Genomic DNA, 55990 nt, shown 5'->3' on the forward strand with positions numbered 1-55990 from the left:
CTCAACGTCCACCCAAGCCGAAAGCCCCAACCGATTGGTCAGGGCCTGGAGGCTGTCGAGCCCCTTTACGGAATCGAACCGTAGACCTTCTCCTTACCATGGAGACGCTCTGCCGACTGAGCTAAAGGGGCCTGTCCACTCTGACTTGGCGCTTTTTCCTCGCCTCGTCGCTGCGGACAGGTGTAACCATACACGGCTCGGCGGCGTGATGCGAAATCAATCCGGATCATCACGGGACCGGGGCCAGCGCCCACGCCAAGTGGCCACCAAGTGCCACATAAGCGGCCTCTCGCATCGTGGTCTCACCACGAGACACACCACGAGGAGAGAGCCGTGACGACCCCCGAACTGCTGGGTTTCCAGATCACCCATCGCGCCATGCGAGGGGAGACCCGCCGCCTTGCCGTACTCGCCTCCGAGCTGGCCGAGGGAAGGCAGACGGCCGACGTGGCACGCGCGGCGGCCATCGGCGCCTACGTCACCCGGCTGTGCGCGGGCATCCACCACCATCACGTGTCGGAGGACGAGGTGCTCTGGCCCGTCATCGAACGGTCCGCGGGGGCCGAGGTCGACCTTCGGGACCTGAGCGACGACCACTCGGAACTCGACCCGCTGCTCGCGGAGGTCGTCGGCCAGGTCGCCGCCTTCGTCTCGACCGTCTCGACCGGGGACGCCTCCCGCCTCGCGGCCCTGCTCACCAGGCTCGCCGACATGCTCGACGAGCACATCGAGGAGGAGGAACGACTGCTCTTCCCGATCATCATGAAGTACGTGTCCGTCGCCGACTGGGAGAAGGTCGAGAAGGCCGTCCGCAAGGGCGGTGACATCAGGACCGAGCTGCCCAGGATCGAGGAGTACGCCAGGCCCGAGGAGCTGGTCCGGCTGCGCAGGATGGCGGGTCCCGCGCTGACGGTGCTGCTCTCCCTGCTGCGCGGCGGCCACCGCCGCCGCAAGAGGCTGATCTACGGCCCCCTCGCGGACGGCTGAGCGCTCTCAGTCCTCGCGCTCCGAGGCCGCCGATGCCAGGGCTCGGTCCGCCTCGCGCGCCCAGTGCGGGGAACCGACCCGTTCCGCGACCCGTACGGCCCTGGCGTAATGGCCTGCCCCGTCCCCGCCGAGGAGCTCCGCGAGGTCCCCGAGGACGTGCGCGACCGGCCCCAGGGTCACCGAGCCCGACGACAGCCCGGCCAGTTCGTCGTCCCACGGCAGCAGGTCCTCGTAACACCGCCGGGCGACCTCCCGATCGCCCAGGGCCACGGCGTTACGGGCCCGCAGCGTCAACCGGATCAGCCAGTAGTAGTCCTGCCTGGCCCGCCAGTACGGCTCCCAGACCGCCCTGGCCTCCTCGTGCCTTCCCTCGGCCACCAGCGCCGCGGCCAGCAGCTCCGAGGCGTCGTGCGGGATCAGCTCGTGAACGGCCCTGATCTCCTCGACGTCCTGGGGCAGCCCACCGGCCAGGCGGGTCACGAACCGGCCGAAGACTCCGATGGCCAGGGCGTGCGGCCCCCCGGCCGCCGCCATCCGCTCCGCCGTACGCGTGTAGGAGAGCTCGGCGGCGGCGAAGTCGCCCCGGACCAGCAGGACCAGGGCGTCCAGCATCGCCAGCACGCTCAGCGCCAGCCCGAGCTGGCCGGTGGTCGAGTGTTCGAGAGCCCGGTCGGCGTGGTGACGGGCGGCGGCCAGGTCGTTGCGGCCCAGGCTCACCATGAAGAGCGCGTGGTGACCCTGCATCCGGTATCCGGGCAGCCCGGCGCGCCCGCCGAGCTCCACCAGCTCCCGCCCGACCGCTTCGAGCTCGGCCCGCCGGTGCGGCGTCAGCAGGACGAAGTAGCGCGCGTTGAGCGCCAGGCAGACCAGTTCGGCGCGGCCCGACTCCCTGGCCAGGCGCAGCGCCTCGGCGCTGTGGACCTCGCACTCCTCCTCCCGGTGCCCTTCGAGCTCGAAGGTGAGCGTGGCCAGCAGCCTGCAGCGGGTCTCGTCGTCGTTCTCGCCGGTCAGGGCCTCCTCGACGGCGGCGACGAACTCCTCGTCCACCCGCCGGGCCGGCTGGATCGACCAGGTCACCGGCGCGTCGTAGGCGGTCAGCGCCCGGGTGAGCCCCGTGCCGAGCCGCCGCGCCACCTCGATGGCCCGCCGCCGGCCCGCCCTGGCGGCCAGCACGTCGCCCACGTGCGCCTCGGCGCCCACCAGGCCGCACAGCAGGTCCAGTCGTTCCCGGTCGTCCTCGACGAGGCCGAGGGCGCCCCGATAGAGGGCCCCCGCCTCCCTGTGGGCGTGCAGGTCCGCCGCCCGCCGCGCCGCCGCCACCACGTACGGCACCGCCCGCCCGGCCGTGGCCGGGGTCGAGGCGGCCAGCGCGTGGTGTCCCAGGGCCGGGACGTCACCCGGCCTGACCCGTTCGAGCGCCCCGAGGACCCTGCCGTGCAACCGGGTACGGCGCAGCCCCGGCGTGTCCTCGTAGAGCGTCTCGCGGACCAGGACGTGGGCGAAGCGCACCCGCCCGGGGGCCGGCTCGGTCAGCAGCCCCGTCATGACGCCCGCCTCCAGCCCTTCGAGCACGGTGTCCTCGTCGGACCCTTCGAGCGCGAGCAGCACGTCCACGTCCACGTCCCTGCCGACGACCGCCGCGTCCCGCAGCGTGGTCCGCGCGGTCGCGGGCAGCCTGGCGATCCTGCGCCTGATCAGGTCCCGTACCCCGGGCGGCAGGGCCAGGGCGGCTCCCGTGCCGTCCGTGCCGATCAGCCTGGCCGTCTCGGAGACGAAGAGCGGGTTGCCCCCGGTCCGTTCGGCGACCGCGCGGACGGTCTCCGGATCGACGTCGCGTCCCGAGCGTTCCCGCAGCAGCGTGGCCACGTCCGCGACGTCCAGGCCGTCCAGGGCGAGCCGGTGGGTCTCCCGCCCGGCCAGGGCCGCCCAGGTCGCCTCAAGGTCGTCGGTCGTCTCGGCGCTCCGGTAGGTGGCCAGCACCATGATCTCCACGGTCGCGAGCCGTACGGCCAGGTGGCGCAGCAGGCGCAGCGTCTCGGTGTCGGCGCGGTGGACGTCCTCAAGCACGACCAGCAGCCGGGTCCGCCCGGTCACGACGCGCGTCAGGTAGTCCTCGGCCGCCATGGCGAGCCGGAACCGGTCGGTCGCCGGGGTGTCGTCGGCCAGCAGGGGCGCCAGCCGTACGGCGAGGTCCTCCTGGGGCGGGCGGACGGCGGCCAGGGCGCGCAGGGCCTCGCTCCACGCCCAGGCGGGCGGCGCCCCGCCGTCGGTCTCCGGGCACCGCCCGGTGACGGTCAGCCATCCCCTCGCCGCCAGGCGCCGGGCGAAGGCGTTGGCGAGCGTGCTCTTGCCCGCGCCCGCCTCCCCTCCCATCCAGACCGTGCGCGGCCCACGGCCGTCGGCGACGGCGTCGAGCGCGGCCAGCTCCGCCGTACGGCCGACCATCTCGACGGCCGGTTCCTCGGACGGCCCCGGGCGTGGGGACGGCAGGGGACGTTCGGGTACGGCCGAGCGCAGCCGGGCCGCGTGGGTGAGGATGTCGCTCTCCAGGGCGCGCAGTTCGGGGCCGGGATCGACGCCGAGCTCCTCGGCGAGGGTCTCGCGAGCCCTCCTGATCGCGGCCAGCGCGTCCGCCTGCCGCCCCGCCCGGTAGTGGGCCAGGGCGAGCAGCCGTACGGCGTTCTCCCTGAGCGGGTGGGCGCGGACGTGCTGTTCGAGCCGCACCTCGGCGTTGCGGCCGAGGGCGAGCAGCGCCTCGGCGCGGTGTTCGACGGCGGCCAGCCGCAGGTCGTCGAGGCGCGCGGCCTCGGTTACGGCCCACTCCTGGTCGGCGAACTCGGCGTAGGCCTGTCCCTGCCACAGCGCCAGCGCCCGGTCCAGCAGGTCGAGCGCCCGCGCCGCCTCGTCTCCGGCGAGCGCCGCGGTGGCCTCCTCGACCGTCGCGGCGAAGGCCCAGGCGTCGACCAGTTCGGGTTCGAGCCGCAGCCGGTAGCCGGGCGCGGCGCTGACCAGCACGGTCGCGGGGGTGCGGGGCCGCCGGTCGGGTTCGAGGGTCCGTCGCAGGTTGGACACGTACACCTGGAGCGCGGCCAGCGCCTTGGGCGGGGGTTGTCCGCGCCAGAGGTCGTCGATGAAACGATCTGTCGAGACCACGTGGCCGCCCGCGGCGACCAGCCGAGCCAGTACGGCCCGCTGCCGGAAGGCGCCCAGGTCCGCAGGACGACCGTTGATCTCCGCCTGGAGCGGACCAAGAACACGCAACATAACGGAAAGTAGCGTATTTCACATTACGCAAAGGAGCACGATGTCCCAAGAACCACGCAGGGCGGCGATCCGGGCGCTCGACGAGAGCGACCGGCGGCACTGGTACTGGTACGGCAGGGACGGTGACGGCCACGTGTGGCTGTTCGAGGCCGTCATCGACGACGGCGGCGAGTACTGGCCCGTCAGGCACGCCGAACTCGGCTCCGACGGCGTCGCCCGCCGGTACTCGTGGCGGCACATCTCCGACGAACACGGTTTCCTGGCCGAGGGCCCGCTCTATCCCGACGACTTCGGCCTGAACCCGCTGACCGAGGAGGAGTTCGCCACCCTGTGGGACGCGCTCGGCGGATGACCCTCTTGAGCGTGAGTTCGCCGTCCGGGACGAACCCCTCCCCCGCACCCTGCCGATCGGCGGGTGCCGTACGACGAGACCGGCCTCGGAATGGACCGGATCCATCGGCCACGTCCCCGCCGCCCGTCCGGAATTTCCACGGTCTGTGTCGCTGTCGTCCCTTCCGGCGTGTCGGAGGGGCTGCGGGACCTCATCCTGGGAGGCCGGGAAGAAGGGCACAAGAACGCGCTTCGACGTCAACCCGTGACCTGGAGAAAATCATGGACGCGAGAACGCGGTCCTCGTGGGCGTTCTGGTTTCCGACCTCTTTGTGAACGCCGTTTTCGAGAAGCCGGGAAACCAGAAGGACCGCATTCTCGTAATGGCTCCCCGTACGGGAAAGACGCCTTTCCCGTACGACGTCTTCCCGTACGGCGACTCCGGGTTTCAGGAGGCGTCGAACAGGGCGCTGACCGACTCGCCGTCGTGGATGCGGCGCATGGCCTCGGCGAGCACGGGGGCGATCGACAGGACGCGGAGCTTGGAGTCCGGCTTGAGCTCGGGAAGCGGGACGGTGTTGGTGCAGACGATCTCCTCGACCTCCGGCTGCTCCCCCAGCCTGTCGAGGGCCCCGGCGGCGAACACCCCGTGGGTACAGGCGATCCGCACCGACCTGACGTCCCGCTCGCGGAGCCGGTCGAGCAGTTCGATCACGGTCGTGCCCTTGGCGATCTCGTCGTCCAGGACGATGACGTCCTTGCCGGCGACGTCGCCGATCACCGAGCCGATCGTGACCCGGTCGTCGCTGAAGCGCTGCTTGGCCCCCATCGCGACCTCGGTGCCCAGCAACCGGGCGAAGGCCGCGGCCTCCTTGGCATTGCCCAGGTCGGGAGAGACGACGACGGTGTTGGACAGGTCGTACTGCCGGAAGTGGGCGGCCAGCTCACGCAGGGCGTGCAGGTGGTCGACCGGCACGCTGAAGAAGCCGTGCACCTGCGGGGAGTGCAGGGTCATGGTGAGCACCCGGTCGGCGCCCGCGGTCGCCAGGATGTCGGCGACCAGCCGCGCCCCGATCGAGATGCGCGGGGCGTCCTTCTTGTCGGAGCGCGCGTAGGAGAAGTGCGGCATCACCACGGTCGTCCTGGCCGCCGACGCCCCTCTCGCGGCGTCCAGCATCAGCAGCAGCTCGACCAGGTTCTCCTGAACCGGCGGGACGAGCGGCTGGATCAGGAACACGTCCCGTTCCCGGCAGTTGGCCTGCAACTGCACCTCAAGACAGTCGTTGGCGAACCGTTTGATCCTTACCGGATGCAGCGGTGTCCCCAGGTGGGAGCAGATCTCCTCCGCCAGTTCAGGGTGGGCGCTTCCGCTGAACACGGTGATGTCTCGCACAGCCGCTCCTCGCTCGGACTGGTGCTGAATCGGTCAGGCGAGACGCATGTTACATGTGCTATCAAATCGGACTTACCCCCACTCCGTTGGCGCCTTCACCAGGCGAGAACGCCTGGATGTCGACCTGGTCACCGAGGGAGGGACCGAGAGTTGTCGGTCCCCGCCCCTACTCTGGGCCGCGACGGCGGCGCGCTCACGCGCCCTTCACCCGACCTCACGAATCGAGACAGGATCTTGAGCACAGTCATCTCTCAGGACGGCACGGTCATCGACTATGACCGATACGGTGACGGACCCGCCGTCGTCTTCGTCGGCGGCGCCACCCAGCACCGTGCCATCGACCACAACACCGGCCAGGTCGCGCGGTTGCTCGCCGCCGAGGGCTTCACCGCCGTCGACTACGACCGGCGCGGCCGTGGGCGCTCCGGTGACACCGCGCCGTGGGCGCTTGAGCGCGAGGTCGAGGATCTCGCCGCGCTGGTCAAGGCCGTCGGAGGGACCGCCACCCTCTACAGCAGTTCCTCAGGAGCCACCGTGGCCCTGGCCGCCGCGGAGGCCGGGATCGGCGTCACCGCGCTGGCGCTCTACGAACCACCGCTGTTCGCCGGTGCCGACCACACCGAGCACCTGGCCGCGCTGCGCGCCCTGCTGGCCAAGGGTGAGAACGACGAGGCGATGCGTTACAACCTGACCTCGGTCATCGGGGTTCCGGCCGAGGTCGTCGACGGGATGGCCCAGTCTCCCGGCTGGGCGGAGATGGTCTCCGTCGCCCCGACGCTCGTCTACGACCTCGCCGGCGTCCACGAGATCAACGTCGACCCCGACTGGGCCGGTCGCTGGTCCTCGGTCACCGTGCCGACGGTGGTCTACTCCGGTGACCAGACCTTCCCCGGTCTCCCCGAGGCCGCCGACGCGGTGGCCGTGGCCCTGCCCAACGCGGCCCGCCGCGTCCTTCCCGGCCAGGGCCACGGCCCCGCCCCCGAGGCCATCGCCCCGGTGCTCCTGGAGTTCCTTCGCTGAGTCCCGGTTCGCCAGGCCTCCCGGCGCAGGGACGGTCGGCACCCGGCGTGGCTTCGCCGATGCCCCGGGCGTTCACTCGGGCTACGGGACCGGTGGTGCGGAACGGCGTCCGCTGAGGAAGCGGACGCCGACGAAGCCGACGAACAGGACGGCGAGCGTCCACACGACCGTCTGACCGATGGTCGTGATCCGCTCGTTCCTGCCCGGAGGAAGCACGACCATCTGCACGGCCGCCCCGACCGGCACGACCGTCCTCGCGAGAAGACCGATCACTCCCGGCCGTACGGCGCAGGCGCCCACGGCCCCCAGGGGCGCCCCGAGGACGACACCGGCCACCCACCATATGGGCGATTCGGAGAGATACCAGGAGAGCAGCGGTTCACCTCTCCAGACGGTGTCCACGAAGGCGTAGGCCGCCGTGGCCGCGAGCAGCGCCACGGCCCCGGTGACGGCCCCCCGGACGAGCGGCCTGGGAATCCTCTCCCCGGGGCCGCCCTCCATGGTGCGGGCCGCCAGCCATCCCATGGCGACAGCCAGTCCCGCCCAGGCCCACCCGGAGTCGATCATCACGCTCGCGATCTCGATGGCCGACGCCCCGCTGGTCGTGGCAGCCCGGCTTTCGAGGTCCGCGTAGTGGTTGGAGGTCGCGTTGACCAGGGAGGTCACCGCCCCGAACACCGCGCCGAACATCACCCCCGTCCGGACGCTCACGCCGAGCCTCACGAGTTTCACGGGCGAATGTTCTGTGGCCATGCTTCCTACTTCTATCGCATACGGCGAGACGTGCCGGATCGTCCCCTGGAACCGGGATCGCCTGGCCGGTCCACGGCTGGAACGACGATTCGAGGGCCCGCCGAAGCGGACCCCCGAAGCCGTCTCACGCGTGGGCCGTCTCCTTTTCCCCACCCGTGCCCTCGGCCACCCGCTTCGGTCTGCGGATGAGCAGCAGGGCGAGGACGGCTCCCACGGCGGCCACCGTTCCCGCGCCGACGAAGGCGCCCTGGAAACCGTCGGTGAGACCGGCGAGGTCACCCGGTTCGACCGGCCGGGAGGTGGCGATCGCGGTCATGGCCGCCAGGCCGATCGCCGAACCGATCTGGTAGGTGGTGTTGACGATGCCCGAGGCCAGTCCGCTCTCCTGCGGCCCCACCCCTGACATGGCCGACATCATCGCCGGGATGTACGCCAGGGACATTCCCACGGCCGCGATCAGGGAGGCGGGCAGGACGTCCACGGCGAACACGCCGTCCGACCGGGCGAGGGACAGGCCTCCGACACCCGCCGCCATGACCGCGAGGCCGATGACGATGAGCGGCTTGGCGCCGAACCGGCCGAGCAGCCGGGCGGTGATGCCGATCATGAAGATCATGATCGCGACGGTCATCGGCAGCAGCGCTGCGCCGCTGGGGAACGCGCCGTAGCCGAGGACCTGCTGAAGGTAGAGGTTGAGGAAGTACCACATCGGGATCCAGGCCGCGCCGAGCAGCGTCATCGCGAGGTTCGCGGTGGCCAGGCCCGGGGTGCGCCAGACGGCCAGCGGCATGAGGGGTTCGCGAACGGTGCGCTGGACCACCAGGAACAGCGCCAGCAGCGCGAGCGCTCCGGCGAACTCAAGCACCGTCGCCGCCGAGGTCCAGCCCTGCTCGGGGGCCCGCACGATGGCGTAGACCGCCAGGGCGATTCCCGCTGTCACGGAGACAGCGCCCAGCACGTCGACCGAACCGCGTCTGCCCTGGACGGAGGGAAGCAGCGCGGGCACGGCCGCCAGGGTGGCCAGGCCGATGGGCACGTAGACGATGAAGACCCACGGCCAGCTCAGGTACTCGGTGATGACGCCGCCGAGGAACACCCCCGCCGTTCCTCCCGCCGGGGCGGCCGCGCCGTACAGGGCCATGGCCTTTCCCAGCTCACGGGGGTTGTGCCCGAAGAGCATCATGAGCAGGGTCATCGAGGCGGGGGCGATGAGCGCTCCGCCGACTCCCTGGATGCCGCGGCCGAGGATCTCGACCCAGGCGGTGCTCGCCGCCGCGGCGACGACCGATCCGGCGATCAGAATGATCCAGCCGGTGGTGAAGACCTTACGGGCGCCGAGCAGGTCGGACAGCCGCCCGCCGAGGAGCAGCAGGCCGCCGAAGGCGATGACGTAGGCGTTGAAGACCCACTGCAGACCGCCCGGGGAGAAGCCGAGGTCGCGCTGCATGTCGGGCAGGGCGACACCGATGATCGAGGTGTCCATGATGACCATGAACTGCGCGGCGGCGAGCACGATGAGTGCCTGCCACCTGCGTGGATTGACGGCATTCATGCCGCACTCCTGATTTCTCGCATTCCCGCCGACGAGGCAGGATGGGGGTGGGGATTGGGTGTGATTCGACTCGACCGGCCCCGCGGTGGGCGTGCACGCCAATGCACGCCCACCACCTGTTATCGGGCAGCTGATTCTGGTTCTTGTCCTTGGGCGGCCTGTTCCCGGGCGGCGCCTTGTTTCCTGGAGAACGCCGCCCCCTGTACGGCACCGCCCACAGGTCGCGTTCGCTACCCCCAGGGGGTGCCTTCTAGGCGGCGCCGACGGGCGAGGCGGTGGCCAGCGCGTAACCCGCCTGCTCGACCGCCACGCGGATCTCCTCGTCGGAGAAGCCCGCTCCACTGACGGTGACCGCGCCGCTGGACAGGTCGACCCGGACGTCGGTCACGCCGCCGACCTTGCCGATCTCGGCGGAGACCGACGAGACGCAGTGGCCGCAGGTCATGCCGCTGACCGTGTAGACGTTCGCCTCAGCCGCCTCGGCGCCACCGGTCACCGCCTGCGCGGAGTCGCCGTTCTGGGTGCCGCACGCGCACGCAGTGCACATGGACCTCTCCTCTCATTACCCACGGGGGGTATGTCGTCGTGTGGCATCAACATACCCCCCAGGGGTTCTATTTCCAAGTGTGGCGACGAATCTTCCGGGCGAAGGAACCTGATCGGGGCGCACCGGGCGAAAGGAGCGGGACGCCGGCCACACCGGCGGTCCCGGTCGCGTCAGCCCTGGCCGGAGACGTTCGCGCTTCCCTCCTGGCGTTTCGGTGGGAGCGCGGCGAGCACCCTCGGGATGCTCCTGCCCAGCACGGCCCGCTCGTCCGCCGTCAGCTCCCACCTCCCGCACGACCGCGCCTCCTCCCCCCGGCAGACGATGTCCACGACCTCCCCGAGGGCCGCCACACCGTGCTCGAACCGGCCCCCGACCACCGGATCGGCCCGCAGGCAGGCTTTCAGGACCTTCCGCTGCGCGGGCTCGGTGAGCATTTCGTGGATCACCTTGAGTGACCCGGAGTGGTAGGAGGAATACTCCGAATTCTCGACAAGGCCCCGGATCGCGTTCCATCCGGCGAGCAGGGGGACGGCGAAAGCGGTGTAGTTCTTTTTGCAGGCCTCCTGCCAGTCGTCCGGCGGCGTGTAGGCACCGGGATCGAAGCCGGGGGGATAAAGGCTTTCGCCGGTGGCGCTTCCCGTCGGCGTGGCCGTCACGCCGCTCTTCGCCTGAGCGGAGGAGGTCGGCGCCGAACCACAGGAGGTGAGAAACGCTCCGGCCATGGCAACCGCGAAAACGACCCTGAGGGAATTCATCCCACAATCATGGCCAGGTGCCGATCGGAAAATCTCCCGTTCCAGCCGGAGGCTCTCTATTACGAGCACCTTTCGACGAAATTTCACCATATTTCTTCATCTGGGTGGCTATGGTGCTCCTTGAGCTAGATCACCGGAGCGTGGCGATGAACACGAGAGAGCCCGACTGGGCGTACGCGGCCAGGTCCCTCCTCAAGGTCATGGGCGTCAGCGTCATGCTGTTCCTGGCGTTCAACGCGGCCGAAGGGCTCCTGGCGAGATACGTCGACCTCGACGACGAACGACTGGCCCAGGTGTACGGCACGGTCGCCCGTGTCGCGAACCCCGACAAACGCCTGTCGGACGGCTACAGCGACGGTGGAAGGCTGCTGGGCGCGACCTACACGTTGACCGGGGAACGCCGCCGGGCCGGTCATGACCAGCCCCGACAGGAGTACGAGATCACGGAGAACCTGTTCGGCACCGTACGAGCCCCCTCCCTCTCCGGCCCCTCCGGCGCCCTGGGAGACGCGATCACCGCCGTGGAGAGGAATCCCGGCGCCGACGACGCGCTCGCCGAGAAGACCCGCAAGACCGTGGACGCCCTCCCGAAGACGCTCGAAACCGTCGCGGTCGTGGAGTTCACCCACGCGATGACCACCGAACAGCTCATCGCCTTCAACCGGAAACACCGGATCTGCGCGGGAGCGGACGTCTCCTACGTCTACGACCCGTCCTTCTACGACGACTCCTCCTTCGTGCCCCGGACGAACGCGATCGTCTGGAACCGCGGCATGCTCCCCGGCGACAGCCCCACCTACCGGTGTGAGGCCGAACCCGCGACAGCGCTGGCCGAGTTCCGCCGATGGACCGAGCTGCTCCGCGAAACGGACGACCTCCGCGAATTCGGGCTCACGCCGTACCAGTTGACCGGAGCGGCCGAGGAAGGCGTCGTGCACGCCCTCCTCCTCGACCGCTGGAAACTCGCGGCCCTCCGTGAACTCCTCGACGACCCGGAGGTGAGAACGGCCCACCTGACCGACGCCGCCTTCGATCTGGGCTATCCGGATTAATGCCTATGTCTTCAACAATCGCGCGATATATGCCATAAAAAGTGGACGGGGCGAATTTTGGAGGGAATGTCCAGTGAACGCTGACAACGGTTTGGGCGACGCGCTCCGGCGCTCCGTCGGAACACGGCACCGCCGCCGGCTGGTCGCGATCACCCTGCTGGCGGGCGCGGCGGCGGCCGTGGGCATGAGCACGGCACCGCCCGCAGGCCGGACGTTCGCCGCTCTCACGGAGGCGGCGCAGAGCCTGATGTCGATCACGGTGCCGTTCCTGGGCGTACTGCTCTCCCACGACCTGCGCAGAGCGCCTCGTACGGCACGGCTCGCCCCGACCCTGCTGGCGGCGACCCTCCTGGCCGCCGCCTTCGGCGTGTTCGGGGCCCTGACCTGCGCCCTGGCCCTCACCCTCGCTCCGGCCGCCCCCGGCGTGAACCCTTGGCTCAACGTGGAGACCCTCGTCCTGGGCGGCGTGCTGGTGCAGGTCGTGGCCCAGCTGACGGGTACGGCACTGGGCCTGTTACTACGGTCACCCGTGGTCGCCTGCCTCGGCACCATCGTGTTGCCGATGGGCCTGTGGCTGGTGCTGCGCACCAGTCCCGCCCAAGGTTGGCTGGCACCGTACGCCACCGCCCGGAACCTGCTTTCCGGCCAGATGACCCCTCTGGCATGGCTGCAGTGGGCCGCCGTCCTCCTCATCTGGGGCGTAGGTCTCAACGCCGTCGGCGCGGCCCGGCTGAGGCGTATGCCCGTCGGTTCCGGAAGCGCGTCGTGAACGGCCCACCACGGTTCCCCGAAAAGTGAATTCTCTCCACCAATTTTCACCGTGCGATCGGCGACATTTCCACCACTCGCGGCTCGACCGAAAACGATCGTCGGCATGAACCGGATAACGACAATGAGGAGATGACCACCGAATCACGCGCTCATTCGTTCAACGCGGCAGCCGCCCAGTACGAGGCGAGCCGTCCTTCGTACCCTCCCGCGCTCTTTGACGTCGTTGAGGAATCGCTGGGCCGTTCACTGGCGGGTGCCCGTGTCGCGGACATCGGCGCGGGAACCGGAATCGCGACCAGGCTTCTGCGTGAACGGGGCGCCGACGTGATCTCCGTCGAGCCCGGCGAGGCGATGGTCGCCGAGTTCCGCCGGGTGCTCCCTGACGTGCCGATCGTCCGGGGCGACGGCAACGCCCTGCCGCTGGCCGACTCCTCTCACGACCTCATCACGTACGCGCAGTCCTGGCAGTGGACCGATATCGAGCGCTCTGTCCCGGAAGCACTGCGCGTCCTGCGCCCGGGTGGCTCGCTCGCCCTGTGGTGGAACACCAACGCCTTCGATGTCCCGTGGATCCGCGCCCAGGACGAGCGCATCGCGCATCACTGCGGAGTGCCCCCGCACCCCGTGACACGTCCCGACGACAGCGAGGCCATCCGGCTCACCGGTCTGACCGGGCTACGGGTCGTCCGCCGGCTGGTCCGCTGGCAGCGAACGGTCTCCTTCGACACACACCTCGCCAACATCGGCAGCCGCTCGGCGTTCCTCGTCCTCGACCAGGCCGCGGCCCACGCCTTCCTCACCGAGGAGCGTCGACGCCTGCGCGACGCCTTCCCCGACGAGACCCTGGAGGAGACCTACGTGGTCGATCTGCTGGTGGCCACCCGTCCGTGACCTCCCCGAAGGTGGGCCCACCGAGACCGGCCCGGCCCTCGAACGGCCGTGACCTCACGCGTTGAGGCCTGAGACGACCCGGAACGCTTCGGGCGCTGCCTCCTCCCCACGGCGTGCGGACTCGGGAGGAGCCCGCCTGCCGCTCCCGCCTGGCGGGAGACGGACCGACCGCCTCCCGGCCGTACGACGGAGTCGCCTGGAGCGCGCGCCGGTGCCCGTTGACGTCGTCGCTCGGGCAGACCGGCTCGACCCCGCGGGGCGGTGACGGCGGACGGCCAGGCGGAGACCTCCCGCGGCACAGGATTCCTCGCCCGTTCGCCGGAGGCTCGGCGCGGGCCGGGATCAGCCGTCCGGGTCCTTCGGAGTCGCCTCCACGACGGACAGGACGGTACCGGTGGGGACGACGCGGGACAGTCGCAGACCGGCCGCCTCGAAAAGCTGCGAGAACTCCTGCGCCGTGCGCTCACGACCGACGAGAGAGGCCATCAGCAGAAGGTCGACGAGCTTCGCCTGGTGCGGGGCGTTGCCGGGCGGAACGACCGCGTCGATGACCAGGATCCGCCCGCCCGGACGCATCGCCGTATGACAGTTGCGCAGAATGGTCACGCACTGGTCGTCCTCCCAGTCGTGCAGGATGCGCTTCAGCAGGTAGACGTCCCCTTTGGGGACCTCGGTGAAGAAGTCCCCCACGGCCAGTTCCCAACGGCCACCGGTCTCCGCCACGTCCAGCAGGTGGTCTCGCAGGACGTGCTCGGCGTCGAAGAGCACACCTCGCAGGCCGTCCCTCCGGCCCAGCACCGCCAGCAGCAGCCCGCCCTGGCCGCCGCCGACGTCGACGACGACTCCCGAGTCGGGGAATTCGCAGGCCGCGGCGATCGGCGCGTTCTCCTGGGCGGACATGGCCGCCATCCCATGGTGGAAGACGGCCGCCGTCGCCTGATCTTGTGCGAAATGGTCGAAGAACGGCATGCCGAAGATGTCGTCGAACGCCGGGCCGCCCTGCTGCAGGCAGCGTTCCATCTCGCCGGCGGGCCGCCACATCGACTGGTCCGTGAGCATCAGTACGGCCGACCGCGCTGACAGGGGCGCGTCCGTACGCAGCGCGTCCCCCGCAGGGGTGAGGCGGAACCGGCCGTCGTCCAACTCCTCGAAGATCCCGCGGGTCGCCGACACCCGCAGGGCCCGGTACAGGCTCTGCGGGTTGACACCCGTACGCCGGGCCAGGTCTTCGACGGTACGCGGACCGTCCGCGAGATGATCCGCCACGCCGGTCGCGGCCACGGCCCGCAGTGCGGCCGGGTAATAGAACATGAGTGCTTCGTCGATCAGGAAGGACGCCGACGTTTGGCCGTCGGCGGTCGCGCTGTCCTGTTCGTGGCGGCCTTCCATCGAGGTGCCTCCCTTGGTGGGATCTGCGTGTTCTTCGCCGACGCGACGGAGCACGCTGTCCGCCGATGCTGCGGTGTGGGACCTCGTTCGAGCCTATGGGCCTACCGGATCTTCAACCATTGGTCCGGGGGGCGATATACGGCTGCACCGCGAGTGAGCATAGTGTCACGCGGGTCACCGTCCCGCCGCCCCGGCCGGCCGGTTCTGCGCTGCGGCGAACGACGGATCCCTCCCGCCACCAGATCGCCGAGTGCGACCGCAGGATCGCCCAGCACCGCGCCACTCTTGAAGCGGGGGCCGAGCCGACGTACGGCCGGTGCCGATCCCGTCGACGCTGGTCGAGGTTCTCCGAGAACACATCGCCGAGTACGGCACCGGCCAGGACGGACGTCTTCTCCGGAGCGAGTGCGGCGGAGCGGTCGCCCGACGGGCAGAAGGACGTGGCCGACAGGCGGATAGACGACGCGCAAGCCGTACGACCAGGGCTCCGGAACCCTCGGAGGCCTTCAGTGGGCGTGCGATCTTGGCGGTCGATCCCGGCAGGCGGCCGTTTCGGCCGACCCGTTGTACCGAGCCTTCGCCTGATCCCCCGGCCCAAACCGGTTTCGGGCGATATGGTGCGCCGTACCCGATTTGATCTAGATCGCAGGAGCGCACGGTGATGAACGTGGGGGAGCCCAACTGGGCGTACGTGGGCAGATCCCTCGCCAAGGTCCTGGCCGTCACCGCGGCGCTGTTCCTGGCCTTCAGCGCGGTCGACCGGGTTCTGTGGGTGTTCGTCGACTCCGACGAGCGGATGACCCAGGTGTACGGCACGGCCGCCCGTGTCGCGAACCCGGACAAGCGCCTGTCGCACGCCTACGGCAACAAGGGATTGCTGGAGACGACCTACACGCTGTGGGGGGAGACGCGCCAGGCCGGTCGCGACGAGCGCTCGACGAGGTACGAAATCGTGGAGAACCTGTTCGGCACCGTCCGGGCCTCCTTCCTCGACGGGCCGTCCGGCAACCTGGGCGACGTGATCGCCTCCGTAGGCGAGGATCCCGGCGTCGACAGGGAGGTGACCGAAAAGGCCCGCGAGACCATCGACGGGCTCCCTCAGACGCTCGACGCCGTCGCGGTCGTGGAGTTCGCACACTCGATGACCACCGAGCGGCTCGTCGCCTTCAACCGCAGGCACAAACTCTGCGGAGGGGCGGACGTCTCCTACATCTACTCCCCGGCCCCCTACCACGACGACTCCAGCAGCGATCCCCCGTTGAACGCGGTCGTCTGGAACCGCAACATGACCGAGGGCTACGTCCGGGCGGATTTCAGCTATCAGTGCGAGACCGAGCCCGAGGCGGCACTGGTGGAGTTCCGCAGGTGGGTCAGTCTGCTTGACGAGGAGGACGACCTCAGCGCGTTCGAACTGGACCACTGGTGGCTCGCCGAGACGGCCAGGGCGGGCGTCGTGCACGGGCTCGTCGTCGACCGCTGGAAACTTGCCGACCTGCGCAAGCTTCTCGACGACCCGGAGGTACGGACGGTCCGCCTCGCCGACGTCGCCTTCGACCTCGGCGAGATCGAATAGCGGTCTTCGGTGAGCTCAGCGGCGCGGATGCGAGCCCCGGCACCCATGACGGTGCGCGATCTGGCCCCGCACGCCAGGTGGTCTGATCGACGCGATCACCCGTCCCATCATTCCGAGCCACCCGAAAATCCCGGCGCGACCTGGGAAAACGCCTTAAAGATCACTGAACTCATACTGGTGGAGCGGTGACACGCGGCTGCTCCTGGCCACGTGTCACCGAAAGCGAAAGAGCCCCTCGCAGGGCTCTGAGCTGCCGTTTTTGCTGGTGACAGGTGCAGGAATCAAACCTGCGTAGGACAAGCCGACGTTTTACAGTCCCAGCGCAGAAATACTCTGACCAGCAGCGATGCCTCCCAAGGAGCGATTTCGGCACACATTTGGCATGGCCGGGTCTCGACGACCGCTCTGCAGCAGGACCTAACCTCATCCAAGGCAAGCGCCTGCTGACCTAACCGCTCGTGCAGGCTCCGAAGATCAGAAAGATGTCACCTTCGCCGCACTTCGCATCTCGCCTACTGGACAACAAAAGTGACGAAATATTCTACTCCATCGGGAATGACGCGAAGGAATTGACTCCAGTCCGCTTCCGGATCATCGCCAGCGCCTTCCACATACCATCCCTGAAAAGCTGGCTCAAACCGGTATTCGGTCTTACGCCAGAGATCTCCGCCCAGGATCACGAAACCCGCAGCAAAGAGAATGCGGAATACCTGTTCTAGGCAAGCCGCCGGGAAGGCATACTCGGTGGAGCCCACATCAGAAAGGTCTGCTGACTGATCCCTGAGCTCAACGGGCAAGGCTGCCAGTAGCTCTTCTTGCCTTGGATGCGCCACTGCCACCTCCCGAACGTTCCGAAAAGGCGATGATTAATATTTCCACCTTGCTCGATAATCCAATGAAAGACCTCTTGCTTCCCAGCATATTCGCCCGACAGCCGCACATGCGTTCCAGGGCGTGTCTTAGAACCCTGTCGCGTTGATCGCGCTACACCGGGATGATCTCGGTGTGGCGCGTGGGGACGTAAGTGATGCGCAGTGGGCGGTGCTGCAGCCGTTGTTGCCGGTGGCGGCAACGGGCCGACCGGCGCCCGGATCGGGTGCGGGCCGACAAGGCGTACTGCTCGAAGGCCAACCGCGTCTACCTGCGACGTCGGGGCATCCGGGCCACGATCCCGGAGCGCCGTGATCAGATTGCCGGGCGGAAACGTCGCGGCAGCGCCGGCGGTCGACCGCCGGTATTCGGCCGGGAGGACTACAAGCTGCGGCACGCCGTGGAGTGCGGGATCAACCGGCTCAAGCGGTACCGGGCCGTGGCCACCCGATACGACAAGCTCGCCGTCCGCTACCTGGCCACCGTACAGATCGCGGCGATTGGTGAGTGGCTGTGATCCCCGGCGACCGGCTCCGCTGTCATGCCGGCCATGCCGACCTCGAACGCCTACTCGAAGTCGATCTGGGCGGTCGGGTGTGCGGCGGTGATCCGGTCGCGGACCGCCCCTGGGAACAGGTTGCCGTACAAGTTGGCCACCGTCAGATCGGGGAGCGTGTCGAAATCCGCCGGCAGGTCGTTGAGCTGATTGAACCTCAGGTCGACGATCCGCAGCCGACGAAACGTCCCGATCCCGGTGAAGTGCTCGGGCTTGAGCTTGAGGCGCTTGGTGTTCCGCTGCCACCGGCTGATCCGGAGCTCCTCCAGTCGGGGCAGCTCCATGGCGAACAGCTCCCGCAGGAAATCGTGCGACGGCAGGGGCGTGCTAGCACGGCGGCTGTGTCCGCCGAAGCCGAGGACCCGCAGCGCGGGCAGGCGGCCGAGATCGGGCAGCGGGTCGCGCAACAGACCGAGGCTGTCGCCGAGGTCGAGCTCTTCGAGGCGGGTCAACCGCAGCAGGCTGTCGGGGACGGTGTCGAAGTAGTTGCCGCTCAGGTCGAGCCGGCGCAGGTTCGGGAAGGTGGTGACGGCCTCGGGGAAGGTCCGCAGGAAGTAGTGGCTCCCGCCGGTTATGGACACCTCCTCGACGGCGGCCAGCCCGTGTGCGGAGTCGGGGAACACGACGTCGGTCCCGTCGGCGACCAGCTTGCGCAGCGCGACCAGGTCGCCGAAGGCGTCCGGCAGGACGAACCGCGTCACCTCCGGCAGGTCCCACTCCGACCCCGACTCCGTATCGACGGAAACGGACAGGTAGGAGATGTCGAGTTCCTCCAGGGCGGTGAGCCGGCCGATGGCGGCCGGCAGGGTGAACTCGACCGTGTCCAGGTCCGTGTCCCGGTTGCTGGCGACGCACAGCACCCGGAGCGCGGCCAGGTCGCCGATCGATTCCGGCAGGGCGGTCAGCTCGCAGTTGCGCACCGACAGGTGCTCCAGCCGGGTGAGCATCCCGAGCGCCTCGGGCAGTTCGCCGATCGGGTTGCCGTCCAGGATCAGGGTACGAAGCCACGGCATCTGGAGCACCTCGGCGGGAAACTCCTTGAGGTTGCGATCGGTCAGGTCGAGGTGCTCCACTCGGTCGGCCCGGGACCGGGACATGTCGGCTTCGGCCGACTCGGCCGCCGTCCGGGCTCCGGGCCGCAGAACCGGCAGCCCGGCCCGCAGCCGGTCCAGGAACGCATCGACGTCCAGACAGCGGTCCTCCGCGTCGACGACCTCGGGCACGAACGCCTCGACGATGCCCGGCTTGGCGTAGTCGGCGTTCTTGGCGTCGCCGAAGTTGTCCACCCAGCGCCCGCCGACGGCGTGCACGTCCATGGCGTGTTCGAAGTCGATCACCCAAGGGGTCTCGACGGTCCCGGTCCGTAGCCGGCCGTGGTTGTAATAGCCGTAGACGAGGTGCGTGAAGGCGCCGTCGTGGATGTAGATCTCGCAGTCGCCGGCCTCCAGGGTCTCGGCCTCGGTGCGACCGCCGACGTAGAGTCCGGGCTGGTCCTCATAGAGCGCGATCGGGCCGTTGACCGTCAGATTGCCGGTGATCACGATCAGCTCGACGTCGTCCTCGTCGTCCCCGCTTCGCAGGGCATTGACGGCGTCCAGGAAGTCCCCGTCGACCGCGAGATCGCCGTCGAAGAACAGCACGCTGTCATAGTCGGACGACTCTCCTTCACTCTCGAACGCGGCGGACAACGCGCCGCTCAGGCGGGCGTCGGCGTCGGCATAGGACAGGGATGCGGGGGTGGCCGATATCGACATGGCGACGAGCATAGGTCCGCGCTGTGACAGCCCTACGGGAAAGTCCAGCGCTGTCGTGAGGCTGCTGGCCGCTCCGCCGTCGATACCGGTAGCAGAAGTTCAACACAGCCCACTGTTCATCGGTGAGATCCCCACGCGTCACACCGAGATCATCCCGGCGTGGCACGATCAACGCGACAGCGTTCTAAACACGCCCTAGGACATGCAGGGCCTCCCGGAAGTGGCCTCGATCCAGCTATTGCGAACCCTCGTAGGGCTGATGAGGACGAGGACGCACGGGACGCCGATGCCGAGAGCAATGGGTTGCGAACCCTCGTAGGGCTGATGAGGACCTGCCACGCCGTGACGGCCGGGCTGAAGTCGACGTCGCGTTGCGAACCCTCGTAGGGCTGATGAGGACCCCAATGTAAAGCCGCAGATCAGCGGCCGGATCACTGGGGAGATTCGGGGCCGTTTTTCAGCGAACCTCCGGTAGTGCAGAAACCCTGGGGGTTCGCTGAAAACCTTCGGTGCTTCATCTTGCCACGGAGGTTCGGCACGCTGCCGTCTCCACGTGGCTCAACGCCGGTGTTCCGGCGCCCCAGGTCGCCGAGTGGGCCGGGCACAGCGTGGACGTCCTGCTGAAGGACTACGCCAAGTGCATCCACGGCCAGCAGGGCGAGGCGATGCGCCGGATCTGGGACGCGACCAGGGCCCGCAACTTCGGCACGTATTCGACACAGACTCCCGTAGGGCGCCGTCGACAGTCAGGAACAGCCGGACATGACGAAAGAACCCCTGACCGGCATCTCTGCTGGTCAGGGGCTCTTTTCGCTGCTGGTGGCAGGTGCAGGACTTGAACCTGCGTAGGCTGAGCCGACGGTTTTACAGAGCCCTATCTAGAAGGGGGTCACACATCATCTGAGCTGCCAAAACGCCGCCCGCCCGGTTCGCAATCCATTCACAACGACGCGAATACGACGCAGGCCATGCGCCGCCGTTAATGTGATCAGTTGTCGGTAGCTCGGCGTACAGTGGCCGTCACACCGAAATCAAGGAGATCGAACGATGGAGCTGCGGCGACTTATCGGACGCATCGGCGAGACCTACGACCGATCGCTCAGCATGTCGAGCGAAGCCCAGCAGCTGTTGCGTCAAGCCAGCACTGAGCTTCAGCAATGGATCCCGGCCGGCTACCTCCCCGCAGGGAGCGGAGGCAAGGGGGCTGGTGCCTTCGTTCCGTGGATCGCTGTTTTCGATCCCGATGAAACCGCCACAGCCCGGAACGGTATGTACGTTGTATACCTGTTTGCGCAAGATATGCAGACGGTCTCATTGAGTCTGAACCAGGGTGTGACAGAGCTTGTGGACCAGCATGGGACCGCTCGGGGCCGTCAACTCCTCAAAGGGCAGGCTGATGCCATCCGCGATGCTCTTCCCACGGAGCTGGTAGCAGGACTCGACGCAACGATCGATCTGCGTTCTAAGGCTGCACTGCCGGTCCATTACGAATACGGCAACGTCCTAGCTACGACCTACAAGATTACCGACCTGCCTGACGAGAGCATCATGGTTGCGGACCTTCACCGGTTCGTTCGCCTTTATCAAGAAGCTCTTAGCGTCCGAGAAGGGGTTCGGCAGACCGTCCCGGGAAAGATCGTCACCACGGTCCGTACTCCTACTACGGGAACCGATAGACCCGCAGAGTTCAAGCCTAAGAACGCCGCCGACTACGTCGCTAATGTCACTGCACGGACGCTCACTAAAAGTCGCATGCATGAGACAGTCGTGCGCGAGTACGGCGAATTCCTCATCACACTAGGCCTAGCGCCGAACACCGTAGTACATCCACGGGACATGACCGTTGTACACAACGGCAACGAGTGGCTTATCGAGGTCAAGATGGTCCGACGTGGTGACGCCGTCAGCGCTACTCGGGAAGCTATCGGCCAACTATTGTCTTATCGACATTTTCTCTACCCAGACCGCATGGAGTACGTGAAAATGCTTGCGGTCTTTAATGAATATATCGGCGACGCCTGCGTTCAACTCTTGGAGACACTAAACATCGCCAGCGTGTGGCGAGAAGGAACCACGTGGAGTGGCTCACAGACCGCACGATCCGAAGGGCTTTGTTCGCAATAAATACACCTCACATGCACGGCAACCCTAGAAGAGATGCTACAACTCCATAATCCCTCGCCGTGGAGCTAACGTTTAATATGGCGCGACCCGTCGTAACAGTCCCCATAGGTACACGCTTTACCAAGCTTGTAACAGTGGGGCAAGTTTATCTAATTAATCGAGGATACCAAAGGCAAGCATGGGTAGCCGTTCGCTGCGATTGCGGAAAAGTAAAGCATGTCGCTGTAACTAATTTGCGGCGCAGTCAAACCAAGTCATGCGGATGCCTCTTTGATGAAAACCGCCATGTTTCGCAACGTGAAATTATTGCAATTGGATCAAAATTTGGGCGCTGGGAAGTAGTGGGCGAACCCAAGCTTCAGCCGAGAAAATCTTCGCGCTCGAACGGACTAGAAGCCGTCTACCCTTGCCGCTGCGCCTGTGGGACCACCCGCGATATCCGCGATGTTGTATTACGCAATAAAAGTAGATCCTGCGGCTGCAGTAAAACTGGCAGCAGAAAGCGCGGGCGTCCTACAACAGAAATTGAAGTCGGCTCACGATTTGGGCGCTTAGTAACTACATCAGAAACTTTTCTGAAGCCCCGCTCTGATGGACGAAATCGAACCCACGTCGCCGTTCGATGCGACTGTGGGAAAACTAAGCATGTGCTTGCTTACATGCTACTCAACGAAAAGGTTCAATCTTGCGGGTGCCTACAACGTGAGCGCGCTGCAGAGTTGATGAGAATTCACGGGGCGAGATCTAAAGAGGCATACGGCACAGACCGGAGAGGCATCTATAATATTTGGAAGGGAATTAAACTGCGATGTTACACTCCCAGCGCCAGAAACTACCGCTGGTATGGAGAGAAGGGAATAAAACTTTGTGACGAATGGCAAGATTTCGAAGTGTTCTTCGAATGGTCAATCGCCAACGGGTATAGCAAAGGGCTGCAGATTGACCGCATTGACTCAAAAGGTGACTATCAGCCAGACAATTGCAGATGGTCCACTCAAAAAAAGAATCTGCGCAGCAGAGACGTTGCATGGGATGACGCCACCGATCAGCGACTAATTTTTGAATCAAAGAATTTGGGTATCAGCCCATATGAGTTAATTCGCCGAGCCGTGATAGCTTACCTGGGCGATTAATTTCAGCGTGCTGATTACAGAAAAAGCGAGCTACAAAGTAGATACCCTCGTCAAGCTTCGTTGTGCAGAATCTCCATCGCCTGGAGCACGTCTGTGGCAACGTAGTCCGCGCCATGTTCACGGTCAGGCCAGCGTCCCCGGTTGATCCAAATCGTGCGAAGTCCTGCTGCACGCCCGCCGGCTACGTCGGCTACAAGGTTGTCTCCGATCATCCATCCGCCTCGGGTGCAGAGGCTCATTCCGCACCGTTTGGCGGCTATCTCGAATAGCCTACGATCTGGCTTGCGGATGCCTTCGACGCCTGAGAGCACGTAAGCGTCCACTACCTTGGGCAATCCCGTCTGCTGGATCTTCCCAAACTGGTTGTCTGCCGTTCCGTTAGTAACAATGGCCACTTTCCAGCCAGATGCACGTAGTCGCGCAAGCCCAGCCTTAACTTCAGGTTGGCAGCGAACGAGATACGGCATGCGCTGGCGGTACTGCCTCCACAGCTCTCCGGCCGGTTCGGGCAGGGCGAAGTGTTCGCGAATCTTGGCGAAGAACACCTCACGATGGGGATAGCCCGCCCGGTCCAGCGACATCATTAGATCAACCGCTTCATGACCTAATCCATGCAGGTCGGCAAATTCAGTCGCCCACACCGCAAAGGCTCGATCCAAGTCGACAAGGGTGTTGTCCAGGTCAAAGAGCGCAAGCCGCTGCATAAGCACGTATTTTACAGGTCCACAGTCCTGCGAGCCTCAGCGTCGATCAGTTGCGCCGCTTTCTCGGGTGCAACCTTGGCTGTGTTAATGGCTAGGTCCGCACCGACGAGAGGATCTGTTGCATCCCAGGCATGCAGTCGCTCTGCTAGGTCGGTCGAGCCGCGGGCGACAATTCTCTCTTCGGCTACGTCCCGGGGGCACCAAAGAGACACCACCAGCCACCTGTCAGGAATTGATTCGGTAATCCTGCTGACAGCTTCAACCTGCCCAAGGTGAACCACGGGGATTCCCTCTTCGAGGCTTTGCGTCAATCCGGGACGATCGACTACGTAGATAGCCCCATATCGGCTGTTTTCCCAGATGACATCACCCTCCTCCCGGAGTTCCGCAATGGCGAAATCGGTCGTGATGCGATATCCGCGAGTGCGGCCGCCTCCGGATTTGAGTCGGGCGAACGCCTGATACCGCCTATCAAGCTTTTCGAGTTCCGTCGTGATCGTGTCTTTCCCAGCCGCCGGGGGGCCGTAAATGATGATGCCTGGCATCAGCTTTCCTTCGCATCGAGAATCTCCTTAAGGAGATTGCGTGCCTGATTCTGCAAGGGCTCGCTGGACACACTATTGTCGATCACGCTATGAGGAACAGCCGGACGGAATGTCACGTCAATGCTCGACAGGTAGCCGGGCCAATTCCCCAGCTTCGCTGCGTCACGTGCCGCACCCCGATGCCGGATATAGGTGTGCATGGTATTCGGGTCGCAATAGACCCAGACCAGCGATATTGTCGCACTTTTGGAAGCGAAGGAAGCTTCTGTCCGCGCTAGCCATGCGGCGTCATTAAACTCTCGAATGAACGGCGCGGTTGCAATGACGCTGTTGCCGCAAGCTAGATTCTCTTCCACTGCCGCCATCAGTGCTTCATACTCGCGAGGGCGTATCCTGGTGAGATAATCCTCGGATTCACGGTCATTCGGGGAGAGGTCAAGAATCTCTAGGGCAGCTTCAACAACAGGGCGTGTAATCGTGTCCTTGTCGAGCATCGACCAGCCCGTTTCTCTGGCAAGAATCCTGCCCAGCTCGGTCTTTCCGCTACCCGCATATCCGCCAATGATAATTATGTGCGGGTTTTGTGCGCGTAGGTCATTCCTGATTGTTTGATCAGGAGCGTTGACGACGCGCTTGGACCTGGACTTGTTGACCACGATGCCCTCTTCGGCCAGCACCTTCATGGCCTCGGTGATCGTGAAGACGCTAACCCCCCACTCCTGCGCCAGCTCACGTGATGACGGCAGCGCTTCGCCATGTCGAAGTACACCAGCCTCGATGTCGTTGCGGATGTTGCGGGCTACCTGCTGATGCAGGGACTGGGAGCGATTGAGCCGCTCTCGTGGGGCCGTCATGTGCCGATGATCCTTCCGCCAGTCGGGTACACCACCAGCCTACCTATCAGTTGATAGGGACGCATTTTCCCTGTTCAGAGGCCCAATAAAAAGATCTTGAGATCTAACAGTTGATAGATAAGCCATTCAACTGTTAGGTTCCTGGCGTAGCAAGCCCTGCACAGCCGGGAGCACTTGGAAGGCGGTCCGACGGGACCGCGCGCCACGCTGCCGGACCCGCTCTAGCCGACGGGCCAGACGCACCCGCACACCTTGAGAACTCAACAGAGAAGCAAGAGGGCCACCGCCGCCCGACACAAGGCGGCCCGCGTAGGGCTTCGTCCCTGCGCTGACCATCATCCGTACTCCACCAAGGAGCACTCATGACCATGACCACACGGACCCTGTCCGTCCCGAGCCCGCCCGATCTCGCCTTCGAGCTGGCCATGCCGGACGGGTACGCCGAGGTGATCTCCGACGACATCGACCACGTCGAGATCACCCTTGAAGCTTCCGCCAACAGCCTGGCCGCCCGCGCCATCGCGGACGCCACCCTGACCACCCGCAACTCCGCCGTACGCCTGAACCTCCCCGCCTCCGGGCGCGACACCGTGACCGTCATCAGCCGCCACACGGTGGTCACCGGCACTGTGACCGGCCTGGTCATCGACGAGGCCGGGGCGGTCATTCTCGGTGACGGCGCCGTTGTCACCGGCCGTGGGGACGTGCGTGCCACGATCCGCCTGCCGCGCGGGTCGAACCTGCGGGTGAAGGCCCGCTCTGCCCGGGTCTCCACCTACGGGCCTCTGGGCATCGTCGTTTTCGACAGCGTCTCCGGGACCCTGGACGTTGCGGAGGCCGCCGCGCTCTCCGCGACCACCAGGTCCGGCGGCGTGCGCGCCTCAAAGACGGATTCGGCCAGCGTGCAGACGGTCGAAGGCAACATCCGGATGGGCCTGACCTCGGTCGCCGTGCTGGGCACCATCAGTGGTGACATCGGCATCCGCGACTTCGGCGGGTCGGCCCAGCTGACCACCGTCTCCGGCGACATCACCGTGACCGCGACCCTGCCCGGCCGTCTCCGCGCCACCTCGACCTCCGGCAGCATCACCACCCTCGTCGCCCACGACATGCCCCCTGGCGCGCTGATCGTGGAAGCGCAGTCCGTCTCCGGCCGGGTGCTCGGTCCTCGTCGGAACTACGTCACGGCGCGCTGAACGGAGACCTGCTCCATGTACCCCTCCTCGCACCCCTGGCGTCGCGCGCTGGGTGTCCTCGTGCTGGCTTTGGCGCTGTTCGTCGTGGTCCGTGACCCGGCGAAAGCCGCTGACCTCACCACGCGAGCCATCACCGGTCTCGGCGCCATCGCGGAAAGCCTCGCGGCCTTCCTCACCAGCCTCTGACCCGCTCTACCCGACTCCGTGAGGAGCGTCCTCACCATGCTCCGTCTGGTGATCCTGACCAGGTCCGACGTGTGCCCGTCGGAGTGCCGCAACGGCCAGATCTGGAACCCCGGTTCCGGCCCCTACCCCTGCCCCCTCTGCCAGGGCAACAACGGGCAGACGACCAGCTGAACGCCCCCATCACCGACCCGGGGCGGTGCGCAACCGCCAAGCTCCGCACCGCCCCGGACAACCCCATCTCACCCTTTAAGCAGTCAGGAGTTCTCGCCATCATGGCAAATCTCGCGCGCCTGCACACCACCACCCCGAACCGCCACACGGTCGGGGTCGAGCCCATCACCGACGGCCTGCGCCTGCGGGACCCATCCCTGCCCACGGACGCGCGTCTGGCCGTGGTCGAGCGCACCGACGGCCGGTTCGGCACGGTGTGCACCACCAACGTGACCAACCACAGCGGGACCGACCTGGGCGCCATCGCCCGCGTCTACGCCGACGCCTACGACGCCCAGGCCCTGCCGCCCCTGCACCCGTCCCGGATGACCGACGAGCAGCTCGACGCGGCCTGGTGGGTCGAGGACGAGGTGCCGCTTGCCGAGTGCGCCTACGACCCCGCCTTGCACACCGGCCCCGAGCACGGCGCCGAGACGCCCGGCGAGCAGGCCGCCCGCGAGGAGATCGCCCGCGAGGTGTGCGCCACCTGCCCCGCGCGCCTGTTCTGCGGCCTGTACGCCGCTGAGGTCCGTCCCTCCTTCGGCATCTGGGCGGGCCGTACGCCCGAGCAGATCGTCGAGGACGCCGCCGACCTCGACGGGGCGGATGAGTTCGGACAGTGGGTGGCGTGATGGCCGCCCGGTTCCAGTGCTCGATCTGCACCCGGCGCCACACCGCGCTGACTGGGTGCCCGCGCTGTTCGACCGGTCCCCGCGGCCAGGTCCAGCGCTGCCACACGCACGGCGCCCGCCGTCTGCGCCAGTGCCGCACCTGCCGCGGCCTGGCCCGTTCGGGGGGTTGAGATGTTCCTGCCCCTGCTGACCGATCCGGCCGGGCTGTTCGCCACCCTGACCGGCCTGCGCCTGCCCCACGGCTCGTATGTGATCTGCGGATCGGCCGCCCTGTACGTGCGCGGCCTGCGCCCCCACATCAACGACCTCGACGTGCTGGCGACCGGCCCGGCCTGGACCATCGCCGCCACACTCGGCGCCCCCCGCCCGGCCCCTTCCGGGCACGGCCAGGTCATCCACCACCCGCACGCCGACATCGAGGTCTTCGACCGGTGGACGCCCGGATGGTCGAGTGACCGGCTGATCGCCACTGCCGACATCATCGACGGCCTGCCTTTCATGCGCCTGGGTGACGTCCTGGCCTGGAAGCGCGCCGCGCTCCGCCCCAAGGACCTGCCCGACATCGCCGCCGTGTCCGCCCTTTACCGGATGTGGACCGGCCACCACACCTCTGCCCTTGAGAGGAGGCCCGCATCATGACCACCGCCCTTCCCCCGGCCGTCACCGCTGAGAAGGCGGTGAGCGAGCTGGATGGGCTGGCTGACCTGGCCGCCGCGCTGCGCTGCCACACCACCCGGCCTGGCCTGCTGATCACCTTGGCGCCCGACCTCGACGACAACGCCAGGGCGTCGGTGAACCTCTGCAACGGCGTCGACAGGATCGACCTCGGTCCTTCCCTGCTGACCTCCGATGCTCAGGTGCTGTATGGGGTGCTCGCTCACGAGATCGCCCATCACGCCCTCGACCACGGCGACGGCATCATCCGCCGCTACCGGGCACGTGCAGCCCAGGCCGCGCTGCTGGGCGGGTTGGCCCTGAACCTTCCCACGCTGGCCGTGCTGGCGCTGGCCGTCCTGGTGATCGGCGTCCACCTGGTGGATGCCCGCCGGTCCCGGCTGCAGGAGTACGACGCCGACGCCCACGCCGTTCGGCTGCTGGACGCCGCAGGGCTTCCCGGACGCCGGATCATGGCCGCCGCGCTGGCCGACCTGCCCACTGAACCGGCCGCTCACCGCTTCGGCGGGTGGGTGTTCGGCTGGCACCCGACCGCCCGCGCCCGACGCCGCACCCTCGCCACGGGCCGCCCGGCCCGGCGGCTGTGGTGGGCGCTGATCTGGCAGCACACCCCCCACCACAACATCACCCGCCCCGTTCTCGCGCCGGAGGTACACCGATGAGCCACCAGCCCGAAGCCCCCACGACCGTGCCGTTCCTGATCATCCTGACCATCTCCCAGCCGGTGCACAGCGGGGGGTTCGAGCAGTGGACCCTCATGCGGACGCTCGACGTGGGCGGCCGATCGACCCGGGAGGGTCTGCTGTCGTGGGCGCTGGACCAGATGCCGGGCAAGGGACACGGCGCGAACGTCCTGTTCTTCTCGGCTGAGCCGAACGCCCTGCCCCGGCCGGGGGTGACGGCATGAACACCCTGCCCACCCCGTCCCCGGAGCCGTCCCCGGAAGAGGTCGCCCGGGGACTGGCCGAGATCGAGCGTTACGCCGCCGGGGTCGCCGCCCTCCGCGACCCGGCTCCGGCCGACCCGACTCCCCTGGTGGCCCCGGTTGAGGAGGACGGTGAGACCCGGCGGGTTCGTGAGCTGCGTGCCCGGGTTGCCGAGTCCCGCCGTCTGGTCGAGTTGCAGGCTGACGATGCGCCGCTGCTGGTGGACACGGCGAAGGTGCGTAAGCGCCGTGCCCGGGTGGCTGAGGCCGCGCGGCTGTACGCGCTGAGCCAGGACCCCACCACCCTTGCCTGGGCCGATGCCCGCATGCGGCGGATCAGCACGGTCATGGCGATGTCGGCCGCGACCATCGCCCTGGGCATCTCCTCCATCGGCGTGCAGGCCAGCGTCGCCAAGGGACTCACCCTGGAGCCTGGGTCGGCCGGTTGGTGGGCCGCCTTCGGCGTCGAGCCGGTTCTGAGTCTGCCGCTGCTGGCGGCCGTCGCCGTTCAGGCGTACGCCGCGATGCGCGGGCGGCCGGTCGATCGCAGCAGCTCGCACGGCCGCAAGCTGTTCAAGGCCGAAGCGCTGCTGCTGGGGTTGACGCTCGTGCTCAACTGCTGGCCCGCGCTCCAGTGGTCCGGGTTCGACCTGCTGCCGCTGCTCGTGCACGCGCTGGGGCCGCTCGGCGCGGTGACCGCGATCTGGTTGCTGCCGACCTTGTGGTCGGTCCTGGCGACCCTGCCCGCCCCCGGCCTTTCAGAGGCCCTTACCGGTGCCCTTACTGGCCTTACGTACAGGGAAAACACCCCTCTGGAAGGCCCGGCCGAGGAGGAGTCCGGTAACCCCGGTAAGGGGGACGGTAAGGGCGACTTCGCTCCCGAGTTGGCCGAGACGCGACGGCTGATCCAGGCCGGAGAACTCCCGCCGTTCCCCTCCGCCGCCGCGATTCGCCGGGCGCTGCGGTGCGGCATGGACGTAGCCCGAGACGTCCGTGACGCCCTGGTCGGGGGCGCGTGATGGCCACCGCGCCCACACCGGTCCGGCACCGGCCGACGATCACCCGCACCGCCGGGGACGTCGGCGCCGTCTACCAGTTCGCATGCCCTTGCGGGGCGACCGGTGAGGAGCAAGCCGCCCGCCGTATGGCCCTGGTGGACCTGAACGAGCACGTTCTGTCGCTGCCGAAGGTTCCGGCCGCCCAGCAGTGCCGCACCCCGCGCACCCACGGCAACCAGCTGTGGGAGCCGTGCGGCCTGTGCGCGGACCAGACCTCTCTGTTCGATCTGGAGGTGAGCTGATGAGCGACACCGAGACCGCCACCCCGCCCGGACCGGCACCCGCCGACCCTGTCGAGCCGACCGAACCCCCCGCCCCGGCCCCGGCTGAGCCGTCCGCCCCTGAACCGGCCCCGGCCGGGGAGCGCCCCGAGGGCATCCCTGCTGCGCATCTGGCCACGGGCGGTCTGTCCGGTGGCGCGGTGGCGCTGGGCGCGATCTACCAGCTGCTGGGCCTGCCCGGCCTGGTGGGCGGTGCGGTGCTGGCCGGGGGCGGCACCGTGGCCTACCTGCGCCACCGCTACCAGAAGAACACCTCCCGCCGGGGCGGCTACCAGCCAAGCCCGTCACGGTCGTCGTCCCACAGGGGTTCCTCCGGACGCCGGACCGGTCCGGGGGTGGCCAGCGCGTTGTTCAGCGGTGGCCGCTCGCCCGGTGGCCGTTCGGGCCGTTCCGGTGGCCTGTTCGGCGGGTCCTCCGGAGGACGGGGCGCCGGTCGGTCCCTGTTCGGCAAGGGTGGTCGAGGAGGCGGTCTGCTGGGCGGGTCGGGCCGAGGGTCCGGCGGGTCCGGCGGTGGCGGTGGCCGGACGAAGGCAGGCAAGACGCCGAAGACCCCGAAGGGTCCGAAAGCGCCGAAGGCCCCGGCCGTGCAGCGGGCCGCGCAAAAGGCCGGCGCCGCTACCCGGGCCTTCGGCCACCGTGCCCGCAAGGTCGGGGGCGGTGCTGTCCAGCAGACCCGTAAGGTCGCTGCCTGGGCGAACAAGGCCACCAAGGGCAAGGCGGGCAAGGCGTTCGGTCACGCGGGGCGTCTGGCCCGCGCGGGTGGTCGAGCAGCTGCACGCCACGCGCGGAAGGCCGGGGCGTGGGTGGATCGCCGCAGCGGACGCCGCTACTCGACCGCCTGGAAGGCCATGCGCGAGGCCAAAGGGTTTCGCGCAGCCCGCCGCCGGGGCGCCGCGGTGCTGGGCGGCCGGGCCGCTCCGCTGACCGCGAGCGTGATGGCCTTCCTGGCCTGGATCGTCGGCCGCTACAAGGCCCGCAAAGCCGCCCGCGCCTCCACCGGCCCCGTCGAGACTCCGGCCGACGACCCCACCCCCGACCCGACGGCCGACGCCGCCGAGACCAACACCCCCGCCGAGGACGAAAGCCCCGGCGTGGTGCACGGCGGTGAGGGTGAGCTGCCCATCACCGCGACCGTCACCTGTCCCCGATGCCAGACCAAGCACACGATCACCGTCGCCCGGACGGGCGACGCACACACCGTCGAGTGCCCGTGCGGTTACCGCATCCGCTTCACCCGCCACCCCGAACCGGCCACCGCGAACACGCCCACCTCGACCCCGACCGGTGCCCCCACGGGTCCGGTCCCTTCCACTCCCGCACCGACCGCTTTCAGGAGGAGAACCGTGAGCAACAACCCTCTCGCCGCCGCCACAGCTGAGCTGAACGGCGCCGCGTCCGGCTACGCCCCCGACGACATGTGGACGGTCGCCCGGGAGATCGAGCAGCTTCCCGAGATCCCCGCCAACGTCGCCCTCGCCCTGCGGACCTACACCATGCGGTTGCAGGGCGGGGAGTACCCGATCGAGGCGCCCGTGGGTGAGGCGCTGCACGACCTGTACGCCGCGATGGCCCAGCTCGTGCCGCTCGCCGAGCAGGTCGTCACCGTCTTCCGCACCGTCCACGCCGCCGACCTGGCCCGCGGGGATGCCCCCCGCACCGGCGAACCGAAGTGGGACGTCGGCCGCATGTAGCGGCGCACCGCCCCCTGACCGAGACGAGAAAGGAGAACGCTGGTGGGCACGACCACGACCAAGAACGCCCAACGTCCTGCTGTCGATTGGTCCCTTCAACCGCGGGGCGCCGTCTCGGCGACCGTGCAGGGCACGCTGGCCCTGGCCGCCGCCGCGACCGTCGGCCACGCCGCCGGGCTGTCGCCGCTGTGGGGTGGGGTGGCCACCGCTGCCGGGGCGCTGGGCACGGTCCTGGTCAGTGCCCACCACAACCACGGCCCAAGCGCTTTGCTGTACCGGCTGGGCTGCTGGATCGGGGCCGGGTCCTGGTGGACCTACACCCTCATCACCACCCCCTGGACCCAAGGCGCCTGGGCCTCACTCGGTGTCGGTGCCCTGGTCGCCGGGATGACCGCCTCCATCGGCCGGGCGGCCCCCCGCCCGGCCTCCGGCCGCCCCTCCTCCGCGCTGGTGCTGCGCTCCACGGCCCGGTTGGGCATCGAGTGGGAGGAACGCATTCGCCGGATCTGCCGGGTGGCGGTCACCGTGACCGACGTGACCACCTGGCCCAACGGCGCCGGATACGACGTGTTCCTGACCCTGCCGCCCAGCGGCGCCACCAGGAATGACCTGGCCAGCCGCGCCGAGTCCCTGGCCACCTCCGCTGACCTGCCCGAAGGGTGCAGCGTCGAAGTCCTCGGGGTGGAAGGTCAGGGCCGGTCCCGGGTGGTGCTTCGGGTCTCGACCGTCAACCGGCTGGGCCAGACGGTCGGCTACCCGGCCGACTACAGCCCCCGCTCGATCCTCGACCCGATCGTGTTGGGTGAGTACTCCAACAGCGACCCGGCCGGGGTCGAGGTGCGTGAGGAGGCCGGGCTGATCGCTGGAAAGCGCGGGTCGGGTAAGACGACCCTGCTGCAAGACGTCTCGGTGGCGCTGGGCCGCTGCCGCGACAACCTGGTCTGGCACCTCGACCTCAACGGCGGTGGGTTGACCCAGCCGTGGGTGGACGTGTGGCTCGATGGTCGGGTGCGGCGGTGCCCGATCGACTGGGCCGCACCGAACCTGGCCGAGGGAAAGGTCATGCTGGCCGCCGGGATCGAGATCGCCAAGCACCGCAAGGCCAGTTACCGGAAGCTCAAGCGGCAGCACAACACGAACCTGCTGCCGGTCAGTGCTGACCTGCCTCAGATCACGATCGTCATCGACGAGGGCGCCCAGGCCGTCGGCGACCGGGACCTGTGCAAGCTGATCGAGGAACTCCAGAACATCGGCCGCAACGAAGCGGTCAACATCATCCTGTCTTCCCTGCGGCCGACCGGCGACCTGGTGCCGGTCAACATGCGCAAGCAGTCCGGGGTCCGTATCCAGATGTATGGGCCTGACCAGGAAGAACTCAGCCACATGTTCGGCTGGACGACCGGCGGCAAACTCAGCTTGGAACAACTCGCGGGCAAGGGAACCGGCTTCCTGTCCTTCGACGGCTCGACCCCACGACCGTTCCGGGCCTACAACGTGCTGCCCGCCCAGATCGAAGAGGCGGCGCTGGCCGTGGCCGACATCCGCCCGGACTTGGACGTCGCGTCCGCTCAGGCCGCCGGACCGGCCTATGCCGCCCGCTACGACCGGATGCGCCGCGTCTTCACCGACCGCGCCAACAACACCGACCACGACGAGGAGGTCCCGAACCTGCCCGCCGTCCCGGCCGCAGGCGCCGTCGAGCGCCCGGCCGGACGTCACCTGACCATGCTGCCCGGCGGGGCCGACGCCAGCACCTGGGCCGACCCCCTGACCCTGATCCAGCGCCGCCCGGCCCCCGCCTCGATGGCGGACGCCGCCAACTGGCCCGACCCACGCCGCCCGCTGCGCGCCGAGCAGATCCACCCCGTCGGCCCCGGCAACGGAACCCAGGCCGCCCCGGAGAACGCCGCGCCGATCCCGGAAATCATCCGGCGCGCCCTGGGCGTGTTCGCCGCCGCCGACGCCGAACGGCTGCACTCGGCCGAACTCGCCACCGCTCTCGGCCTGACCCAGACCGACCTGGCCGACGCGCTGCGCCCCTACGGCATCACCCCCCTCACTCAGCCGTTCAAGCGGTTCGGTGAGCGGGGCCGCGGCTACGCCCTGGAGGACTTCCAGGCCGCCGCGGGGGGTCACACCCCCGGGTCACACCCGGGGGTCACAGGGGGGTCACACCCCCTGTGACCCGCACACCCCCGGGTGTGACCCCCCTGTGCACCCCCTGAGCAGCGAAAACGTGGGGTGTGACCCCCTGTGCGGGTCACACCCCACCCCCTCCCTGAGCCCTGAAACGGCCCCAGACCCCCCTTTCCCGTGAGGGGGTCACAGGGGGTCACACCCACCTGTCCGCACGCCCGCCGAAGGTCGTGGTCCGCATGCCCAAAGCCGTCTTACTGTCCCTGCTCGCTCTCACTGCCGTCACCGTCTTCCACCTGACGACGTTCGTCCTTCTGCTCGTGCCGGTGCTGACCGCCGCCCTCGTCGGTTACCGGCGGCTGCTGGCCCGACGGCCGTATGCCACCTGCCGCCCCTGCCGTGGCACCGGCTACCGCCGAAGCGCTCTTCTTTACCGCTCCAACGGCCGATGCCCCGACTGCACCGGCATCGGCGAACGCGCCCGCCCCGGCGCCCGCCTCCTCAACATCCACTGACCCGACAGGAGACCCGTGAAGATCCGCCTCATTGGCCTGCCCGACGAGACCGCCCAGGCCGTAGACCTTCTCACCCAGACCTTCGACGTGATCGAGGTGTCCGCGCCGTACCCGATGCGAGGCACCAGCCGTCAGGTCCGCGTCTATCTGGAGGTCCGGCTTCCGTGACGCTCCCATCGTCTGACCGGCTGCGCTACGCGCTGGCCGCTGCCGCCCGTGGCTGGCACGTCTTCCCCCTTGCCGTCCACGACAAGCCCCCCGCCAAGGGCTTCACCGACTGGGAGGCCAACGCCACCACTGACCCCGGCCTAATCCGGCGGTGGTGGTCGCGAACGCCGTGGAACGTCGGCATCGCGTGCGGCCCGTCCGGTCTGGTCGTCGTTGACCTCGACACCCCCAAACCCGGGAAGGAGGGGCTTCGCCCCCCAGCCCCTTGGGACCTGCCGGGGGTGACCGAGGGCGCCGATGTGCTGGCCCTCATCTTCGAACGCGCTGGAGAACCCCTGCCGTTCGAGACGTTCACCGTCCGCACCCGCAGAGGCGGAACCCACCTGTACTACACCGCCCCCGACGGGGCACGGCTGGGCAACACCGAGGGCGACAAAGGCAACGGACTGGGGTGGCTGATCGACACCCGCGGCCACGGCGGCTATGTCGTCGGCCCCGGCAGCTACGTGGACCTGCCGGACGGCACCGGCCCCTATGAGGTGCTGTACAACGCGCCCCCGGCCCCTCTTCCCCCCCTAATGTTCAAGCAGCTTGTTCCTCCGCCCCGGACGGCGCCCAAGCCGGTACACCTGGCCCTGCCCGACACCCGGCGCGGCGCCTACCTGCGCGCGGTACTCACCCGCGAACTGGAGCAGGTGGCCAACGCCCAAGAGGGCCAGCGCAACTGGACGTTGTACATGGCCGCAACCGCCCTGGGCCAACTCGTCGCCGGTGGCGCGCTCGCCGAGAGCGAGGTCACAACCCTGCTTGAACATGAGGGGGTCGGCATCGGGCTGAGCACCGGCGAAACCCGCCTCACCGTCGCCTCTGGCCTCAAGAACGGTGCCCGCCGACCCCGGACGATCGCCGCATGACCACCACCCCGACCCACACCGGAGGAGACCCGATGCCCGAACCCATCACCAGCGGCGCCGACCTGCTCGACCGGCTGCGCGCCGCCCTCACCCGGTACGTCATCCTGCCGACCGAGGAGGCCGCCGACGCGGTCACCCTGTGGATCGCCGCCACCCACGCCCAGCCCGCATGGGCACACGCCCCCCGCCTCGTGATCCGCGCCCCCGAGAAGCGGTGCGGCAAGTCGAGGCTGCTCGACGTGGTCGAGGCCACCTGCCACGAGCCGTTCATCACCGTCAACAGCAGCAGTGCCGCCGTCTACCGCAGCATCTCCGACGACCCGCCCACCATGCTCGTCGATGAAGCCGACACGATCTTCGGCCCCAAGGCTGACGGGAACGAGGACCTGCGCGGGCTGCTCAACGCGGGCCACCAGAGGAACCGCCCGGCCAAGCGGTACGACGCCGCGACCAACCGCGTCGAGTCGATCCCCACGTTCGCCATGGCCGCACTCGCCGGGATCGGCGCCATGCCCGACACGATCGAAGACCGCGCCGTCGTCGTCCGCATGCGTCGGCGTAGCCCGGGGGAGACGGTGTCGCCCTACCGGCACCGGCGCGACCGGCCGCCGCTGCGCCAGTTGGCCGCCGACCTGTCCACGTGGCTGCGCGCCGACCTGGCCACCCTGGAAGCCGCCGAACCCGCCATGCCGGTCGAGGACCGGGCCGCCGACACCTGGGAACCCCTCGTCGCCGTCGCCGACCACGCCGGGGGCAACTGGCCCGACCGCGCCCGCGCCGCGGTGCTGGCCCTGACCGCCGAAGCCGACGACGCGGGCCAGCCCTCCCCGCGAGTCCGGCTGCTGACCGACTGCCGCGCGGCTTTCGGTGGGGCTCCCGCCCTGTCCACTGCGGTGCTGCTGGACCGTCTCAAGGCCGATCCGGAAGCCCCGTGGGCCACGGTCGGCCCGGCCGGGCTGACCGCGATGAGGCTGGGGGCGATCCTGCGCGAGTACGACATCAGATCGGCCAACATCCGCTTCCCTGACGGCACCCAGGCCAAGGGGTACAACCGCATCGATTTCGCCGATGCCTGGTCGCGCTACTGCCCCGGCGTCGAGGCTCCCGAGCCGCCTTCGGAGGGGGACGTGTTGCCCTTCCCGGGGGGTAGCCGTCCCAGCCGTCCCAGCATCATCAGTGCAGGTCAGGCTGGGACGGCTCCGATTCCTGGGACGGCTTAGCCGTCCCACGTCAGATCCCGTGGGACGGCTTGAGCCGTCCCACGCCGCAAGCCGTCCCAGGCTTGACCTGCGGAAATGAGGCTGGGACGGCTGGGACGGCTACCCCCCTCAAAAGTGACCGGAGACCCCCGCGGCTTCCTCGACCACGGACCCGGAAGGACACGCCCCATGCCCAGGGCCAGCGCCAAAAAGATCACCATTGACTACATCTGCGAAGACCTCGGCATCAGCCGGTCCACCTTCTACGACTGGCGAGCCAAAGGCCGCGCCCCCAAGTGCACCAAGCTCCCCAACGGAGCGTTGCGCGTCTACCTGACCGACTACGAGAACTGGCTCGCTGACCGAGAGGACGCCGCTTGATAAACACCACCTACGACGTGCGCGTATGGCGCGTCCTCACGAACAAGAACAAGGGTGGGAACACCTACACCGTCCGATGGATCACCGCCGAGAAGCCGTGGCGAGAAACGTTCACCACGCGAGCGCTCGCCGAGAGCTTCCGCGCCGAGCTGCTCACCGCGATTCGGCAGGGCAAGGCGTTCGACCTGGCTACAGGGCGACCCGCCGAGTACGCCGGACAGCGTGGCCAGTCGGTCACCTGGTGGGCGCTGATGTGTGAGTACGTTGACCACCGCTGGGACGACGCGGCCCCGAACACGCGCCGCTCGATCGCTGATGCTCTGGCCACCGCCACGCTTTCCCTGGTCGCTTCCGGGGCCGGGAAGCCATCCAAGACGGACATTCGCCGGGCCGTGTCCAAGTGGGCCGCGCACAAGCCGCGCCGTACCGCCGGGGAGATGCCAAAGGACATCGCCCGCGCCGTCGCGTGGCTGGAGAAGAACACGGTTCCCGTGGCCGCCCTAGCCGATGAGGCCGTGATCCTGGGAACGCTGAAAGGCATTTCCCGGACCCTGACAGGAAAGACCGCCTCGGGAACCACCATCGCCCGTAAGCGTGCGGTGTTCTACAACGTGCTGGATTACGCGGTGAGCCCGGCCAAGCTGCTGAGCAGCAACCCACTGATCAGTGTGAAGTGGAAGAGACCGAAGATCGCCGAGGAGATCTCTCCCCGCCGTGTGGTTAATCCGCAGCAGGCCGAAGCGCTGTTGACCGCGGCCGGGAAGACCATGGACCAGCTGACTGCGTTCTTCGCCGCCATGTACTACGCGGCCCTGCGCCCTGCGGAAGCCGTGGGCCTCACCCTCGACGAGATCGACCTCCCAGCCCCTGGGCACGGCGATGAATGGGGGTGGTTCCTGCTGGGCGATTCCGCCCCAGCCGTGGGGGCCGACTGGACGGGAAACGGCCAGCGCCGAGAGTCGCGAGAACTCAAGCACCGGGCACGCAACGCCGTACGGCCGGTGCCGATTCCGCCGCCCCTGGTCGCCATCCTCCGGAACCACATCGCCAAGCACGGCGTGAGCCCGGATGGTCATCTGTTCGTCGGTGAGCGAGGCGGTCCGCTGTCCGAGAGCGTCTACGGTCGTGTCTGGCAGAAGGCTCGTACGGCTGCGCTGGGTGAGGCAGAGGCCGCCTCTCCGCTCGCTGAACGGCCGTACGATCTGCGGCACGCTTGCGTGTCCACGTGGCTCAATGCCGGGGTACCCGCCACCCAGGTCGCCGAGTGGGCGGGGCACAGTGTGAACGTGCTTCTGCGGGTCTACGCCAAGTGCATCGTGGGTCAGGATGCGACCGCTCGGAAGCTCATCAGTGCGGCGCTGAAAGCGTCTCATTCCGCCGACTGACGCCGACGCGCATACGACGCGAGCACCCGTAGAAGGCCGTTGACGACCGTGGACAGCCGGACATAAACGAAAGAGCCCCTGACCGGCATCTCTGCTGGTCAGGGGCTCTTTTCGCTGCTGGTGGCAGGTGCAGGACTTGAACCTGCGTAGGCTGAGCCGACGGTTTTACAGACCGCTCCCTTTGACCACTCGGGCAACCTGCCTTGTCTTCCGCCTGCGGCGGCGACAGGAAGAAGAATAGCGGACTTCCGGGTGTGACGTGACATCGGCGGAGACTGCCTACCGAAAGCCCGCCGTACCAGGACTTTTGCCGCCTGTGCTGCAGGGGTAGCGGCTGGGAACGAAGGGGATGACCGTTCACGCGGGGAACCGGGCCCGGCGGTTTTCGACACCGTTGTCGTGGTGTTGGTGGTCACGTTCATCATGAGCCGACAGGTGAGGCGCTAGGGTCGGCAGGAGAGCTAGAGAGGACAGTCGACGCATGGCCGACAGCAGTTTTGACATCGTCAGCAAGATCGACCACCAGGAGGCCGACAACGCGCTGAACCAGACGGTCAAGGAGGTCGGGCACCGGTTTGACTTCAAGGGCACCGGCGCGACCATCGCTTGGTCGGGCGGGCAGAAAGCCATCGAGATCAAGGCCAACAGCGAGGAGCGCGCCAACGCCGTCCTTGATGTGTTCAAGGACAAGTTGATCAAGCGAGGGCTCTCCCTCAAGATCCTGGACGCCGGTGAGCCGAAGCTGTCCGGCAAGGAGTACCGGCTCGTGGTCACCCTCAAGGAGGGCATCGACCAGGAGTACGCCAAGAAGATCTCGAAGATCATCCGGGATGAGGGCCCCAAGGGCGTCAAGGCCCAGATCCAGGGTGACGAACTGCGGGTGAGTTCCAAGAAGAGGGACGAGCTCCAGGAGGTCATCGCCCTCCTCAAGGGCAAGGACCTGGAGATCGCGCTGCAGTTCACGAACTACCGATAGCGCCAACGGGTATGCCAGGGGCACACGGCCGAAGGCCTGTGCCCTGACCCGACGGAGTCTCCGACCCGGCAGAACTCCGGCCCGACGGAGCCCCGCTTCGGCAAGCTCCCGGTCCGGCGGACCAGGACGCGCCCATCTGGACCGGTGTACGGCCTCAGCCGCGGGAGATGGTGGCGCAGCCTCCGCGCATTTCCTCCGGAAAGAAACCCGGCACGCCCGAAGAGAGGCCGCCGCGCCCTAAAGAGGTCTGGTGTGCGCCCACGACGACGCGAGGCCCTCGTACGGCGTCCTGCGCCCCTCCGCGCGACGGTGGCCGTGTGCGTTCCCGGGAGGAAACGCCCGACGAGAAGCCTGGCGTGCGTCCACGGCGACGTGGCCCGAAGTGGAAGCCTCCGTACGGCGCCCCGTCCTCCCCACGACGGCGGCCGTGTTCATGTGACGCCGGCCCCCGAAGATTGACGGCTCCATGCGGCATCACGGGTCTTCTGGTCAGGTGCCGAGGGGGTGGCCCGTCGTGGCGTCGATGTGGGCGGGGATCTCGGTTGGCCGGTCACCGACCGACGAGGTTCCGGTCGGCTCGAACATGAGGATCGCGGCGCCGGTGGGTGCCGACGGCCTGTGCTCCGTGCCACGGGGGACGGTGAACACCGAGCCGCGCGGGAGCCGTACCGTGCGTTCTCCGGCGGGTTCGCGCAGGCCGATGGTCAGTTCCCCGTCGAGCACCAGGAAGAACTCGTCGGTTTCCTGGTGGACGTGCCAGATGTGCTCGCCTTCTACCTTGGCGATCCGGACGTCGTAGTCGTTGACGTGCGTGACGACGCGAGGGCTCCAGAGGGCGTCGAACGAGGTCAGGGCCTCGTCGAGGGCGATGGGTTCGTTGCTCACAGATGAATCCTGGCCCACCGGTACGGCCGGGGCGAGTGCTAGGAATAGCACATGGCGCAAGAATCCTCGCACGTAGAGCAGCCAGTACGCACCACCCGCGAAGCGCGCGCGGACCACGTGGCGCGCATAGACCGGGTGGCGCACGCAGTTCCCGAAGTGCGCACGGAACAGGCGGTGCGCACAGCTCACGAAGCGCATGCGGAACAGTCGGTGCACGCAACCCACGAAGCGCATGCGGAACGAACAGCGTGCCCAGAACAGACGATGCCCGCAGCCCCTGAAGCGCGTACGGAACAGGCGGTGCTCGCGGTCCGCGAAGCGCATGCGGAGCAGGGGAAAGGACGAGCGGCGGGTGCGAAGGAGGCGCCGCACCGGGTTGTCGTGATCGTGGACGAGAACTCCAACCCGTTCGAGCTGGGGTGCGCGACCGAGGTCTTCGGTCTGCGCAGGCCGGAGCTTGGGCGTGACCTCTACGATTTTCGGCTGTGCTCGCCGGAGCCGCGTACCCCGATGCGGGACGGTTTCTTCACTCTCACGGGCGTCGCGGGCCTTGAGGCGGCCGAGACGGCGGACACGTTGATCGTCCCCAACCGTCCCGACGTGGAGGTTCCCCGGCGGCCCGCCGTACTCGCGGCCATTCGGCGGGCGCACGCGCGGGGCGCCCGGCTGGTCGGGTTCTGCAGTGGTGCCTTCACCCTGGCCGAGGCCGGGGTCCTTGACGGGCGACGGGCCACGGCGCACTGGCAGTGGGCACACTCCTTCCGGTCCCGTTTCCCGTCGGTACGGTTGGAGACGGACGTGTTGTTCGTGGACGACGGCGACATCCTGACCGCCGCGGGAAGTTCGGCGGCGCTCGATCTCGGTCTGCACATCGTCCGGCTCGACCATGGCGCGGAGGTCGCCAACGCCGTGAGCAGGCGGCTCGTCTTCGCCGCGCACCGCGACGGTGGGCAGCGGCAGTTCGTGGAACGGCCGGTTCCCGACGTACCGGACGAGTCCCTGGCGCCCCTCCTGGCCTGGGCGCAGGAACGGCTGGACACCACGCTCACGGTTTCCGACCTGGCGGCGCGGGTCTCGGTCAGTCAGGCGACGCTGCACCGCCGTTTCCGGGCGCAGCTGGGCACCACTCCACTGGCCTGGCTCACCGGGGAACGGCTCGACGTGGCATGCCGGATGATCGAGCGTGGCGAGTCGCGCTTCGAGGTGGTCGCGCGGCGCAGCGGGCTGGGAACCGCCGCCAACCTGCGCGCGCTGATGCGCCGCAGGATCGGGCTCACCCCGCTGGAGTACCGCAACCGGTGGTGTGGCTCATCCGTGACAGAACCTTTCGCCCGGGGGAGGCATCTACCTCGGTGACGAAAGGAAGACGGGATGTCCTCGATCCGCGGCCTGGCCGTACTCGCGCTCGGCACCGTGACAGCCACCGTGGTGGCCATGACCATGACCGTTTCCCCGGCGGAGGCCGGGACGGACGACCTGGTCCGGTACGCGTGGATCAAGAGCTGCGCCAAGGGAGACCATACGGTCCCCTGTGGGAAGTGGACGTTGACGCTGCGCAGCGGCAGGACCGTCAGGCTCGACGACGCGCGGGTCAACCCCCGACGGGCCAACGGCACCGTGGACAAGGACGCGGGCACGACCTTCGCGGTCAGCGGTGACGGCCGGGTCGTGAACTACCTCAGGGGGGACGTCCTCGTCGTTCGTGACGTCACCAGTGGAAAGGTCGTCCCGCTGCCGGGAAGGGCCGCGACCCTGCCCAAGGGGCTCGACCAGGCCAGCGTGGACACCACGCTCTCCGAGGACGGATCGGCCGTCGTGGTCGACTACCTCGACGACGACGAGCGGCTGCCGTCCCTGCTCGTCGACCGTGAGAGCGGGAAGATCGCCACGCTTCCCTCGAAGATCAACGTGATGGGCTTCAGCCCGGACGGACGGCACGTGCTCACCAGCCGTTACACCGACGACAGCACCACCGAGTTCGTGGTCTTCGACGGTGAAGGGCGGGTGACGGCCAGCCGGGTCGTGCCGCAGATCGTGGCCAACAACTCCCCGGTCGCGCTGGCGAACGACGGCACCACGACGGCGTTCGTCGTCACCGGGGCGATGACGAAGAAGGCTCGGCTGCACACCTACAGCCTGACGTCGGACGCGGTCTCGGCGGCGGTCCGGCTCGGTGTCTCGGTCAACGACGGCGCGCAGCGGCTCTCCTGGAACCCGGCGGGCACGCTGACGCTCTGGACGAGCTTCAGCGAGGCCCATGGCGGACAGGTCACCTCGGCGGCGAAGCGTACGGTGAACGCGAGGACCGGCACCGTCCACACGGTGGACTCCTTCCCGATCAAGAACGCCCCGTGGAGCTGGTGGCTGCCCGGCGAGTGACCCAATGCCGGCCGGTGTCCCATGACTCGGCCGGTGACCAAGGCTCGACGAGCGGCCCAAGGCCCAACAGGTGATTCAAGACTCAGCTGACGCCCCGAGGCTTCGGCCGGCGACCTGAGACCCGGCCGATGACCCGGTCTCAGCTGATGGCCCAAAGCCCAACCGACGACCTGAGACCCGGCCGGTGGCAGGACTCCACGCCCGACGAGCGTCCCAAGACTCGGCCGGTGGTCGAGGCTCCGCCGATGGCCCAGGGTTTCGACAGTCGACCTGGAACCCGGCCGGGGACCCGGAACCCGGCGGGTGCCCTAAAGCTCGGCGGGGTGGGAGGACATATCTTCTCTTCATGGGGAAAGTCCATGAAAAGCTCAGCGACCGGTTGCGTGCGTTCATCGAGGCGCAGCCGGTCTACTTCGTCGCCACCGCTCCCGAGCAGGGTGGTCATGTCAACGTCTCCCCCAAGGGATACGCCGACACGTTCTCCGTGATCGACGACACCACCGTGGCCTACCTCGACCTGGACGGCAGCGGTGTGGAGACCATCGCCCACCTCCGTCAGAACGGGCGCATCACGATCATGTTCTGCGCCTTCTCCGGTCCTCCGAACATCCTTCGTCTGTACGGCACCGGCCGGGTCGTCACCCCCGGCGACGCCGAGTTTTCCGGACTGCTCACGAGGTTCGGGTCGCATCCGGGTGTCCGGTCGATCATCGTCGTCGACTGTGAGCGGATCGCCGACTCCTGTGGTTTCTCGGTGCCTTTCATGTCGTTCGACAAGGACCGGACGCTGCTCGACGAGTGGGCGGAGCGCAAGGACGTGCAACAGCGGCGGACCTACCGGGCGAAGAACAACCGGGAGAGCATCGACGGCATCTCCGGCCTGGCCCCCGAGGAGACGGACCCGGTCACCCAGCACTCCTGACCGGTGCGCCGCGAGCCGTACGGCCGTAATTCATATAGATGACCGGTCACGTTCAGTGGCGTGGACGACCGTTGTGGTCATGAAGCGTTACACCCTCATCCATCTCACCGACGTCCACGCCGTCGCCGACGGTCTGCTCCACGGCCGCGTCGACTCGACCGCGGCGTTCAGGAACGCGCTGGACACCGTGGTCGCCGCGGGGCAGCCCGTGGACGCGATCATCCTGTCCGGCGACATCGCCGACCAGGGGGACGAGCCCTCCTACCGCCTGGTCGCGCGGGCGCTGGAGAAGGCCGCCGGTGAGCTCGGCGCGGCCGTCGTGGTCGCGATGGGCAACCACGACGAGCGGGGCGCCTTCCGTTCGGCACTCGTCGGTGACCAGGCGGATGGCCAGGTCGGCGACCAGGCGGGGGGCCGAGAAGGCGACCAGGCAGGTGGTCAGGTGGGCGGTGAGCCGTACGACGTGGTGACCTGGGTCGGCGGGTTGCGGATCGTGACGCTGGACAGCACCGTGCCCGGTGAGCACCACGGCGAACTGTCCGCCGACCAGCTGGAGTGGCTGGCCTCGGTGCTGGCCGAGCCCGCGCCCGACGGGAGCGTGCTGGTGCTGCACCATCCGCCCATCCCCAGTGTGCTGCCGCTGATGGACGGGATCGGCCTGCGCGAGCCGGAGAGGCTGGCGCGGACACTGGCCGGTTCCGACGTACGGATCGTCCTCGCCGGGCACACGCACAGCGCGTCCGCGGGCACGCTGGCGGGCATCCCCGTCTGGGTCGGTCCCGGTGGCGCCTACGCCGCCGACACCATGGCGCCCGCGGGAAAGACCAGGGGCATACCGTCACAGGCCTTCAGCCGGGTGGACGTCACCGAAGACGGCGTGATCACCACGGTCGTCCCGATGACGTCGGCTCCCCCGGTCTACGAGCTGGACACCGAGGTGCTGCTCAGTCACCTGGCCGGTCATAGCGGGTGACGAAGGAGACCAGGTCGGCCCGGCAGCGCCGTTCGACGTGGCACAGGGGCTCGTCGCCGTGCATGACGAGCCCCTCACGCACCAGTACGGCGGCGCCCGCGTCGAGCGCGAGGGCGGACTGGTCGGCGAGGTCGGCGAGATCCGCCGAGATCGCGTGCCAGGTGTAGCGGTAGGAGACCCCACCGGCCTCCAGAGAGCCGAGCACGCCGAGTTCGGGGTCGCAGAGCAGGTCGGCGCGCTCCGGGTGGAGCCGGTAGCGGCTCAGCACACACGGCGCCCCCTCGGACCTGAGCAGGGTGGTGATCTCGTAGACCTCCTCGCCCGCGACCCTCAGGTGGCGCGCCCCCGCCGGATGCTCGACGAGCCCCCGGCCGAGGATTTCCTCTCCCCCGGCGAAGACCGTCGCCAGCCCCTCCAGGTCGGCCCGCCGGTGCCTGCGGGTCACCGGGTCGATCGACACCTCGATCCGGCGCGGGACACGCCTGACGAAACTCCCCAGACCATGCCGTGTCTCGACCAGCCCGGCCCTGCGCAGCTCGACCATGGCCTGCCTGGCGGTGAGCCGGTGCACGCCGAACCGCTCGGCGAGCGCGTCCTCGGTCGGCAACCGCTCACCGGGGGGCAGCTCACCGGACTCGATGCGCCGCCCGAGCTCACGGGCGATCGCGCGGTAGCGGGCTTCTCTGGACATCTGGACAACTGTACGGCTCCCGCCTTCCCGGCCCTGCCGATGATCCAGGGATTGCCCGGCCGTTCATCGCGAATCCATCTTTTCGCCGCGTTCACGCAGGTCAGCCAGTCATATATATGACTCATGCCGCTCTTGAACCTCCGTGACGTCGCCGAAGGCGCCGGAACTCCTGTCCGCTCCGGGATGCTGCTGCGCTCGGCGCAACCCCACCGGCTGACCACCGCCGACACCGGCCGGCTGGCGGACCTGCTCGGCGGGCCGCTCGAAGGGCTACGGCTCGTCGCGGACCTGCGAAGCGAGGCCGAACGCGCCGGGGACGACTGGGCCCCGCTGACCGACCTCGGTGTCAGGGTCACCCGCCTCGGCGCCTCGGGATCCCCCGCCGACCTGTCCGCCCTTCCGCCGGGAATCGACCTCGGCGACCTCTATGTGCTGATGCTCGACCACCGCACCGCCTGGTTCGCCTCCGTCGTGGCGGAGATCGCCGACGGGCTGCCCGCCCTGGTGCACTGCGCGGCGGGCAAGGACCGCACCGGCCTGGTCGTCGCCCTGATCCTCGACCTGGTGGGGGTGGATCACGAGGCGATCGTCCGCGACTACGCCGCGACCGCGACGCACCTCCCCCAGATCATGACGATGCTCGGCCTGACCACCCCGTCCCCGGCTGCTTCGGTCGTGGGGGCCGTGTCCGGGTTGCTCGACGCCCCCGAGGCCGCCATCCGTACCTTCCTGACCGCTCTCGACGCCCGCGGGGGCGCCGAACGGCTGCTCACCGCCCACGGTCTGACCGAGGGTCACGTCCAGCGGCTGCGCGCCGCCCTCGTCGGCTGACCGGAAAGGCGACCCCGTGTCCCTCACCCTTCCCCAGGAAACCGGCGCGCCCCGGAAAACCGGCACCCCGAGACGTGGACTGGTCGCGGCCATCGGCGTGGCCGAACTCTTCTACGCGGCGGCCGGGGCCCTGCCGCTGATCCTCGGACTCGGCCTCAAGGTCCAGGAGATCGCGCCCACCAACAAGGAGGCCGTACTCGGCTTCGTCGCCGCGCTCGGCGGAGTGGCCACGGTGATCTCCAACCCGCTCAGCGGTCACCTGTCCGACCGCACCACCAGCCGGTACGGCATGCGCAGGCCGTGGATCCTGGGCGGTTCCCTGCTCGGCCTGGCCGGGCTGCTCCTCCTGGCGCTCGCCGGGTCGATCGCCCTCGTCGCGGTCGGCTGGATGATCGCCGTCACCGGCTACCAGGCCATGGTCGCCGGGCTGACCGCGACGGTCGTCGACCAGTTCCCCGCCGAACGCCGCGTCCGGGTGGCGGGCGTGTTCTCGATGTGCAACATGCTCGGCGTCGTCCCGGCCATGGCGCTGTCCCAGATCTTCAAGGGCGAGTTGCTGCTGCAGTTCACGATCTGCGGCGGACTCGCCGTGACGGCCGCCGGCGTACTCTGCGCGCTGTTGCCCGACCGTCGTCTCGACCCGGCCGAGCGACGTCCGGTGAACGTCGGCAGCCTCGCCTCGGCGCTGCTCGTGCTGCCCCGGCACGCCCGTGACTACCGGCTGCTGTGGGTGCAGCGGCTGCTCGTCAGCATCGGCTTCGCGTTGATCTCGTCCTACTCGCTCTACTACCTACAGAGCCGCATCGGCATGCCGACCGCCGAGGCCGTCGCGCTGGTCGGGCTGACCACCATCGCCAGCACCCTGCTGTCCGGTCTCTTCGCCTATCTCGGTGGCCGCTGGTCGGCCAGGATCGGCAGGGGCCGTCCGTTCGTGCTGTGGGCGACGGCGGTCCTGGGGGTGACGCTGTTGCTGAAGGCCGCGACCGCCAGCGTCGGCGTGGTGATCGTCGTAGCGGTCATCAGCGGCGCCGCCACCGGCGTCTACTACGCCGTCGATCTCGGCCTGGTCACCCAGGTGCTTCCTGACGAGCGGGACGCGGGCCGCTATCTCGGCGCCTTCGCGATGGCCAAGCACCTGCCGAGCGCGATCGCCCCGGCGCTGGCTCCGGTCCTGCTCGGCCTGGGGTCCGACCCCTTCGCGGAGGGGCCGAACTACTTCGTGCTCTTCTCGGTCTGCGGCCTGTTGACGCTGGTCGCCGCCCCGCTGGTCGGCCTGCTGAGAGACGTACGGTGACCGGCGACGACGCGCGTGCCGGGCATATGTGATGGCCGGTCGGGCTACCGCCCCGCTCAGCGGCGGTAGCCCGCCATCCGCTCCAGACGGGCGACGCGCTCGGCGGTCGGCGGGTGGGTGGAGAACAGCCTGCCGATGCCCGCGCCCCGGAAGGGGTTGGCGATCATGAGATGTGAGGCCGAGGCGAGACGGGCGTTCTCCGGGAGGGGAAGCTGCCTGGCGCCCATCTCGATCTTCCGCAACGCGGAGGCCAGGGCCAGGGGGTCTCCGGTCAGCCGGGCCCCCGACTCGTCCGCCTGGTACTCCCTGGAGCGGGAGACCGCCATCTGGATCATCCCCGCGGCGACCGGGCCGAGCACGATCATGAGCAGGGCGCCGAGGAAGCCGGGCCCCTCGTCGTCGTCTCCCCCGCCGAAGAACAGGCCGATGTATCCGAGGTAGGTGATCATCGTGGCGAGCGCCCCGGCCACGGAGGAGATCAGGATGTCGCGGTTGTAGACGTGGGACAGCTCGTGCCCGATGACCCCGCGCAGCTCGGACTCGTCGAGCAACTGGGTGATGCCGTAGGTCACGCAGACCGCGGCGTTGCGGGGGTTGCGTCCGGTGGCGAAGGCGTTGGGCTGCATGGTCGGCGAGACGTACAGCCTGGGCATGGGCTGACGAGCCTCGGTGGAGAGCTCACGCACGATCCGGTACAGGGTCGGCTGTTCGACCTCGCTCACCGGACGGGCCCGCATGGCCGACAGGGCGATCCTGTCGGAGAAGAAATAGGCGAAACCGTTGGTCAGCAGGGCGGCCAGAACCCCGATCTGCAGGCCCACGCCACCGCCCAGCCACGCCCCGACGGCGATGATCGCCGCGGACAGTGCGCCAAGGAGGACGGCGGTACGCAGACCGTTGTGGTGCACTACACCCCCCTTGTCGGTTGATGTCGATTCACCTTCTCCAACGTCTCCGGCCTGGCCGAACGTTCCCGGAAACGCTCACCTCCCGATGTCGGCGACCCCGGGGAGGAGGTCGAGCACCACCTGTGGCGCGACCGAGAACACCAGGGCGACGACAGCGGTCAGTCCGATCGCGACGACGACCGGCAACCACCCCCTGCGACCGCCGCCCGTTTCCTCCCCCAAACCGACCGGATTTTCCGGGGCCGCCACGACCCCTGGAGCCGATATATCCGGCATATCCGAAACAACTCCCTGGCTGGCTCCGCTCGGGGCCGGGGTGAAGATCCGTGCCGCCCAGGCCACGTAGTAGTAGAGGCCGATGACCGTGTTGACCGCCATCACCACGGCCAGCCACGCCACGCCGCCACCGACGAGCTCGCGGAACACCACGATCTTGGCGAACAGGCCCGCCAGCCCCGGCGGCAGGCCCGCCAGGCAGAGCAGGAAGAACGCCAGCGCCGCCCCGGCGGCCGGATCGCGGAAGGCGAGCCCCCGGTAGTCGTCCAGCCCGTTGCGCGCGGCGCGCCGCGAGACCAGCATGACCACCGCGAACGCCCCGAGGTTCATCGCCGCGTAGAACACCAGATAGGCGATCGACGCGCCCGTCGCCTCGTCGTCGCGGACGGCGAGCGGCGCCAGGATGTAGCCCGACTGCGCCACCGAGGACCAGGCGAGCAGCCGTACGGCGTGGCGTTGCCGTAGCGCCAGGAGGTTGCCGACCGTCATGGTCAGCGCCGCGACGAGCGCCACCAGCGGGCCCCAGGTGCTCGCCTCACTCCCCAGCGCCGTGACGAGGATGAGGATCAGCCCGGCGAACCCGGCCGCCTTGGAGATCACCGAGAGCAGCGCGGCGACCGGGACCGGCGCCCCCTGGTAGACGTCACCCGCCCAGGCGTGGAACGGCACCGCGGCGACCTTGAAGGCGAACCCCGCCAGAACCAGGACGACGGCCACGGCCAGCACGGACGACAGGTCGGGAGGCGGCGAGTCGTAGGAGAGGTGAAGCGCGGAGACATAAGCCTCGGTGGTCCCGGTCACCTGGGGCAGCGCGTCACCGGCCGCCTGGCCGGGACCGGGGACGGCGGGAACGGCCGCGCGTTCACGTAGGACCTGGGCGAGCCGGTCGAGGTGGACGGTTCCCGTCGCGCCGTACAGCAGGGAGATGCCGAAGAGCGTCACCGCCGTCGAGACCACGGAGACCAGGAAGAGCTTGACCGCCGCCTCTGAGGCACGGCCGTCGTGGCGTCTGAGCCCGGTGAGCGCGAAGACCGGCAGCGAGACCAGCTCAAGCGCGACGACCAGCATGACCAGGTCTCGGGAGGCGGGCAGGGCGACGGCGCCGGTGAGCGTGCACAGCAGCAGGAAGTGCCACTCGCCGACGGGGATCTCACCGGAGGTGAGCAGGGCCATGGACAGCAGCACCACGACGATCCCGGCGGCCAGGGCGAGCCCGGCGAAGACCAGGGTGAAGTCGTCGACCACGAACGAGCACGACGGCACGGCCCCCGTCTCAGGCCCGGAGGCGGCGACCGCGATCGTTCCGGTGAGTCTCTCCGTCTCCGGCCGCACACCCGGTGAGAGGGCCGGGACGACCCTGGGCGCGGTGGCCAGGCTCTCGGGCACGCAGAAGGTCCGGAGGGCCGCTCCCGAACGCGACGCCTGCACGACCACGAAGCCCAGGGCCGTGAGCACCCCGGCCAGCGTGACCACGCCGAGCATCGGCCTGACGTACGGCCTGCGCGGCAGGAAGGCGTCCAGGAGCAGCACCAGCCCGGCGGCCAGCGCCAGAACCAGTGGCGGCGCCACCGCGAAGTAGTCGATCGACTGGATCATGGCGTCCCCAGCAGGCTGTGGACCACCGGGTCGGTGAGGGAAAGCAGCGCCTTCGGCCACAGACCGAACAGCAGGATCAGGGCGACCAGCGGCACCCAGGCGGCCAGTTCGTGGGCGGTCACGTCCCGCATGCGCCCGCTCCCGGCTCCCTCGCTTCCCGAACCTCCGGCTCCCGCGGTCGTGTCCGGCGGGCCGTCGCCCGCCATGGTCTCCTCGGCCACCTGTTCGGCGTCCGCGGTGACCTTCTCCGTCACCCGCTCCGCGGCCGCCATCGCCTCCCGGACCTCCTGGGCCGCCTCACCGGCCCCCGTCGTCCCGGTGGCTCCGGCCGCGGTGAGCAGGGGGGCGTGGACGGTCTCGGTCGGACGGCCGTGGGTGACCCTGGACAGCATGACCAGGAAGTAGGCCGCGGTCAGGACGGTGCCGACCCCTCCGACGACCATGAAGAGCAGGAAGAGCGGCCGGGACAGACCCGGCGCCGGGTCGAAGGCGCCGAGGAGGGCGAGCATCTCCCCCCAGAAGCCCGCCAGACCGGGCAGGCCGAGGGAGGCGAAGCAGGCGAAGGTGAGCAGGGACGCGAGATGTGGCAGGCGCGCCAGCATGCCGCCGCCGAGCGCCGGGATGTCGACGGTGCCGTAGCGCTCCTTGATCGCTCCGGCGACGAAGAAGAGCAGCGCGGTGATCAGGCCGTGGGCGATGTTGCCGAAGAGCGCGGCGTTGAGCCCGACCGGGGTGAGCGTGGCGAAGCCCAGGAGCACGAACCCCATGTGGCCGATCGAGGAGTAGGCGATCATCCGCTTCAGGTCACGCTGGGCCAGACAGGCCAGGCAGCCGTAGACGACGCCGATCACCGCGAACGCGCCGAGCCAGGGGGCGACGGCCGCGGCGCCCTCGGGCAGGATCGGGATGGCGATGCGGGCGAAGCCGTAGGTGCCCATCTTCAGCAGCACACCCGCCAGGAGCACCGAGCCGACGGTCGGCGCCTCGGTGTGGGCGGCCGGCAGCCAGGTGTGCAGCGGCCACATCGGGGCCTTGACGGCGAGCCCGACGCCGATGGCGACGAAGGCGAGGATCTGCGCCGAGCGGGACATGCCCGCCCCGTGCGCCGCGGCGAGGGCGACCATGTCCAGGGTGCCGGTCCGCGCCCAGACGAACAGCAGGCCGAGCAGGAGGACGACCGAGCCGAGCAGCGTGTAGAGGATGAACTTGGTCGCCGCCGCCCGCCGGGCACGACCGCCCCAGACGGCGATCACGAAGTACATCGGGACCAGGACGACCTCGAAGAACACGAAGAACAGCAGCAGGTCGAGGGCCAGGAAGGTGCCGACCATGCCGACTTCGAGGAGCAGGAGCGTGAACACCAGGGCCCTGGCCCGCTCCGGACCCGGCCTCCCTCTTGGCAGCCGGTCCGTTCCGCTGACGCCCCCACGGCACAGGTAGACGAAACACAGGAACGTCAGCAACGTGGTCAGCACGACCAGCGGCAGGGAGACCCCGTCGACGCCGAGGTGGAACCTCAGGTTCAGCCAGGGGACCCAGGCCAGATCGGTCTCCAGGCCGATGCCCGCCGCGCCGCCACGGACGTACGCGACGGCGGCCCCCAGGGAGAGCGCGAACGTCATCCCGGAGACCGTCAGCGCGTGCGCCCTGAGCAGCCGCCCCCTCCCGTACGGCATGAGCAGCACCACGGCCCCGGCCAGCGGAACCGCGAGCATCGCCACCAGCACCCAGCTCATCTCCCGGCCCCCCTCTCCCGGGCCGGGACGGTGCCCCGGGTGGTGGGACCACAGGGGGAATCACAGCGGGAATCGCAGGGGGATCGGCCGGCGGGAGAGGCCCGGTACGTGGGGGCGTGGCGGAGGCGGCCGGTCATCCGAGGACCACCGCCCCCACCGCGAGAAGGAGGACGCCCGCCAGGACGGCGGTGACGTAGAGCTGGGCGTTGCCGTTCTGTGTCGCCCTGACCAGGCCGGACAGGCTCAGTGTCGCTCTTCCCGAGCCGCGGACGGCGCCGTCGACCACCCGGTCGTCGGCGCGGGCCACCAGACGGGCCAGGCGCAGCACCGGCAGGACGAACAGCGCGCGGTAGAGGGAGTCGACGAAGAAGGCCCGTTCGAACGGCACCCGGAAGGGGCCGAGCACCCGGGCGGGGTCGTCCGCCGGGGCGCCGCGCCAGACGACGTAGACCGCGACGGCCCCGAGCAGCGCCAGCAGGACGCTGAGGGCGGCGGCGCCCCAGTGGACGTCGGCGGCACCCGCGAAGCCGACACCCGTGAACCCGAGGAGCAGCGTGGGCACCGCGAGCACGACGACCGGCCAGAGCATGCTCGCCGGAGCCTCACGGGAACCGCCGGTGTGCGGAGCGGCGGACGTCGGCAGCGGTACGGCCCGGCGCTCGCCGAAGAAGGTCCGCAGCCACGCCCGGGTCGCGTAGGCACCGGTCACCGCGACCGTGGCCAGGGCGCAGCCGTACAGCAGGAGGGCGGCGGCGTCGGTGAGCGGCCCGGTGGCCAGGGCACGCTCCATGGACACCAGCACCTCGTCCTTGCTGAAGAAGCCGCTGGCCGGGGGCAGGCCTATCAGGGCGGCGAAGCCGATGGTCATCGCGGCGAAGGTGACGGGGAGCCTTCGCCGCAGGCCGCCCATCGCGCTCATCAGGTTGGAGCCGACCGTGTGGATGACGACCCCCGCGCACAGGAAGAGCAGGGCCTTGAAGGCGCCGTGGGTGATCAGGTGGAGGATCGCGGCGTCGTCGGACCCGGCGGCCAGGGCACCGGCCATGTAGGCGAGCTGGCTGATCGTGGAGTAGGCCAGGACCCGTTTCAGGTCGTCCTGCGCCAGGGCCGCCAGTGCGGCGCCGAGCATGCCGAGCGCGGCGGCCACGGCGAGCACGTCCAGGGTGGGACCCGCCCCGGCGAAGACCGGGTGGAGACGGGCGACGAGGAAGATCCCGGCCGCGACCATGGTCGCGGCGTGGATGAGCGCGCTGATGGGGGTCGGGCCCGCCATCGCGTCGGGAAGCCAGGTGTGCAGCGGCACCTGGGCGCTCTTTCCCGCGACCCCGGCGAGCAGCAGCAGGGTCGCGGTGACGACCGTGCCCGAGGACATCAGCGGGATCGCCGCGACGACGTCGGCGATCCGGAAGCTCCCGGCCGCCGTGCCGAGGACGAAGATCCCGAACAGGAAGCCGACGTCGCCGACCCTGGTGACCAGGAACGACTTGATCGCGGCACGGGAGTTGGCGCGGTCTTCCCACCAGTGGCCGATCAGCAGGTAGGAGCACAGGCCCATGACCTCCCAGCCCACGTAGAGGACGAGGAGGTCGGCGGCGTGGACCACCAGGAGCATGGCGCCGGTGAACAGGCTGACGAAGGCGCTGTAGGACGGGTAGCGCCGGTCTCCCGCCAGGTAACCCACCGAGTAGACCTGCACGGCCAACGCGACCACGGTCACCAGCACCGCGACCGAGGCGGACAGGGGGTCCGCAAGGAGGCCGACCGAGATCGGCAGTGACCCGGTGGGGATGACGTCGAGCGTGCCCGTTGACGCGCCCGCGCCGGTGAGGGCGGTGTAGGCCGTCCAGAGGGCGAGCAGGGCGGAGAGGGCGGCCGGGACGACCGCGATCAGGGCCGCCCTGCGGTTGGCGGCCAGGTCGGCGGCCCCGCCCCTGGCCCCCTTGGGGAGTCTGGAGCCCAGCAGCCCGGCGACGGCGGCGAGGAAGGGCAGCAGGATGACGGCGACGACGGCGGTCACGGCGTGGCCTCCGGGGGGTCGTCCCGGCTCGGCGGGTGGATGGGAGCCGTGACGACGGCCTGCCCGGCGGCGCCCTTCTCCGGCTCCCTGGAAAGACCCCCGGTGGAACCACCCTCGATGAGCCTTCCGGTGGGTGGGGCGGGGAACTCGGCAAGGGCGCGAAGGCGGTCTAGATCGACGGTCGCGCGGTTGCGGTAGAGGCCGAGGACGATCGCCAGCCCCAGGCCGACCTCCGCCGCGGCGATCACGATGACGAACAGCGTGAGCACCTGGCCGCTGTGCAGCCGGTCGCGCAGCCACACGTCGAACACGACGAGGTTGAGGTTGACCGCGTTGAGCATCAGCTCGACCGACATCAGGACGAGGATCGTGTTGCGGCGGGCGAGCACGCCGTACACCCCGATGGAGAACAGCAGCGCGGAGACGACCGCCGGATAGACGACGTGCACGTCATCGCCTCCCGCGGATGTCGGTGCGGGACAGGACGATGGCGCCGACGAGGGCCGCCAGCAGCAGGACCGAGAGCACCTCGAAGGGAAGCACCCAGGTGCGGAAGACGCTGGAGCCGATCTCTCTGGCGGACCCGCCACCCGGCTCAAGGGGGGCGTAGGCCGTGCGGAAGCCGTCGATGACCACGGTGACCAGCACGACCGCGGTGGCCGTCGCCACGACGGCGGCGACGGGGCGGTTGCGGCTGTCGAGATCGGCGGCCCTGCCGATCGGGGCCCGGGTGAGCATCAGGCCGAACAGCAGCAGGACCACGACCGCGCCGACGTAGATCAGCACCTGGACCCAGGCGACGAACTCGGCGGTCAGGACGAGATAGCCCCCGGCGAGGGCGCCGAGACAGACGACCAGCCACAGGGCCGCGTGGACGAGCTGTCTGGTCGTCACCACGAGCAGCGCCGCCCCGACCGCCACGACGCCGAGCAGCAGGAAGACGATCTCCTGCCCCGTCGGTGACAGATAGGACGGCACGTCGGCCACGTCTCCTCCTAAGACTCTCCGGGCTCCTCTGGCCCCTGAGGCCCGCTGTTCGGTTCCGTGGCAGAAGTCTGCTCCGTCGCGCCCTCCGCCGGTGGCACGCCACCCCCACCTGTGGACAACTTCTCACCGGCGGGCTCGCCTGTGGAAAACTTTCCCCCCGCTTCCTCCTCGGGAGGCGTGTCCTTCTTGGGAAGCGCACCCGGCGGCCTGATCGCCCGGACGTTCGCATGCCCCGCGGAAGCACGCCGCGCGGGCCTGTCCCCGGCCGAAGCCCCGGAAACACTCGAAGGCCCCGAAGCACTCGAAGGCCCGGAGGCCCCCGAAGGCCTGGACGTCTCCGAGGCGTCCTGGGCGGGGGGCGTGTCCTTCTTGGGAAGCGCACCCGGCGGCCTGATCGCCCGGACGTTCGCATGCCCCGCGGAGACACGCCGCGCGGGCCTGTCCCCGGCCGAGGACTCAGGGGCCTCGGCGGATCCGGAGGCGTCCCGGGACGGCCGCGCGCCCGGGTCTCCGGAAGCGGCCGGGGTCTCGCCCGGAGTCACGGGACCGTCCCCCGCCGTACGGCCGCCGCCGGGCCTTGACGGCGGGGTGGGCGGGGTGGGCGGGGTGCGGGCGGGCCGGGACCCCGCGGCCAGTTCCTTCGGTGGTTCGGCGTTCGGCTCGTGCGCGGGCGGCGGGGGCACGGTCTCCGCCCATCCGGCCAGCCTGTCCTTCTCGTGCAGGAGGTTGCGGATGTCGCCCTCCGCGTACTCGAACTCGGGGGACCAGAAAAGCGCGTCGAAGGGACAGACCTCGATGCAGATGCCGCAGTACATGCACAGGGAGAAGTCGATCGCGAAGCGGTCGAGCACGTTGCGGGCGCGGGGCCGGCCTCCCTCCGGAGCAGGGAGCGTCTCCTTGTGGGAGTCGATGTAGATGCACCAGTCGGGGCACTCACGGGCGCAGAGCATGCAGACCGTGCAGTTCTCCTCGACCAGGCCGATGACGCCTCTGCTGCGGGCGGGCAGGTCGGGCCGCACCTCGGGGTACTGCTGGGTCACCGACTTGCTCAGCATGTGGCGAAGGGTGACGGAGAGCCCCTTCGCCAGCCCCACTCCTGGTATCCGTGCCACCTCAACATCTTGACATCCCCGTCCCCCACGAACGAGAA

The 55990-nt window shown here is 68.8% G+C and carries 54 protein-coding genes, 2 tRNA genes, 1 pseudogene and 1 CRISPR repeat array; of the genes and pseudogenes, 34 read left to right on the forward strand and 23 right to left on the reverse strand.

Annotated elements, in window-relative coordinates; all coding sequences use genetic code 11:
• Positions 1–58 precede the first annotated feature (58 nt).
• Positions 59–131: transfer RNA gene (locus ACFYY8_RS11700), tRNA-Thr, on the reverse strand.
• Between the two features lie 202 nt (positions 132–333).
• On the opposite strand from ACFYY8_RS11700, the gene ACFYY8_RS11705 reads away from it, so the two are divergent.
• Complete coding sequence (locus tag ACFYY8_RS11705; RefSeq protein WP_390039733.1) at positions 334–987, forward strand: hemerythrin domain-containing protein; 654 nt, start codon at positions 334–336, stop codon at positions 985–987.
• 6 nt (positions 988–993) lie between these two features.
• Here the strand turns inward: ACFYY8_RS11705 and ACFYY8_RS11710 are convergent, their stop codons facing one another.
• Positions 994–4251, reverse strand: a complete 3258-nt coding sequence (locus ACFYY8_RS11710) for a BTAD domain-containing putative transcriptional regulator (protein ID WP_390039734.1) — start codon at positions 4249–4251, stop codon at positions 994–996.
• A gap of 40 nt (positions 4252–4291) precedes the next feature.
• Here ACFYY8_RS11710 and ACFYY8_RS11715 point away from each other — a divergent pair, with 40 nt between their 5' ends.
• Positions 4292–4603, forward strand: coding sequence for a hypothetical protein (locus ACFYY8_RS11715; RefSeq protein ID WP_390039736.1), 312 nt, complete (start codon positions 4292–4294; stop codon positions 4601–4603).
• Between the two features lie 426 nt (positions 4604–5029).
• Here the strand turns inward: ACFYY8_RS11715 and ACFYY8_RS11720 are convergent, their stop codons facing one another.
• Complete coding sequence (locus ACFYY8_RS11720; RefSeq protein WP_390039738.1) at positions 5030–5974, reverse strand: ribose-phosphate diphosphokinase; 945 nt, start codon at positions 5972–5974, stop codon at positions 5030–5032.
• Positions 5975–6208: 234 nt separating this feature from the next.
• Between ACFYY8_RS11720 and ACFYY8_RS11725 the strand changes: the two genes are divergently transcribed.
• A complete protein-coding gene (locus ACFYY8_RS11725; RefSeq protein WP_390039740.1) occupies positions 6209–6994 on the forward strand; it encodes an alpha/beta fold hydrolase in 786 nt (261 codons plus the stop codon).
• Positions 6995–7075: 81 nt separating this feature from the next.
• Here the strand turns inward: ACFYY8_RS11725 and ACFYY8_RS11730 are convergent, their stop codons facing one another.
• The 4 genes from ACFYY8_RS11730 to ACFYY8_RS11745 all read right to left on the reverse strand — a co-directional run bounded on the left by ACFYY8_RS11730 (position 7076) and on the right by ACFYY8_RS11745 (position 10601).
• Positions 7076–7726 (reverse strand): hypothetical protein, encoded by a 651-nt coding sequence (locus ACFYY8_RS11730; RefSeq protein ID WP_390039742.1) that lies wholly within the window; start codon positions 7724–7726, stop codon positions 7076–7078.
• Between the two features lie 145 nt (positions 7727–7871).
• Positions 7872–9299: an MFS transporter gene (locus ACFYY8_RS11735; protein ID WP_390039744.1), complete on the reverse strand. Its 1428-nt coding sequence runs from the start codon at positions 9297–9299 to the stop codon at positions 7872–7874.
• Positions 9300–9549: 250 nt separating this feature from the next.
• A complete protein-coding gene (locus tag ACFYY8_RS11740; RefSeq protein WP_390039746.1) occupies positions 9550–9846 on the reverse strand; it encodes a heavy-metal-associated domain-containing protein in 297 nt (98 codons plus the stop codon).
• A gap of 170 nt (positions 9847–10016) precedes the next feature.
• The gene (locus ACFYY8_RS11745; RefSeq protein ID WP_390039748.1) at positions 10017–10601 is read right to left on the reverse strand and encodes a hypothetical protein; all 585 of its coding nucleotides are present in this window, start codon (positions 10599–10601) and stop codon (positions 10017–10019) included.
• A gap of 146 nt (positions 10602–10747) precedes the next feature.
• Here ACFYY8_RS11745 and ACFYY8_RS11750 point away from each other — a divergent pair, with 146 nt between their 5' ends.
• The 3 genes from ACFYY8_RS11750 (at position 10748) to ACFYY8_RS11760 (ending at position 13315) form a co-directional block, all read left to right on the forward strand.
• Entirely contained in the window at positions 10748–11653 is a 906-nt protein-coding gene (locus ACFYY8_RS11750; RefSeq protein WP_390039750.1) for a hypothetical protein, read from the forward strand.
• Positions 11654–11726: 73 nt separating this feature from the next.
• Positions 11727–12422 (forward strand): hypothetical protein, encoded by a 696-nt coding sequence (locus ACFYY8_RS11755; protein ID WP_390039752.1) that lies wholly within the window; start codon positions 11727–11729, stop codon positions 12420–12422.
• Between the two features lie 131 nt (positions 12423–12553).
• Entirely contained in the window at positions 12554–13315 is a 762-nt protein-coding gene (locus ACFYY8_RS11760) for a class I SAM-dependent methyltransferase (RefSeq protein ID WP_390039754.1), read from the forward strand.
• A 342-nt stretch (positions 13316–13657) separates the two neighbouring features.
• Here ACFYY8_RS11760 and ACFYY8_RS11765 read toward each other — a convergent pair whose 3' ends face one another.
• Positions 13658–14704, reverse strand: coding sequence for a methyltransferase (locus tag ACFYY8_RS11765; RefSeq protein WP_390039756.1), 1047 nt, complete (start codon positions 14702–14704; stop codon positions 13658–13660).
• A 658-nt stretch (positions 14705–15362) separates the two neighbouring features.
• On the opposite strand from ACFYY8_RS11765, the gene ACFYY8_RS11770 reads away from it, so the two are divergent.
• Positions 15363–16277 (forward strand): hypothetical protein, encoded by a 915-nt coding sequence (locus ACFYY8_RS11770; protein WP_390039758.1) that lies wholly within the window; start codon positions 15363–15365, stop codon positions 16275–16277.
• Between the two features lie 512 nt (positions 16278–16789).
• On the opposite strand, the gene ACFYY8_RS11775 is transcribed toward ACFYY8_RS11770, so the two are convergent.
• Complete coding sequence (locus tag ACFYY8_RS11775) at positions 16790–17116, reverse strand: hypothetical protein (protein ID WP_390039760.1); 327 nt, start codon at positions 17114–17116, stop codon at positions 16790–16792.
• A 188-nt stretch (positions 17117–17304) separates the two neighbouring features.
• On the opposite strand from ACFYY8_RS11775, the gene ACFYY8_RS11780 reads away from it, so the two are divergent.
• Positions 17305–17664 (forward strand): transposase, encoded by a 360-nt coding sequence (locus ACFYY8_RS11780; RefSeq protein ID WP_390039762.1) that lies wholly within the window; start codon positions 17305–17307, stop codon positions 17662–17664.
• Between the two features lie 50 nt (positions 17665–17714).
• On the opposite strand, the gene ACFYY8_RS11785 is transcribed toward ACFYY8_RS11780, so the two are convergent.
• Entirely contained in the window at positions 17715–19457 is a 1743-nt protein-coding gene (locus tag ACFYY8_RS11785; protein WP_390039764.1) for a hypothetical protein, read from the reverse strand.
• A gap of 238 nt (positions 19458–19695) precedes the next feature.
• A CRISPR array of direct repeats spans positions 19696–19858; the repeat unit is 29 nt; unit sequence TTGCGAACCCTCGTAGGGCTGATGAGGAC.
• Positions 19859–20504: 646 nt separating this feature from the next.
• Here ACFYY8_RS11785 and ACFYY8_RS11790 point away from each other — a divergent pair.
• Positions 20505–21581 (forward strand): MrcB family domain-containing protein, encoded by a 1077-nt coding sequence (locus tag ACFYY8_RS11790; RefSeq protein ID WP_390039766.1) that lies wholly within the window; start codon positions 20505–20507, stop codon positions 21579–21581.
• 59 nt (positions 21582–21640) lie between these two features.
• Positions 21641–22714: a hypothetical protein gene (locus ACFYY8_RS11795; RefSeq protein ID WP_390039768.1), complete on the forward strand. Its 1074-nt coding sequence runs from the start codon at positions 21641–21643 to the stop codon at positions 22712–22714.
• 50 nt (positions 22715–22764) lie between these two features.
• Here ACFYY8_RS11795 and ACFYY8_RS11800 read toward each other — a convergent pair whose 3' ends face one another.
• Genes ACFYY8_RS11800 through ACFYY8_RS11810 form a run of 3 tightly spaced genes read right to left on the reverse strand, consistent with a single transcriptional unit; the run spans position 22765 to position 24817 of the window.
• The gene (locus ACFYY8_RS11800) at positions 22765–23418 is read right to left on the reverse strand and encodes an HAD family hydrolase (RefSeq protein WP_390039770.1); all 654 of its coding nucleotides are present in this window, start codon (positions 23416–23418) and stop codon (positions 22765–22767) included.
• Between the two features lie 11 nt (positions 23419–23429).
• Positions 23430–23963 carry a guanylate kinase gene (locus ACFYY8_RS11805; RefSeq protein WP_390039772.1) on the reverse strand — a complete coding sequence of 178 codons (534 nt, stop codon included), beginning with the start codon at positions 23961–23963 and terminating at the stop codon, positions 23430–23432.
• A complete protein-coding gene (locus tag ACFYY8_RS11810; RefSeq protein WP_390039774.1) occupies positions 23963–24817 on the reverse strand; it encodes a GntR family transcriptional regulator in 855 nt (284 codons plus the stop codon). The genes ACFYY8_RS11805 and ACFYY8_RS11810 overlap by 1 nt, the downstream gene beginning before the upstream one ends.
• A gap of 362 nt (positions 24818–25179) precedes the next feature.
• Here ACFYY8_RS11810 and ACFYY8_RS11815 point away from each other — a divergent pair, with 362 nt between their 5' ends.
• The 17 genes from ACFYY8_RS11815 to ACFYY8_RS11895 all read left to right on the forward strand — a co-directional run bounded on the left by ACFYY8_RS11815 (position 25180) and on the right by ACFYY8_RS11895 (position 38369).
• Entirely contained in the window at positions 25180–26013 is an 834-nt protein-coding gene (locus tag ACFYY8_RS11815) for a DUF4097 family beta strand repeat-containing protein (protein ID WP_390039776.1), read from the forward strand.
• A gap of 15 nt (positions 26014–26028) precedes the next feature.
• Positions 26029–26199 (forward strand): hypothetical protein, encoded by a 171-nt coding sequence (locus ACFYY8_RS11820; RefSeq protein ID WP_390039778.1) that lies wholly within the window; start codon positions 26029–26031, stop codon positions 26197–26199.
• 36 nt (positions 26200–26235) lie between these two features.
• Positions 26236–26370 carry a hypothetical protein gene (locus ACFYY8_RS11825; protein ID WP_390039780.1) on the forward strand — a complete coding sequence of 45 codons (135 nt, stop codon included), beginning with the start codon at positions 26236–26238 and terminating at the stop codon, positions 26368–26370.
• 101 nt (positions 26371–26471) lie between these two features.
• On the forward strand, positions 26472–27041 hold the full coding sequence (locus ACFYY8_RS11830; protein WP_390039782.1) for a WhiB family transcriptional regulator: 570 nt from the start codon (positions 26472–26474) through the stop codon (positions 27039–27041).
• A gap of 171 nt (positions 27042–27212) precedes the next feature.
• Positions 27213–27680 (forward strand): hypothetical protein, encoded by a 468-nt coding sequence (locus ACFYY8_RS11835; RefSeq protein WP_390039784.1) that lies wholly within the window; start codon positions 27213–27215, stop codon positions 27678–27680.
• Complete coding sequence (locus tag ACFYY8_RS11840; RefSeq protein WP_390039786.1) at positions 27677–28378, forward strand: M48 family metalloprotease; 702 nt, start codon at positions 27677–27679, stop codon at positions 28376–28378. Before ACFYY8_RS11835 ends, ACFYY8_RS11840 begins: the two co-directional genes overlap by 4 nt.
• Positions 28375–28623, forward strand: a complete 249-nt coding sequence (locus tag ACFYY8_RS11845; protein ID WP_390039788.1) for a hypothetical protein — start codon at positions 28375–28377, stop codon at positions 28621–28623. Before ACFYY8_RS11840 ends, ACFYY8_RS11845 begins: the two co-directional genes overlap by 4 nt.
• Entirely contained in the window at positions 28620–29660 is a 1041-nt protein-coding gene (locus ACFYY8_RS11850; RefSeq protein ID WP_390039790.1) for a hypothetical protein, read from the forward strand. Before ACFYY8_RS11845 ends, ACFYY8_RS11850 begins: the two co-directional genes overlap by 4 nt.
• Entirely contained in the window at positions 29660–29941 is a 282-nt protein-coding gene (locus tag ACFYY8_RS11855) for a hypothetical protein (RefSeq protein WP_390039792.1), read from the forward strand. Before ACFYY8_RS11850 ends, ACFYY8_RS11855 begins: the two co-directional genes overlap by 1 nt.
• Positions 29941–31671: a hypothetical protein gene (locus ACFYY8_RS11860; protein ID WP_390039794.1), complete on the forward strand. Its 1731-nt coding sequence runs from the start codon at positions 29941–29943 to the stop codon at positions 31669–31671. The genes ACFYY8_RS11855 and ACFYY8_RS11860 overlap by 1 nt, the downstream gene beginning before the upstream one ends.
• 42 nt (positions 31672–31713) lie before the next feature.
• A complete protein-coding gene (locus ACFYY8_RS11865) occupies positions 31714–33855 on the forward strand; it encodes a hypothetical protein (RefSeq protein ID WP_390039796.1) in 2142 nt (713 codons plus the stop codon).
• A gap of 191 nt (positions 33856–34046) precedes the next feature.
• The gene (locus ACFYY8_RS11870) at positions 34047–34322 is read left to right on the forward strand and encodes a hypothetical protein (protein ID WP_390039797.1); all 276 of its coding nucleotides are present in this window, start codon (positions 34047–34049) and stop codon (positions 34320–34322) included.
• Positions 34323–34337: 15 nt separating this feature from the next.
• Positions 34338–34490 carry a hypothetical protein gene (locus ACFYY8_RS11875; RefSeq protein WP_390039799.1) on the forward strand — a complete coding sequence of 51 codons (153 nt, stop codon included), beginning with the start codon at positions 34338–34340 and terminating at the stop codon, positions 34488–34490.
• Positions 34487–35404, forward strand: coding sequence for a bifunctional DNA primase/polymerase (locus tag ACFYY8_RS11880; protein WP_390039801.1), 918 nt, complete (start codon positions 34487–34489; stop codon positions 35402–35404). The genes ACFYY8_RS11875 and ACFYY8_RS11880 overlap by 4 nt, the downstream gene beginning before the upstream one ends.
• Positions 35401–36624: a DUF3631 domain-containing protein gene (locus tag ACFYY8_RS11885; RefSeq protein ID WP_390039803.1), complete on the forward strand. Its 1224-nt coding sequence runs from the start codon at positions 35401–35403 to the stop codon at positions 36622–36624. Before ACFYY8_RS11880 ends, ACFYY8_RS11885 begins: the two co-directional genes overlap by 4 nt.
• 114 nt (positions 36625–36738) lie before the next feature.
• Positions 36739–36984, forward strand: a complete 246-nt coding sequence (locus tag ACFYY8_RS11890) for a helix-turn-helix transcriptional regulator (RefSeq protein WP_390039805.1) — start codon at positions 36739–36741, stop codon at positions 36982–36984.
• On the forward strand, positions 36981–38369 hold the full coding sequence (locus ACFYY8_RS11895; RefSeq protein ID WP_390039807.1) for a tyrosine-type recombinase/integrase: 1389 nt from the start codon (positions 36981–36983) through the stop codon (positions 38367–38369). The genes ACFYY8_RS11890 and ACFYY8_RS11895 overlap by 4 nt, the downstream gene beginning before the upstream one ends.
• Before the next feature lie 118 nt (positions 38370–38487).
• Here ACFYY8_RS11895 and ACFYY8_RS11900 read toward each other — a convergent pair.
• A tRNA-Tyr gene (locus ACFYY8_RS11900) sits at positions 38488–38572 on the reverse strand.
• Between the two features lie 278 nt (positions 38573–38850).
• Here ACFYY8_RS11900 and ACFYY8_RS11905 point away from each other — a divergent pair.
• Positions 38851–39345, forward strand: coding sequence for a YajQ family cyclic di-GMP-binding protein (locus ACFYY8_RS11905; protein ID WP_352010809.1), 495 nt, complete (start codon positions 38851–38853; stop codon positions 39343–39345).
• A gap of 489 nt (positions 39346–39834) precedes the next feature.
• Here ACFYY8_RS11905 and ACFYY8_RS11910 read toward each other — a convergent pair whose 3' ends face one another.
• Complete coding sequence (locus ACFYY8_RS11910; RefSeq protein ID WP_390039809.1) at positions 39835–40230, reverse strand: cupin domain-containing protein; 396 nt, start codon at positions 40228–40230, stop codon at positions 39835–39837.
• A gap of 381 nt (positions 40231–40611) precedes the next feature.
• Here ACFYY8_RS11910 and ACFYY8_RS11915 point away from each other — a divergent pair, with 381 nt between their 5' ends.
• The 4 genes from ACFYY8_RS11915 (at position 40612) to ACFYY8_RS11930 (ending at position 44504) form a co-directional block, all read left to right on the forward strand.
• A complete protein-coding gene (locus ACFYY8_RS11915) occupies positions 40612–41586 on the forward strand; it encodes a GlxA family transcriptional regulator (RefSeq protein ID WP_390039811.1) in 975 nt (324 codons plus the stop codon).
• 15 nt (positions 41587–41601) lie between these two features.
• Entirely contained in the window at positions 41602–42609 is a 1008-nt protein-coding gene (locus ACFYY8_RS11920; protein WP_390039813.1) for a hypothetical protein, read from the forward strand.
• A 346-nt stretch (positions 42610–42955) separates the two neighbouring features.
• The gene (locus ACFYY8_RS11925; protein WP_390039815.1) at positions 42956–43531 is read left to right on the forward strand and encodes a pyridoxamine 5'-phosphate oxidase family protein; all 576 of its coding nucleotides are present in this window, start codon (positions 42956–42958) and stop codon (positions 43529–43531) included.
• Between the two features lie 79 nt (positions 43532–43610).
• Positions 43611–44504, forward strand: coding sequence for a metallophosphoesterase (locus ACFYY8_RS11930; RefSeq protein ID WP_390039817.1), 894 nt, complete (start codon positions 43611–43613; stop codon positions 44502–44504).
• Here ACFYY8_RS11930 and ACFYY8_RS11935 read toward each other — a convergent pair.
• Positions 44476–45195: a GntR family transcriptional regulator gene (locus ACFYY8_RS11935; RefSeq protein ID WP_390039819.1), complete on the reverse strand. Its 720-nt coding sequence runs from the start codon at positions 45193–45195 to the stop codon at positions 44476–44478. The two genes, ACFYY8_RS11930 and ACFYY8_RS11935, sit on opposite strands and share 29 nt — an antisense overlap.
• 123 nt (positions 45196–45318) lie before the next feature.
• On the opposite strand from ACFYY8_RS11935, the gene ACFYY8_RS11940 reads away from it, so the two are divergent.
• Both ACFYY8_RS11940 and ACFYY8_RS11945 read left to right on the forward strand, forming a co-directional pair.
• A complete protein-coding gene (locus tag ACFYY8_RS11940; protein WP_390039821.1) occupies positions 45319–46026 on the forward strand; it encodes a tyrosine-protein phosphatase in 708 nt (235 codons plus the stop codon).
• Positions 46027–46042: 16 nt separating this feature from the next.
• Positions 46043–47320, forward strand: a complete 1278-nt coding sequence (locus ACFYY8_RS11945; RefSeq protein WP_390039823.1) for an MFS transporter — start codon at positions 46043–46045, stop codon at positions 47318–47320.
• A gap of 56 nt (positions 47321–47376) precedes the next feature.
• Here the strand turns inward: ACFYY8_RS11945 and htpX are convergent, their stop codons facing one another.
• The 7 genes and pseudogenes from htpX to ACFYY8_RS11980 all read right to left on the reverse strand — a co-directional run bounded on the left by htpX (position 47377) and on the right by ACFYY8_RS11980 (position 55952).
• Positions 47377–48228 carry a zinc metalloprotease HtpX gene (htpX, locus tag ACFYY8_RS11950; protein ID WP_390039825.1) on the reverse strand — a complete coding sequence of 284 codons (852 nt, stop codon included), beginning with the start codon at positions 48226–48228 and terminating at the stop codon, positions 47377–47379.
• Positions 48229–48303: 75 nt separating this feature from the next.
• Positions 48304–50100, reverse strand: a complete 1797-nt coding sequence (locus ACFYY8_RS11955) for an NADH-quinone oxidoreductase subunit N (protein WP_390039827.1) — start codon at positions 50098–50100, stop codon at positions 48304–48306.
• Positions 50097–51836 carry a NuoM family protein gene (locus ACFYY8_RS11960; protein ID WP_390039829.1) on the reverse strand — a complete coding sequence of 580 codons (1740 nt, stop codon included), beginning with the start codon at positions 51834–51836 and terminating at the stop codon, positions 50097–50099. Before ACFYY8_RS11960 ends, ACFYY8_RS11955 begins: the two co-directional genes overlap by 4 nt.
• A 133-nt stretch (positions 51837–51969) precedes the next feature.
• Entirely contained in the window at positions 51970–53853 is a 1884-nt protein-coding gene (locus ACFYY8_RS11965) for an NADH-quinone oxidoreductase subunit L (protein WP_390039831.1), read from the reverse strand.
• Between the two features lie 152 nt (positions 53854–54005).
• Positions 54006–54302, reverse strand: a pseudogene (gene nuoK, locus ACFYY8_RS11970) (NADH-quinone oxidoreductase subunit NuoK); the annotation flags it as partial.
• Position 54303: 1 nt separating this feature from the next.
• On the reverse strand, positions 54304–54840 hold the full coding sequence (locus ACFYY8_RS11975; RefSeq protein ID WP_390039833.1) for an NADH-quinone oxidoreductase subunit J: 537 nt from the start codon (positions 54838–54840) through the stop codon (positions 54304–54306).
• Between the two features lie 8 nt (positions 54841–54848).
• Positions 54849–55952, reverse strand: a complete 1104-nt coding sequence (locus tag ACFYY8_RS11980; RefSeq protein ID WP_390039835.1) for a 4Fe-4S binding protein — start codon at positions 55950–55952, stop codon at positions 54849–54851.
• Between the last annotated feature and the right edge of the window lie 38 nt (positions 55953–55990).

The sequence above is a fragment of the Streptosporangium sp. NPDC001559 genome, from assembly GCF_042893955.1.
GTDB lineage: Bacteria > Actinomycetota > Actinomycetes > Streptosporangiales > Streptosporangiaceae > Streptosporangium.

What these genes read in the sequence shown, in the direction of transcription:
- ACFYY8_RS11710 (WP_390039734.1), bottom strand. Translation starts at nt 4,251, where the DNA reads ATGTTGCGTGTTCTTGGTCCGCTCCAGGCGGAGATCAACGGTCGTCCT.
- ACFYY8_RS11715 (WP_390039736.1), top strand. Translation starts at nt 4,292, where the DNA reads ATGTCCCAAGAACCACGCAGGGCGGCGATCCGGGCGCTCGACGAGAGC.
- ACFYY8_RS11735 (WP_390039744.1), bottom strand. Translation starts at nt 9,299, where the DNA reads ATGAATGCCGTCAATCCACGCAGGTGGCAGGCACTCATCGTGCTCGCC.
- ACFYY8_RS11740 (WP_390039746.1), bottom strand. Translation starts at nt 9,846, where the DNA reads ATGTGCACTGCGTGCGCGTGCGGCACCCAGAACGGCGACTCCGCGCAG.
- ACFYY8_RS11745 (WP_390039748.1), bottom strand. Translation starts at nt 10,601, where the DNA reads ATGAATTCCCTCAGGGTCGTTTTCGCGGTTGCCATGGCCGGAGCGTTT.
- ACFYY8_RS11750 (WP_390039750.1), top strand. Translation starts at nt 10,748, where the DNA reads ATGAACACGAGAGAGCCCGACTGGGCGTACGCGGCCAGGTCCCTCCTC.
- ACFYY8_RS11760 (WP_390039754.1), top strand. Translation starts at nt 12,554, where the DNA reads ATGACCACCGAATCACGCGCTCATTCGTTCAACGCGGCAGCCGCCCAG.
- ACFYY8_RS11765 (WP_390039756.1), bottom strand. Translation starts at nt 14,704, where the DNA reads ATGGAAGGCCGCCACGAACAGGACAGCGCGACCGCCGACGGCCAAACG.
- ACFYY8_RS11780 (WP_390039762.1), top strand. Translation starts at nt 17,305, where the DNA reads ATGCGCAGTGGGCGGTGCTGCAGCCGTTGTTGCCGGTGGCGGCAACGG.
- ACFYY8_RS11785 (WP_390039764.1), bottom strand. Translation starts at nt 19,457, where the DNA reads ATGTCGATATCGGCCACCCCCGCATCCCTGTCCTATGCCGACGCCGAC.
- ACFYY8_RS11790 (WP_390039766.1), top strand. Translation starts at nt 20,505, where the DNA reads ATGGAGCTGCGGCGACTTATCGGACGCATCGGCGAGACCTACGACCGA.
- ACFYY8_RS11800 (WP_390039770.1), bottom strand. Translation starts at nt 23,418, where the DNA reads ATGCAGCGGCTTGCGCTCTTTGACCTGGACAACACCCTTGTCGACTTG.
- ACFYY8_RS11805 (WP_390039772.1), bottom strand. Translation starts at nt 23,963, where the DNA reads ATGCCAGGCATCATCATTTACGGCCCCCCGGCGGCTGGGAAAGACACG.
- ACFYY8_RS11810 (WP_390039774.1), bottom strand. Translation starts at nt 24,817, where the DNA reads ATGACGGCCCCACGAGAGCGGCTCAATCGCTCCCAGTCCCTGCATCAG.
- ACFYY8_RS11815 (WP_390039776.1), top strand. Translation starts at nt 25,180, where the DNA reads ATGACCATGACCACACGGACCCTGTCCGTCCCGAGCCCGCCCGATCTC.
- ACFYY8_RS11820 (WP_390039778.1), top strand. Translation starts at nt 26,029, where the DNA reads ATGTACCCCTCCTCGCACCCCTGGCGTCGCGCGCTGGGTGTCCTCGTG.
- ACFYY8_RS11825 (WP_390039780.1), top strand. Translation starts at nt 26,236, where the DNA reads ATGCTCCGTCTGGTGATCCTGACCAGGTCCGACGTGTGCCCGTCGGAG.
- ACFYY8_RS11830 (WP_390039782.1), top strand. Translation starts at nt 26,472, where the DNA reads ATGGCAAATCTCGCGCGCCTGCACACCACCACCCCGAACCGCCACACG.
- ACFYY8_RS11835 (WP_390039784.1), top strand. Translation starts at nt 27,213, where the DNA reads ATGTTCCTGCCCCTGCTGACCGATCCGGCCGGGCTGTTCGCCACCCTG.
- ACFYY8_RS11840 (WP_390039786.1), top strand. Translation starts at nt 27,677, where the DNA reads ATGACCACCGCCCTTCCCCCGGCCGTCACCGCTGAGAAGGCGGTGAGC.
- ACFYY8_RS11845 (WP_390039788.1), top strand. Translation starts at nt 28,375, where the DNA reads ATGAGCCACCAGCCCGAAGCCCCCACGACCGTGCCGTTCCTGATCATC.
- ACFYY8_RS11850 (WP_390039790.1), top strand. Translation starts at nt 28,620, where the DNA reads ATGAACACCCTGCCCACCCCGTCCCCGGAGCCGTCCCCGGAAGAGGTC.
- ACFYY8_RS11855 (WP_390039792.1), top strand. Translation starts at nt 29,660, where the DNA reads ATGGCCACCGCGCCCACACCGGTCCGGCACCGGCCGACGATCACCCGC.
- ACFYY8_RS11860 (WP_390039794.1), top strand. Translation starts at nt 29,941, where the DNA reads ATGAGCGACACCGAGACCGCCACCCCGCCCGGACCGGCACCCGCCGAC.
- ACFYY8_RS11870 (WP_390039797.1), top strand. Translation starts at nt 34,047, where the DNA reads ATGCCCAAAGCCGTCTTACTGTCCCTGCTCGCTCTCACTGCCGTCACC.
- ACFYY8_RS11885 (WP_390039803.1), top strand. Translation starts at nt 35,401, where the DNA reads ATGACCACCACCCCGACCCACACCGGAGGAGACCCGATGCCCGAACCC.
- ACFYY8_RS11905 (WP_352010809.1), top strand. Translation starts at nt 38,851, where the DNA reads ATGGCCGACAGCAGTTTTGACATCGTCAGCAAGATCGACCACCAGGAG.
- ACFYY8_RS11920 (WP_390039813.1), top strand. Translation starts at nt 41,602, where the DNA reads ATGTCCTCGATCCGCGGCCTGGCCGTACTCGCGCTCGGCACCGTGACA.
- ACFYY8_RS11925 (WP_390039815.1), top strand. Translation starts at nt 42,956, where the DNA reads ATGGGGAAAGTCCATGAAAAGCTCAGCGACCGGTTGCGTGCGTTCATC.
- ACFYY8_RS11930 (WP_390039817.1), top strand. Translation starts at nt 43,611, where the DNA reads ATGAAGCGTTACACCCTCATCCATCTCACCGACGTCCACGCCGTCGCC.
- ACFYY8_RS11935 (WP_390039819.1), bottom strand. Translation starts at nt 45,195, where the DNA reads ATGTCCAGAGAAGCCCGCTACCGCGCGATCGCCCGTGAGCTCGGGCGG.
- ACFYY8_RS11940 (WP_390039821.1), top strand. Translation starts at nt 45,319, where the DNA reads ATGCCGCTCTTGAACCTCCGTGACGTCGCCGAAGGCGCCGGAACTCCT.
- ACFYY8_RS11955 (WP_390039827.1), bottom strand. Translation starts at nt 50,100, where the DNA reads ATGATCCAGTCGATCGACTACTTCGCGGTGGCGCCGCCACTGGTTCTG.
- ACFYY8_RS11960 (WP_390039829.1), bottom strand. Translation starts at nt 51,836, where the DNA reads ATGAGCTGGGTGCTGGTGGCGATGCTCGCGGTTCCGCTGGCCGGGGCC.